Here is a 57,671-nt window from a genome sequence, read left to right as displayed (position 1 = left end):
CGAAGTTGTTGCCGTTGATATGCGGCTGCGGGCCTTTATAGACCGTGATCGAATGCATGCCGTTGACCGGCAGCAAATCCAGCAAGGGGTGGTTCCAGGTCGCCATATACATCGGGATGTCGTCGATGTAGGTCTTGATCTCGCTACCGGGACGGCCGGCGCCTTGGCCGCGGATTGCCACCGCGCCGCCTTGATCGCCGCCGAACGCGCCGACCGGGTTGTAGCGCGAAATCTGCACGCCCGGCGTGCGCTTTAGCGCAGAAGCCAGGTCGACGGCGTTCTGGTCGCGAATCTGGTCTTCGGTAGTGACCGCCGACACGTTGGAAAACTCGTCGACATGATTCTCTTCGATGATGGGGTCGGCGATGACCTCGGTGCCGGTTAATTCCTCTGGCTTCTGATCGGCGATTGTCGCCGTGCTGATTAGCGATTGGCTAAGTGCTAAAAACAGGGTTTTGCGAAGAATGGCGGGAGTAGGCATGGCGTGTTCCAAACAAAAAACAAGCTCCCAATATATTCGGCAAATTAAAATCTATTTTATGCAAAACGGATTTTTTTATATTAAAAACGAACTCTTTAATTAAGCTGGGATATGGCGCGATTTAAATAATAAATTGAGTTATATAACATAGATATTAATATGTTCCTCGCTGCATTGGGTGAATTTCTCGGCGAGCTCGGGTCGTGGACGCAATGGCGTATAAATTGCTTTTGCTCGGAATTAGCCCACTGTGCAATTGCCTTATGAACCGCAACGCCCACTCTTCCGCTTGCTGGCGTATCGATAGCCAGGATTTGCCGGCCGATTTTTCGGCGGAGGACAACTGCGCGCTCAGCCGATTGCCGGACAATCTCGGGCTAGGGGTTTCCAGCGTTTATTCCTTGGCGCCCGCGTTGAATTACATCGAAACCCGCTACCGGCCCAGTCGCGATCTTGCGGTTTGGGCGCGTACCGACGCGGCGGAGCCGCGCATGGTGGTGACTTTGGCGCTGGAAGGGCAGTCGCGCTATACCCCCACGCAGGGCGAAAGTATTGTCTTTCGCGAAGGTTATACGTCGGTGACGATTTTTAACGCCTCCGAAGGCGTCAGGGAATACGCGGCGGATCAAGTGGTCACCCAATTGCGTTTCGCGGTTAACATGACTTGGTTGGCTCAGGCCTTCGGCGCGGACAAGCTGCCGACCTTGTTCGAGCCGGCCGCTCGTACCCGGCAAGTCAGCTTCAGGCCGATTTCGAGCGCCGGCCTGACCGCGGCGCATGCCCTGTTGCGTTGCCCGGTGTCTTCGCCCGCCAAATCCATGTTTCGGCACGGTCAGGCTTTGGCGATACTCGCGGCTGAATTGGATCACTTGTTCGGCGAAGTCCCCGATGTTGCCGGAGGCGGTCTACGCGACCGGGAAATCGCCCATCAGGCGCGTGATATTTTGTACGCCGAATTTGTCGATCCGCCGACCGTCGAGGAGCTGGCGCGTCGGCTAGCCACCAATCCCTGCAAGCTCAAGCAATTGTTCCATCGCTATTTCGAAACGACGCCCTACGGCATGTTACTGGAGATTCGGATGCGCGAAGCGCACCGTTTGCTGGAGGCGGGCCGTCAGCCCATCGGCTTGATTGCGGAGTTGGTCGGCTATCACCACGCCAGTAATTTCAGCACCGCTTTCACTCGCTATTTCGGTTATCCGCCCAAACGCATCGCCAAACGCGATTAAGGCTTCACCACAGCAAGTCGTCGGGGATTTGATACGCGGCGTAAGGATCGTCCTCCGCCGGCAAGTCCTGAGTGGCTTGGTTCAAAACCACGATAGGGCCGGCGTCTCTGGACTGTATTTTTCGGGCGACCTCGGCCGGCACGATCTCGTAGCGATTGTCCACGCGGACAATGCCGGCCCGGCCGTTCACCAGAGCCGTCCGCACTTTGTCGGAGACATACACCGACTTCACCTTGCCGTCGTCGGTAAAGTTGTACGCCACGCCGTCCGCTTGTTGAGCGATACGGTTCATTTCGACGATTTGTCTGATCTGGGCGGCCAGCGCTTTTTGTTCTTCGGCCATTTTACGTTGGCGGTTCAGTTCCCGATCGCGCTCGATTTGCTGTTGCCGTTGCTGTTCGGCGCTCAGCTTGATCTCGTCGACGATTTCCACGCCGTTGTTGCGTTTCAGTTTGTCTTGCTTGCGTTTCTCGGCCTTCACCTCGCGAGCCTTGGCGTCGTTGGCCAGGCCGGATTTCAGCAGTTGGGCTTGCAGCGGATTGAGTTGCGGTTTTTTCATGGTGTCAGGCGTCTTCGTTAATTAAATCCGGCGGCATCAGGTATCGCTCGCCGTCGCTCGACTCGCCGCGGAAGTTGTCCGGCTAAGTCGGATCGCTTCGATAGGTGTCGCGTTTGTCTATTTTCCGATATACAGCCGATAACAGCCTCCCGGAGATAGGCGTACATCCTAAGTCGCCGGCTTGGTCGAGGGGCAAGCATACCAGACTGTCACCGTCCCAGCAGCTTGCCGCTGGCATAACGCTGCCACCAGGAAATCGGCTTGGTCAACGGAGTCGGGCAGCGATCGTAGCCTTGATATTCGATGCCGCGAAACACGTCGTCGCGCAACCATAGGTAGGCGGCCGGCGCGCTTTGTTGCAAGCGTTCCGGAATCAGTATGTATTGGGCGACCAGTTCCGCCAGTTTTTCCTGGACGTTGCCGTCGTAACGGCCGTCGTTGACCTCGGCCAGAAATTCGAAGGCTTCGAACCATTTCGACGGCCACAGCGCCAATTTGGCGTCGGCGATGATTTTTAGGGTTTGTGCGTCGTTGGAAATCTTGCGGTATTTGTAAAAAAAATACAGGTCGTCCTCGCCGTTCCAAAAATGGAAGTTATCGATGGTATGGGCGATTTCGTGGACCACGATAGGCAATCGAAAATCCACCAGATATTCGACGCCGATGTCGCGGTAGACCGAGCCTTCCTTGCCGTTGTCGAAGGCCTTGACCGTGAATACGATCAGATTCTGGCCGCTGAACACTTGCGCCACCGTTTGCGAACGAAAGCCGATGCCCGGCACCAAAGTCAACGGATGGGTGTGGTCGGCCTGCCAGATGCTGGTGTCGTAATCTTCCTGGTAGGCGTCGCGGATCAAGGCTTGCATCGCCGCCGGCTGATCGGCGATTTCCTGTTCGAGTTTTTCGACCGGTTTGGCCTTGCTGATCGTTTGCCGCAAAAACGCCGGAATCTTACGGACGGCTTTCTCGAAAATCCGCAGATGATCAGCGCTAAATGGTTTGATCAAATAATTGGGATCTTCGGCGTGCTTGACGACGGTCTTGGTGTCGTAAAACAGCGCCAGCGCCCGCCAAGCCGCTTCATGGTCGCCCCAGTACTTCTCCAACACGCATAAGTCGCCGCCGGGCTGGCCGGTGCAAGCCGCGCGGTAGTCGCTTAAATCGTCCAGACGCTCCGGGTTTTTGTGATCGGTCAACACCGCCACAGCTTGGCCGCGCAAATCGGGATGTCCGGCTTCGTAAAACTGGATAACCTCGGCCAGCCGGTCGATCGGCAGGAATTGTTGCTCGCTGGTCGCGCATAGCAACTCGTTACCCTGCGACAGCGTGAAGAAACGGTTTTGAAACAGCGGCTGAGCGGCCAATGCGGCCGTGTGACAGCAACTTAGCCAGAGCAGAATGGGGAGGGTGGTTTTCGGTACGCGGGCCAATCGCTTACTTGTCCAGACCCAGCGAGTCCCAGACTTGCTCCATCGTGCTCAACTCCTTGTAGTTGGCGACCGGCGCGCCGTTGGGATAGTTCATTTGGTACACGCGTTCGGCGTCGGCGGCCAAATCGTCCATGCCGAGTTTCCGGTAGCCGTCCTGCATGATCTGCAGCGCGAACGGTACCGCCGGCGTGCGTTGGAATTCCTTGACGACGTGGTTGGCGCGATTGACCGCGGCGACGTAAGCCTTGCGGCGCATGTAAAAGTCGGCGACGTGAATTTCGTACATCGCCATGTTGTTGCGCAAGGCCACCATCCGCAGTTTGGCGTCATCGACATATTGACTGCTGGGAAAGCGGCGGATCAATTCCTGAAAATTATCGTAGGCATCCTTGGCGTTGCCGGGATCGCGCTGCGACGAATCGGTCGGCAAAAAGCGGTCGATGAAGCCAATCCCCCGGTTATAGTTGATCAGGCCTTTCAGATAATAGGCGTAATCGACATGCGGATTGCGCGGGTGTATCTTGATGAAGCGGTCCGCCGCCGCGATCGCCGCTTCCGGATCGTCGTTCTTGTAATAGGCGTAAGCGACGTTGAGCTGGGCTTGCGCCGCGTAATCGCCGAACGGATAACGGGCTTCCAGTGCCTCGTACAAGGTCACGGCCTTTTGATAATTCTTGTTGTCCAGCGCTTCCTTGGCTTTTTCGTGGAAGGTTTTGTCGTCCCAGCCGGCGTATTCTTCTTCCTGCGATTTATCCTTGTTACTCGAGAAGGCTTCCAGCGTCTCGCAGCCCGGCAGCGAACCGACCAGGGCGGCGACAAAAACGGTTTTTACTAAAAGAAGTCGCATGCGTTTATCAACACGTTGTAATATTGCAGGTTTTTTGCAGCTTTTGGCGGCCTAATGCCGCGAGTATAACTTAAAAACGACTATGACGATATTGACGGCTAGAGTTCCCGAAGAACTGGCGGGTATGCGCTTGGACCAGTGTCTGGCGGAGATTTTTCCGGATTACTCGCGCAGCAAATTGCAAACCTGGATCAAGGCCGGCCGGGTGCTGGTGGACGGCGAGGTGCTGAAGGGGCGGGAAAAGCTGGACGGCGGCGAGGAAGTCGAGCTGGATGCCGAAGCCGAGATCGTCATCGAAGACAACGCCGAAGACATTCCGTTGGACATCGTTCACGAAGACGACTCGTTGCTGATCGTCAACAAACCGGCGGGACTGGTCGTGCATCCGGCGGTCGGCAACTGGAGCGGCACGCTGGTCAATGCCTTGCTGCACCACGAACCGAATCTGGCCGTACTGCCGCGTGCCGGCATCGTGCATCGCATCGACAAGGACACCAGCGGCTTGCTGATGATCGCCAAAACCTTACAAGCCCATAACAGTCTGGTCGAGCAATTGCAGGAACGCAGCATAGAACGCGAATATCTAGCGTTGGTGAAGGGCTGGATGACCGCCGGCGGCACCGTCGACGAACCGATCGGGCGTCATCCTGTCGAGCGCAAGCGCAACGCGGTGCGGCGCGACGGCAAGGAAGCGATCACGCATTACCGTCTCGAGCAACGCTTCAAGCGCCACACGTTGATTCGGGTCAAACTGGAAACCGGCCGCACCCATCAGATTCGGGTACACATGGCGCACATCAATTATCCGTTGGTCGGCGATCAAGTTTACGGCGGCCGCTTCCAAATGCCGGCCGAATGCAATCCGGACTTGGCCGAAGCGCTGCGCCGCTTCAAGCGCCAAGCCTTGCACGCCGCCAAGCTGGGTCTGGAACATCCGGAAACCGGCGATTATTGCGAATGGTCCGTGGCGATGCCGGACGATATGCAAAATCTGCTGAAGCTGTTGGCCGAGAATGAGCTGGATCAAGCCTGATTGGCCGCTGCCCGTCGGCGTACGCGCCGCCGTTACGCTGCGGAGCGGCGGAGTCAGCGTCGGCGGTTTTGCCAGCTTGAATCCTGCCGGTCATGTCGGCGACGATCAGGGCTCGGTCGCCGCGAATCGCGCGATCATCCGCGATATGTTGGCCTTGCCGGCCGAGCCGGTCTGGTTGCAACAGGTTCACGGCGTGACCGTGGTCAAGGCCGATCAAGTCGATGGCGTGCCGGAAGCCGACGCCAGCTTCACCAACCGTGGCGCCACCGTCTGCGCGGTGTTGACCGCCGACTGCCTGCCGGTGTTATTTTGCGGCGACGGCGGACGGGTCATTGCCGCCGCCCATGCCGGCTGGCGCGGTCTGCGGGCCGGCGTCGTCAAACAAACGCTGGCGGCGATGGACTGCTCGGACGTCACGGTTTGGCTGGGTCCGGCGATCGGGCCGGCGCATTTCGAGGTCGGCGACGATGTCCGCGACGCTTTTTTAGCTGAAGACAACGGCAGCGCCGTGGCCTTTACCGAATGTGGCACCGGCAAATGGTTGGCGGATATTTACCAACTGGCTCGCCGGCAACTGGCGGCGCTGGGTGTCGGCCGAGTCTACGGCGGCGATTATTGTACCTACGCCGATGCAGGCAGATTTTATTCCTACCGCCGCGACGGCGCCGCGACCGGCCGGATGGCCAGTCTGATTTGGAGAGAAGTTTGAACACGCTGCTGTTGATCGTGATTTTTACCGCCATCGGCGGCGTGCTCAGCGTGTTGGCCGCCAGCGTGTTCTTGCTGTTGCCGGAACGCGCGCGTCAGCAAGTGCTGCCGCACGGCATCAGTTTCGCGATCGGCGCTTTACTGACCGGCGCGTTTTGCGGATTGATTCCGCACGCCTTCGAGGACGTGGCGCGGCAAGACATTGCCGGATTGTCCGCCACCATTCTGGCCGGCATCCTCGGCTTTTTTACGTTGGAAAAGCTGTTGGTGTGGCGCCACTGTCATTCCCATGCCTGCGAAGCGCACGGCGAAGATTCGCACGACCACCACGAACACGGTCATCCGGCCGGCGAAGACCACGGGCGCCGGGTGGCCGGGATGTTCATCATCCTGGGCGACGGCATCCACAATTTCGTCGATGGCGTACTGATAGGCGCGGCGTTTCTGACCGATCCCCAACTGGGCATCGTCACCAGCCTGGCCGTGGCCGCTCATGAAATTCCGCAGGAAGTCGGCGACTTCGCCATCCTGCTGCACAGCGGCTACACCCGCCGCAAAGCCTTGTTCTACAATATGCTCGCCAGCCTGACCACTGTGATCGGCGGGATACTGGCCTATTTCAGCCTGGGCGATCTGCATCACATCCTGCCGTATTTCCTAACCCTGGCGGCCTCCAGTTTTATCTACATTGCTGTGGCCGATCTGATTCCGTCGCTGCATCGCAAGACCGACAGCAAGGCATCGCTGCAGCAAATCGGCTTCATCCTGGCCGGCGTGGTGTTGATTTTGACGATGCAAAACATCGCTCACCGCTACGAAGCGAAAATAGTCGCCCATCCGCTTGCAACGAGTTCGGAACGCGCGGATTAGAGCCTGATTCAGCGGCTTTATTCCGCCGCGGCCAACGTATATGCGGTGCGGTCCGTTACCCGGCGCAGCACGAAGCTGGAATGCACGCCGCTGACGCCTGGAATGCCGGTGATGCGTTTCAGCAGCAACTCCTGGTAGGCGTCCAAGTCCTTGACCGCGACCTTGAGCTGGTAATCGGCGGCCTGGCCGGTAATCAGCAGGCATTCCATGACTTCCGGGATCTCGGCGACCGCCGCCTCGAAGGTGGCGAATCGCTCCGGGGTATGTCGGTCCATCGAAATCTGGACCAAGACGGTCAGACTCAAGCCCAAGGCCTTCGCGTCCAAAATCGCCCGGTAGCCTAGGATTAGGCCGCCTTCTTCCAGCACCCGCACCCGGCGCAGACACGGCGACGGCGATAGGCCGATGCGGTCGGCCAATTCCTGATTGCTGATCCGGCCATCGCTTTGCAGGATGGTCAATATTTGTCGGCCGTAACGATCCAATTCCATGAAATTTCGCTAATATTTAAAATGACGCAATTAATTTAAATATATAAAAATATTTTGGCAATATTCATTTAAATTTTCGTCAAAGTAAGATTAACAACGCAATCGCCTGCGCGTCGGTTTGGCCTATCGTATCGCCAACCGAAACACAGGAGACCAGCGATGCTAAGCAACCCTTCTTTAAAGTACCGACCCTTCCCGCCGGTAGTCTTGCCGGACCGGCAATGGCCCGACCGCGTCATTACCCGGCCGCCGATTTGGATGAGCACCGATCTGCGCGACGGCAACCAAGCCCTGTTCGAGCCAATGAACGCGGAACGTAAGCTGCGATTGTTCGAGACTTTGTGCGGTATCGGTTTCAAGCAAATCGAAGTGGCGTTCCCGTCGGCGTCGCAGACCGATTTCGACTTCGTCCGCCAACTGATTACCGAAAACCGAATCCCGGACGACGTGACGATAGAAGTGCTCAGTCACGCCCGCGCGCCGCTGTTGCGCCGCACCATCGAAAGCTTGCACGGCGCTCGTAGCGCCATCGTGCATATCGTTAACGCCACCTCACAACCGTTCCGCGAGCTGGTATTGGGCATGAGCAAAGCCCAAGTGCTGACGATGGCGGTAGACGCAGTGCTCTTGGTCAAGGAGTTGACCACCGCACAACCCGGTACCGACTGGCGCTTGCAATACAGCCTGGAAACGTTCACCGCCACCGAGCTGGATTACGCGCTGGCGGTGGCCGACGCCGTTGTCGAAGCCTGGGGCGCGACACCGGATAACAAGATCATTTTGAACCTGCCGTCCTCGGTGGAAGTGGCGACGCCGAACGTCTACGCCGACCAGATCGAATGGATGCACCGCCGCATCGTCCGCCGCGACAGCGTGGTGCTGAGCGTGCATCCGCACAACGACCGAGGTACCGCGGTGGCCGCCGCCGAACTGGCCATGATGGCCGGCGCCGAACGGGTCGAAGGCTGCTTGTTCGGCAACGGCGAGCGTACCGGCAACGTCGACTTGGTGACCTTGGCCTTGAATTTGTACACCCAGGGCATCGCGCCGGGCCTGGATTTTTCCGACATCGACGCCGTCGCGCGTAGTTTCGAAGCTTGTACCGGTTTGACGGTGCCGCCGCGCCAGCCTTACGCCGGCGACTTGGTGTTCACGGCGTTTTCCGGTTCGCATCAGGACGCGATCAACAAGGGCTTTGCCGCGCGAACGGCGGATGCTTACTGGAACGTGCCGTATCTGCCGTTCGATCCGGCCGACGTCGGCCGTGGCTACGACGCGGTGATCCGGGTCAATAGTCAGTCCGGCAAGGGCGGCGTTGCCCATTTACTGGAAAGCCACTACGGCCTGGTGTTGCCGCGCCGGTTGCAGGTGGAATTCGCGCAAGTGGTTCAACGCCAAGCGGATGCGGAAGGCGGCGAAATAGGCCACGCGCAAATCTGGCGTTTGTTCAACGCGACTTATTTGACGGATGGCGGGCCGCTCCGTTACCTCGGCCACCGTTTAGCCGAAATCGATGGTGGCCAGCGAATTGAATTGGAAATGCAATGGCACGGCGCAACCCGCTGCGTGGCCGGCGAAGGCAACGGCCCGTTGGATGCGGGGGTCGCCGCGTTGGCGGCGCTGGATTACGCTGTCACCATCCGCAGTTACGAAGAACGCTCGCTCGGCCCCAGCCGCCACGGCGGCGATGCTCAGGCCTGCGCCTTCGTCGAACTGGCCGGGCCGGACTCGCGCACTGGCTATGGGGTCGGTATCGACAACAACTTGGTCACGGCCTCGCTCAAGGCGCTCGTCAGCTGCATCAATCGTGTGGCCGAATAGCTTGCCAGGCCGGGTGGCGTTCGATTGCCGCCAACGCCCGGGCCAGCAAACTGATGCCCGGCTCGGTCCGGTGCCAGGTCGAGGCGCCGGACGGGTGCGGCAGCGGGATCAGGTCGGCGCCGTGGCCGTAGGCGTCGACCTGAAATTGCTTGCCGATCACCTGGTTGAGCTTATCGGCCTGCAGCCATTGCCGGATCGCTAATTTGCCGACCGGAATAATCAATTGTGGCTGCAATAATTCGATTTCGGCGCGTAGCCACGTCGAGCAATGGTCGATTTCGGCAGGGTTCGGCACCCGGTCGCCGCCGCCGGCCTGTTTGCCGGGGAAGCAGCGGCACACCGCCGCCATGTACACCCGTTGCCGAACCTGCTCTTCGTTTAGGCCCAAGCGGCCGAACCAGCCGAATAAGGTTTTGCCGGCGGTCCAGGCGAACGGTTTGCCGAACTGGCCTTCCTTACCGCCCGGCGCTTGGCCGATCAGCATCACCTTCGACACCACCGGCTGACAACAAACCACCGGGCCGACCATGTCCGGACAGCGCCGGCACGCCAATAAGGCTGCCCTATGCTCGTGCAGCGCGCTCAAGCCAGTTGAAGGTCGATGCCGACCGGACAGTGGTCGGAGCCGGTAATCTCCGGCAGGATGAAAGCACTTTGGATGCCGGGCAGCAACGGCTCGCTGGCCAACAGGTAATCGATCCGCCAACCGATGTTCTTTTCGCGGGCGTTGGCGCGGTAACTCCACCAACTGTAAGCCACTTGGTCAGGATGGAAATGGCGGAAGCTGTCGACCAGACCGCGCGCCAGAATGCCGCCGAAGCCGTCGATCTCGGCCTGGGTGTAGCCGGCCGACTTGTTGTAGTTGGCTTTGGGCCGGGCAATGTCGATGGCTTGGTGGGCGACGTTGAAGTCGCCGCCGACGATGACCGGCTTGCGGCTTTGCAAGTCGGCCAGATAATCGCCGAAGGCACGATCCCAGGTCTGCCGGTATTCCAGCCGGGACAGCCCGTCGCCGGAATTGGGTACGTAGACGTTGACCAAATAAAAGCCTTCGTACTCTGCGGCGATGACCCGGCCTTCCAGGTCGTGCTCGGCTTGGCCGATGTCGCGCAGAATCTGCAATGGCTCCCGTCGGCATAGCAGCGCGACGCCGGAATAGCCCTTGCGTTCGGCCGAGTTGGCGTGAACGTGGTAACCGGCTATGCCGGCCAAGGCTTGGGCGACCTGGTCTTCCTGGGCCTTGGTTTCTTGGAGCAATATGCAATCGGCGTCGATTCGAGCCAGGGTTTCGGCAAAACCTTTGCCTTGCACGGCACGGATGCCGTTGACGTTCCAGGAGACGATTTTCATCGGTAAATAGCCAGGGCGGTTGAAGATCGGCCTATTTTAAGGGCTGTAGCGGGCGGAAGCCAGGCGGAAGTGGCATGGCCTAGCCTAGCCTAGCCTAGCTTCGGCTTGTCGGCGGTCCATCGGTCTCGTCGATTCGGGTTGTGCAACGCGCTTCGTCTGACAATCACGAGGTAGCCAGACTTTTTGTTTCTTCAAGGTGGCGGCATGCGGCATATTGGTCTAATATTAGAAAATATTAATATACAAATATAGCGACACGTTCCTGCCGTTGCATTATTGCAACCAGCGGCTAGTCGTCGGCGACGCGACGCTAGGCAAGCTGTCGGCCTATGTATAGCGTTAGTGTGTCTTATTGTCGCAGGAGGAGGTTTTTGAATGAAATTACGTTAAAAACGTGTGGAAATTCGCCAGTAATCGGCTAACGTTAGTTTAAGGCAGCTTTAGCTGTCCGATTGTCTTCACCCCGCCCGGCGGCAAGTGGAGACCGCTTTATTCCAATCGTTTGGGAACCACGCGGACGCGTCATCCAAAACTCATCATTAGACGTGGATTCCGTCGCGATTTGACGCGAGACAGCCGCTGTTTCCAGGCCCCGAGACAAGGACCAGATCATGAACATTCCAGCTTATCCATCTCCCGTTCATTGTGATTCGCAACGTAAAACCTCACGGAGATTATTCCCGTCCGCACTGGGTATCGCACTCGGCTGGTTACCGCTAGTCGCGACGACTGCGGAAACCGTCGCCGAACCGGTAATGCCCGGCGAGACCGTGCTCGAACAAGTTATCGTCACCGACAAATTCCCCAGCGTCAAAGCCTTGAGCGCGTCGGAAATGGAAGCCGACATCGTCACCAGCAAGCGCGCCGCGATCAGCGATACCGCCAAACTGTTGGAAGACACGCCCGGCGTCAGTCTGTACGGTGCCGGAGGCGTGTCCAGCCTGCCGGCGATTCACGGCTTGAACGACGACCGGGTCAAGATAGACATCAACGGCATGACCTTGACCGCCGCCTGCGCCAACCACATGAATCCGCCGCTGTCCTACATCGACCGCAGCAATATCGGCAAAATCACGATTCTGACCGGTATCTCGCCGGTCAGTCTCGGCGGCGACAGTTTGGGCGGGACTATCTCGGTTAAAACCCCGGACCCGGTGTTCGCCGAACCGGGTAAGGATATACTGCTGGAAGGGAGTGCCTCGGCGTTTTACCGCAGCAACGGCGACGCGTTCGGCGGCAGCATCGCCGCCGCGGTGGCCAACCAATACGCTCGACTGGAATACACCGGTTCGCACACCGAGAGCATGAATTACAACGACGGTAACGGCAACATCGTCAGTTCCACCGCCTACGAAAACCAAAACCACTCGGCGGCGCTGTCGTTCAAATTCGACAAGCATTTGCTGGTGATACGCGGCGGCCAACAGCATATTCCGTTTCAGGGTTTTCCCAATCAACGGATGGACTTGACCAATAACGACAGCATCTTCGGCAATATCAGCCACAAGGGCGAATTCGACTGGGGCACGCTGGAAAGCCGGTTTTACTACGAAAGCACCCAGCACAGCATGGACATCGGCGAGGACAAGCACAATCACTTCCTGGACGGCTCGGTCTCGGGCGGTACTTTCGCGCCACCCAACGACTACATGCCGATGGAAACCCGTGGCCGCAATCTGGGTTATAAAATCATGGCCGAGATTCCGTTCAACAAGCGCGATACCTTCCGGGTCGGCAACGAATTTCACGGCAATAAAATCAACGATTATTGGCCGGCGGTGCATGGCGATACCGCCATCGCGGCCAACAACAACGATGCCCGTAGCGCTTACTGGATGATGGCGCCGGAAGCGATGTTGAACATTCACAACGGCGTGCGCGACCGAGTCGGTTTTTTCGGCGAATGGGAAGCGCGTTGGGACGATCATTGGAAGAGCTTGCTGGGCTTGCGTTACGACCACACCAACATGAATGCCGAAAACGTCCACCCTTATAATCCCGACCTGTTGAATACCGGGCCGACGTTCTCGATAGACCGGGCCGGCGCGATCACCGCGCTGAACGCCGCGAATGCCTTCAATGCCCGCGACAAGGAGCGCAATTTCGACACCTACGACATCACGGCCCTATTGCAATACACCCACAACGATATGAGCCAGTTCGAATTCGGTTACGCCCGCAAAAACCGGATGCCGAACATGTACGAGCTTTACACTTGGGGGCCGCGCAAAATGGACATGGCAATGATAGGCTGGTTCGGCGACGGCAACGGCTACACCGGCAATCTGAATCTGACCGAGGAAACCGCCCATACCGTCAGCCTGACCGCCGCCTTTCACGAACCGGCCAATAACTTGTGGGAAATCAGCGCCACGCCGTACATCAGCTACGTCAATAACTTTATAGACGCCGACCGCTGCTCCGGCACGCCGGGTACCGCGGCCGGTTGCGGTACGGCCCCGCAAACCGCGACCAATAGCTTCGTCTACCTGAAGTTCGCCAACCACGATGCTCGCTTGTGGGGCGTGGATGTCTCAGGCCGGACCCGCTTGTATAAAGACAATAACGTGGGCGAATTCGCTACTCACACCACGATGAGTTATGTGCGCGGCGAACGCATGGACGGCGGCAATCTCTATCACATCATGCCGTTCAACATGAAGTTGAGCCTGGATCACCGTTTGCAAAGCTGGCAAAGCGCGATCGAAATGCAGTTTGTCGACGGCAAGGACGATGTGCAAGCCATCCGCAACGAAACCACCACGCCGTCCTACATCCTGTTGAACGCCCGCACCGGTTACGAATGGGGCAAGGTCCGCTTCGACATCGGTCTGGATAACGTGCTGGATAAGCAATACTACCAACCGCTGGCCGGCAGCTATTTGGGCGACCGTTACGGCATGAACCCGACCGCCGCATCCAACGTTACCGTGCCGTGGGGCCGCAACGTGGCCGGACTGGGCCGCTCGGCCTACGTCGGAGTTACCATCCGATACTAAGGCCGAAGACACCCCTGTTGTCGTTGCCGTAACAGTTCGAATAGCCCTTCCGGGAGCGATGTCGTGCAGTTAATCCGTTCGCTAAGCGAAGTAGAAGTGAACGGCTGGCTTCGACTCCGCTCAGCCAGCGGCTTATGGTTGAGCCAGCGGCTTATGGTTGAGCCAGCGGCTTGCGGTTCAGCCTGCCGCTGGCGTTGGCTGGAACCGCGCTTAATTTAACGGCATTGCCTCCGGATCAAGGACCTATCGCTCCTCGACACCTTTCCGGAGCGTTCTTGCGTAACCTGCACGGGTGGGGCGAGGGTAGCGAAAACCCGGTCTTGCCCTACGGCCTGCATTGATGCCGGCTCCCGCGACTTTCACCAGAGGGCTTAAATCCTGCCGAGCCAACCGGTATACTGGCGGCCACTCCGGCAATCTGGGATGACCCGCAAATGACACCCGTAAAAGCATTGATTTTGTCCAGCCTGACCGCCTGCCTGTTGGCAGCCTGTTCGTTCTCCGACAGTTCGAAAAGCTCGTCGGACAGCTCCGGCAGCGTATCCGATATGGCGTCCAGCCCGATCAGCTCCAGTTCCGACTCGTCTCGCACCGACCAGGAAAAGTTCGAAGACTCGGTCGCCGACTACACCGCCGAATTCGTGGTCGGCTCGTCCGGCTCGCTGGATACCTTCCGCGCCCACGTCGGCGAACTGGCCGACAAATACGGCATCAGCAACTGGGAAGCCGACCGTCATAGTTATCTGGGCATAGGCCGCGGCTTGAAAAAAGCCGATCTCGGCAAGCCGCAAATCTCCGCCTTCACCGAAAGCCTGAGCGGCAAGGACCCGATGAAGAAACAGGCGATCGAAGACGGGCTGAAAAAATAAATCGCCGCGACGTTGGCTTAAGACGCCGCCGAAGCTGGGCGGCGGCATTGATCTGCCTGGCAATCACCGCGCCGGCGCCGGCCCGCGAGTTCGAGTTTCTGTACATCGAAGCCAACGAAGGCAGCGCCAGCGGCGGTCACGCCGCGATTCGCCTGGACGACGCGGTCTATCACTTTCAGCATGTCGAACCGGGCTGGCTGCGCCTGTACCGCGACGATTTCGCCGCCTTCCGTTTTGCCTACGGCTTTCAGGAAAACCGCGCGATTTACCGCCACCACATCCCCGTATCCGAGGTGTTTTTCCAGGGCTTGCAACAAGCCTTCAACCGCACGCAATTGATACAGACTCAGCATTTCGACCGCTTGCGCGCGCTGGCGGCCGACCGCGATTTGCTGCAAGGATTGCTCGAACCGGAGGAGGTCCGGCCGAGTTTGGCGTTGAAGGCCTTGGGCTATTTTCTGGAACGCTACCGCCCAGCCCAAGCGATGCCGGCGGATCGGCCCAGTCCGCGTCTGGCCGAGTTGCGGCAACTCGCGGCGGACCGTTACGGCGCGGACTTTTTAACGGCTCAGCGGCGGCGGATTCGCGAACAACTGCATGCACTGACGCCGGCCCGTCCCGCGCAAAATCCGCCGATCTCCGCCGAGCACTTCGAAGTCGGCGAACTGAGTTTCGGGCAACGTTACGAACACCAACTGCTGAATCTGGCCGCGCTCGACGTGTTGCAAGCCGGCCTGTCGCCGCGCCCGGAGACGCTGTTGCAAGCGCGTTTGCCCGAGCTGGCCTTAAACCCGGCGCAAATTCGGACCTTGGCGAGCTTTCGGGAAAACTTGATCGCCGATCTGTTGACCTTGCTCGACAGCCGGCGGCCGGATTGGGGCTATCCGCTGCTGGTCGGCATGGCCAGACTGCACGCGCTGGATGCCAGCATCGCGTCCGGCGAACTGACCGTGTTGGATCGCAGCCTTCAACGGGAATCCGCGCCGGCCTTGGCCGAAGCGGATTTACCGGCCGCGTTGCAATACGGCCGGGCCTTGCTCGCCGCCGCCAGCCGCCGTTTGACGGACGGCGAGGCGCTGGACGAACGCGGTTACGCCGAAATCGAACGCGGCGCCACCGCGCTGCTGCAAGTCGCGGAGCCGCTGCGGCAAACACCGCCCAAACCGTTGGCGGTACTGACAGCCACGCCGGCCAAGCCCGCCGCCGCCGAATTGCTGAGCTTGCCGCTGGCAACGGAGCAGCTGGCGGCCGAGCTGGCGCTGGCTGAACGGCGCCTGAACCAATACCGCGCGCAATTGACCGAGTTGTACCGTTACGACCTGCTCGGCCGTAATTGCGTGACCGAGCTGTTTCGGGTGCTCAACGCCACGGTCGGCCGAACCGGCGGCGCGAGATCGGCCGAGGCGCTGGCCGATGCCTCGCGGGCGCTGCTCGGCGGCTATCTGGACGACAGCGGCGCCAACCGGATTCCGTTCGCGGCTTACGACAGCGTTGGCGCCCATTATCGGGTGCTTGCCAGCGAGCGCCTGCCGCCGTATCGCGAACGCCAACTGAACCGCCAATACCAAACCGAGCTGGCCTGGCGGGTGGCGTTACGCGAATCCAATGCGCTGACTTCAACGACCTACGCTTGGCACCGCGACGATGCGGCCTTCGTGTTTTTCACCCAGGATGCGGTCTGGCCCCGGCCGTTGCAGGCCGGCTTCAATCTGGCCGCCGCCGGCGGACAGGTGGCGGTTGGCTTGTTGAGCTGGCCCTGGGACAGCGGCCGAAATCTGCGCAACGGCCTCAAAGGCGCCGCCGTCAGTCTGCCCGAACTGGTGTTTTTCAACATCCGCAAAGGCTCGTTTCCCGGTTTGTTACCGGACGCCGATGCGCTCGCCGACGCGGCGGCGGAGTGAGTGGATCAGCCTAGAAAACTCAGTTGAGCATTCCAAACCCCGTTCCGAGCCCAGTCGATGGGTGGGCGGGAGTTGGAATGCTCGCCAAATGGGTGAGGATTTAAATCCGTTCGTGCTTCGACGAGCTCGGCACGAACGGATTGACGCGTTCGAACGGTTTTTTTAGGACCAGCCGTTCGCCTAGCCTAGGTTTACGTCGAACGGCTGCTTAGGCTCGTTATTGACAACTGCCGTCATAGGCGCACGAGATATAACACTCGGCCGGCGTGCCCAGGCTGGTGTAGTCCGACACCCCGTCGATCGTGCACTCCACGCCGTATATCCAGCCGTTAGCCCCATCGATATACACCTCGCCGCCGTCGTTTTGGCAACGGGTCGCGACATACTTGGCGGCGCGAGCCAGATTGTAATCGGCGGAATCGCGGCAACCGGGTAACCAAGAAGCGCCACCGTCCCCCCAGCCGCCAAAACCGCCGCCACCTCCGCCGCCCCAGCCACCGAAATCACCACCGCCGCTGCTCCAGCCGCCAAAGTCTCCGCCGCCGTCGCAGCTAGCGAATTCCGGCGCACACCAACCATTGCTTTCCATGGCCATGCCCACCGGACTAATCAAGAGTAAGGACAATATTCCGCCTATTAATCTGTTCATCGTGATACCTCGTCAAAAGCAAAGTTTGGGTTTTCAGGGCGTGATGAGCGTTGCATCGCGTCGGTAAGATTCGAGCAACGGAAACTAAACTCGCCAACGCGACGGCCTAGCCTCGCAACTTAGGGTATAAGCCCAAGTCCCGCGTTGTCTGTGAAGTATTCACTCGATCGGCCGTTGCGGTGGGCGATGTCTGGATTTTGGCCGAGCGAGCGCTGCCGTAAACCTCTCCGTAGTCTGTTAAAAAAGCGCGGAGGAGGTTGAGCATAGGCAGGGCTGTAAACCGATCGGGCTGGCTAGACTTGAGCTAGAATGCGGCCCATTCGAATCCAGGAAATTTCAGCGTCATGGCCACCGACACCCCTCCCAAACGTTTTCGCATCGCCTTTTCGTTTGCCGGCGAAAAGCGACCTTTCGTTGAACAGACCGCGCGGATCTTGGCGGAGAGGTTTGGCGAAGAGAAAATCCTGTATGACGAATATCATGAGGAAGAATTTAGTCGGGCAAGACTCGGGCGCTATCTACCTAGGTTTTATCACGATGAGTCTGATTTGGTCGTTGTTGTTCTTTGCCAAGATTATTTACAGAAAGAATGGCCGGGATTGGAATGGGACGCCATATTCGATCTGATAAAGAATCGCCGTGACGACGACGTTATGTTGACTCGGTTTGACCGCGCGGAAATTGCCGAACTGTACGATGCGGGTTACACAGAGCTTGATGATAAGTCACCCGAGCAATTCGCCACTAAGATTTTAAGACGTTTGGCGCTCAACGAAGGCAAGCCCAAAGATCATTACACCAAAGACCTAAATTTCCAGGCAGCATCAGAAGTCGCTCCAACGCCGTCTCCAACCGTCTGCGCTCATGACGCGACAACCCTTAAAAAGTTGGAAACTAAAGAAGCAGAATCTTTCGTCCAGAGTATTCAGAAATTCCTTCCCCAATATTTTTCGAGCGTTCCAACCCTTCGAAAACCGGCGGATTTAATTCGGTTCTTTTGTGCAAGTCGTAGCGGGGAGGACGAAATCGGCGAGCTCTTCTTTGTGGTTCGGGAGGCGTTACGGGAACAACCGCCAACTCTGAACAGAACAGCGGCGGAAGAGGCGGCTGCTTTGCTTTACTGTATCGCGGCGCGTCAAGCGGTGGATGCGGTAGTCGCCAAGGCAAATATGGAACGTCTGGGTGCCGAGGTCATTGAGGTTCCGTATGATCAGAACATCGTGTGCGCGGTCATCGTCAATGCGCTGTTCGGCGGGACGCTAATTCTGAAGGCGCCGGACCCTGCCGATATTCCAAGCTTACCAAGACCGGAATGGGTGCTCGACACCGACGCCTTACCCAATGGCGAGAACCTGACTGGATCGCTGGAATGCGCGGTATTTAACGCACTATTCAAAAACTCCAAACTCAGCCCTCAACTGTGTTTGGATTCTGATGGCCTGACTGATCAACAAAAGGCTTTGTTAAAAAACCGAATAAAAGACATCAAAAAACGGAACTTGAGCCTTGCCCTGGTGGTGCGCGGCTCGCCGCCATCCGGCGTCGCTGTTGAGGTTTCTAAGAATTACAGTTTGCCTTTATTCTTACCGTCCAAAGAAATCTGCAATGAAATACTGGCAATGGATGCCAACACGCTGATCGCGCATATATTCGAATTATGGGAACTGATGGAAAACATCTAGCCCGACCTACAAGCGATAGGAAATTGTAAATGACGAACCCTTTCTTAAATTTGGTGGAAAAATCCGCTGTTGAATTAGCGTCCAGCGACCGCTTCCCCGCCGCCGGCCACTACTGGAGTCAGCCGGAAATCGATGCGTTGATATTCGCGTTCGCGGCGCGGCGGCCGTTGTTGGTGCGCGGCGAGGCGGGTAGCGGCAAGAGCCAGATCGCGCGGGCGGCGGCCCGGCATTTGAACGGAGGAGAACCCTGGGTCGAAGTGATACATCCGCGCTTCGAGGCCCTGGATTTGCTGTACCGGGTCGATGTGGTCGAGCGCCTGGCCGACGCGCAAATCCAACAGTTGGACAAGACCAATAAAAAATACGTCAAACCCGGCCGATTGTGGCAGGCGGTGCAATGCCTGCAAGACCACGCCGATGCGATTCCGGTACTGCTAATCGACGAAATCGACAAGGCCGACGCCGACCTGCCCAACGCCTTGCTGGACGTGCTCGGCAACCGCAGCTTCGAGGTGCCGCCGCTGGCCGATCTGACGGTGCGCGCGCCCGACCGGCGCTGGCCGCTGATCGTCATCACCACCAACGAAGAACGCGAACTGCCGCCGGCCTTCATCCGCCGTTGCGCGGTGCTGAACCTGAATCCGCCCAAAGCCGATGGGGCCTTCAAGGATTGGCTGATCGAGCGCGGCCGGGTGCATCGCCATCTGGCGATAAGCGACGCAGCCCGCTTGCTGGCCGCCGAGCAAGTGCTGGCCGACCGTCACGTGGCCGAATCGGCCGGCTATCCGAAAGTCGGTCTGGCCGAGTACATCGATTTGCTGACCGCGTTGCACGAACTGACTGAAGCCATCGCGGACCCGCAACAACGCCAGCAAAGCCAAATCGACTGGCTGCAACGCCTGGGCGCCTACGCGCTGGTCAAGCATGCCGAACAGGACCAAGGCCGCGCGCCGCAAATCGCCAGCCAGCCGGCGGCGGACGCCGAGTGAAACCTGCCGGCTTTGCGCCTGCCCAAGGCGCGGTGGCCCGCGCCGATCTGCTGCGCTTATTGGCCAGCGCGCCGCGCCCGCTGTTGGTGTTGGACGACGCCGGCGAACACGGCTTGGCCTACCGCGAGCAACCGCGTGCCGAGCCGGCGCTCGCGGCCCAAACCGTGGTGGTACCGGACCGCAACCCGCCGGCCGCGATCTCGGCCAGCCCCTATAAACTCCCGCTGCAAATGCCGTTCGCGCACGTGGTAGCCGAACGGTACACCCGCGAGCCGCCGGCCGCCGAGCCGGACCCAACGCCGCGACTCGCGGTCGAGCCGATTAGCGAGGACGACGCCAAACCCTTGGCCGAACGCCGACTGGTCGATTATGAAGACCTGGTGCCCAAGGCTCGCCTGCTGCCGGCCTTGAAACGCCATCTGGCCCACGATCGGCTGGGCGGGCTGGACGTTTCGACGCTGGTCCGGCAAATCGCCGGGCAGCAACTGCCGCGCCATTTGCCGCGCCGGCGTCTGCAAACCTGGCACCCGCAATGGGTGGTGGTGCTGGATTTTTGCCAGCGGCTGTGGCCTTACCGGCAGGACATGCATCGTTTGGCCGATCGCCTGCTGCGCCAATGCGGCGAGAGCGGCATCTCGCTGCGCATCGTCAACCACGGGCCGCTGAATCCCTGGAGCGACTGGTTGGAAGAACAGCGCAGCCACGGCCCGCTGCCGGCCAAACGGCCTTGGCGGATGCCGGCCGCCGGCACGCCGGTGTTGCTGGTCAGCGACCTGGGCTTGCTGGAAGGCGCGCAGTCGGCCACCCATCACGCCTGGCTGCGCTTCATCGGCCAATTGAGCCAAGCGCAAACTCGGCCCTGGGCCTTGCTGCCGCTGGGCGCGGACCAGCTCGACCGCGATTTGCCCAAGGCGCTGTCGCTGTTACGCTGGAGTCCGGACGCCCGGATGCACCCGGAACGCGCCTTCGGCGGCTATGCCGGCCGCCGGCACGCCGGTGTTGCTGGTCAGCGACCTGGGCTTGCTGGAAGGCGCGCAGTCGGCCACCCATCACGCCTGGCTGCGCTTCATCGGCCAATTGAGCCAAGCGCAAACTCGGCCCTGGGCCTTGCTGCCGCTGGGCGCGGACCAGCTCGACCGCGATTTGCCCAAGGCGCTGTCGCTGTTACGCTGGAGTCCGGACGCCCGGATGCACCCGGAACGCGCCTTCGGCGGCGGCCCGGCCGAGCCGGCCGGCTTGGCCGAGCTGCTGGCGATGGCCGCCGTCACTCGCCGCGTCGATCCGCCCTTGCTGCGGGCGATGCGCCGGCTCAACCCGCGTGCGCCGCTGAACGCCGGCTTGGAAGGCGCGTTCTGGTGCCATGCCGACGTCGAGGCCGGTGCGGCCGCCCATATCCGCAGCGAAGCCCAGGCCCGCCACCTGGCGCACTTTTCCGAAAGTCTTGAAAAAGTCCATTTGGACCTGGAAGCCTTGCGTTTTAAGCATCACGCCCATTTGCGCGCGGTGCTGAATCACGAAGAAACCTTGTTGTGGCGGGCGCATGCAGCGTGCGACGACGCGGCATTGCCGGAGCAAACCCGCCTTAGAACCCAAGCCGCCGAAACCTTCATGCGGCAACTGGCGAAAACCCTGGCCCAGGCGGACGCCGCCGAAAAAGCCGGGGTCTGGTGGCAGATTGCGCAAGACATCGTCAAGCGCGCCGACCGGCGCATGGCCGAAACCTACCCGCAACTGCTGACGCCGTTGGTTTCGGCGATCGCCGAGGCGACTGGTGATTTGTCGCAAGCGCCGGATTGGCTCGATCCGGCCGTGCTGGCCGGTTTGCGCGGCGTGGGGTCGGTGCCCTGCCGATTGGTCCGCGACGCCCGGCAACAGGCGATCACGCTTAAGCCCGTGCTGGCGAATCCGCCCAGGCAAACCGCATTCGGCGATCCGCTCAGCGTGGATGGCGGCGGCGTGCGGATCGATTGCGCCGGGCGTAGCGCCTGGTTACCGTTGCCTGCGGTGTCCGCGCGGATTTGCAGCCTGAACGACGCCAACGAAATCACGTTGACTACCAGCAGCGAGACCTTGAAACTGCTGCGGGTCGGCAGGCCGCGAGGGGCGGCGGCTTGGTTGGTGGAATCCAGTTGTCTGACCGTCGTCGCGCCGGACTTTTGCGGCAAGGAATGGCGATGGCGGGATTATGAATTGAAGGTGGCAAAAAATAGCAGCGGCCAAAACGTGCTGATCGAAAAACAACTCCGCAAATCGCTGGCCCCGCATGTTAAGGACCAAGGGCGTATCTTTCAGGATGGCCTATACGCCTCCGGCGTGACCTACTATCTGGACGAATACGGCGTATTGGCCGAGTTGCTGGTGGTCACCCCGCACGGCACCGCCGCGCAATCGTTCCGCTGGATAGAGCCGGGGACTTTTTTGATGGGCTCGCCGGACGACGAGCCGGAGCGGTCTAGCGGCGAGGGCCCGCAACACCCGGTGACGATCAGCCAGGGCTATTGGCTGGCCGACACTGCCTGCAGCCAAGCCTTGTGGTTAGCGGTGATGGGTAATAACCCCAGTCATTTCAAAAACGACCCGAACAATCCGGTGGAACAGGTCAGTTGGCTGGATGTGCAACAGTTTCTGGAAAAGCTGCAAGCCTTGCTGCCCGATTGCCAAGTCGATCTACCCTGCGAAGCCGAATGGGAATACGCCTGCCGGGCCGGCACGGTTACGCCGTTCAGTTTCGGCGCCAACATCACGCCGGCGCAAGTCAACTACGACGGCAATTACCCGTATGCCGGTGGAGAGCAGGGCGAGTACCGGGAGCGGACCGTACCGGTCAAGAGCCTGCCGGCCAACCCGTGGGGTTTGTACGAAATGCATGGAAACGTGTACGAATGGTGTAAGGATGGATGGCGGGAATACGGCGCGCAGGCGCAAGTCGATCCGCTCGGGCCGACAGGCCAAGATCAGCCCCGTGTGATTCGCGGCGGCTCCTGGCTCTTCTACGCCTGGTGGACGCGCTCGGCCTACCGCCTCGCGAACCGGCCCGACTACGCCAACTTCTTCCTGGGCTTTCGGCTTTGTCTGAGGTCCATCCGGCCCGGTCAGGCAGCGGGTGGCCCGGCGGGATCGCCGGGCGGGGCGAGCCCACGCGCGCCTCGGGTGGGTGAGACTGGCCGGGGCTGGCTTGCCGACAAACTGGCCGCGATTTTCAAACCGGACCCCAAACCGAAACGCCGATCATGACCCTGCACTTTTTCGCGATATTGGCCCTGCAACCGCAACACGAGTTTAACCCCCGCGCAACCGCGACCGAAGCGCTCCCGGTTTTTGCCTACCCCCTGCCGGCCGGCAAAACTCAATGGCCGCCGCCGACTTTAGCAGGCGCCTCTTCCGCGTTGCATGGGTCGCCGGCCCCTGTAGGAGGCGCTTTAGCGGCGCCTGAAGCATTATCCAGTTTGCGTCGGTCACCGACCAATTTTCCAGCCCGGTAATTCACGATGATAGACCCCGCCCGCTTCCCCGACCCGTTTCCGCCGCCGTTTGCCAGTGCCTGGGGGGATGATCGCTATGGGCTTTGGGCGGCTATCGAGGTTGATGGCGGAGATGTGGGTGTGGTGACGCAACTGTTCCGTTGGATAGAGTCCGGCACGTTTTTGATGGGCTCGCCGGACGACGAGCCGGAACGGTATGACAACGAAGGCCCGCAGCACCCGGTGACGATCAGCCAGGGTTTCTGGCTGGCCGACACCGCTTGCAGCCAAGCTTTATGGTTTGCGGTGATGGGCAATAACCCAAGCCTGTTCAAAAACGACCTAAACAATCCGGTGGAACAGGTCAGTTGGCTGGACGTGCAAGCGTTTTTGGGAAAACTGCAAGTGTTACTGCCCGGTTGCCAGGCCGATCTACCCAGCGAAGCGGAATGGGAATACGCCTGCCGGGCCGGCACCACGACGCCGTTCAGCTTCGGCGCCAACATCACTACGGCGCAAGTCAACTACGACGGCAATTATCCTTATGCCAGCGACGAACAGGGCAGGTACTGGCAACGGACCGGGACTGTACCGGTGAGGAGCTTGCCGGCAAACCCGTGGGGCTTGCGCGAGATGCATGGCAATGTATGGGAGTGGTGCAAGGATGGGCGGCGCGACTACAGTGCAAAAGTGCAGGTCGATCCGCTAGGGCCGACGAGCCAAGATTTGCCCGGTGCGATTCGCGGCGGCTCCTGGAACAATGGAGCCAGGAGGACGCGCTCGGCCTTTCGCGGCGGCGCGCGGCCTGATCATTCTATCAAAAATCTGGGCTTTCGGCTTTGCCTGAGGTCCATCCGGCCGGGTCCGGCAGCGGGTGGCCCGGCGGGATCGCCGGGTCGGGCGAGCGGAGCGAGCCCCGAGGTTTAGACGCGCTGACCGGTCTGGCACACTGGAGTACAAACCTAGGTTTGTACTCCGGCGGCGCGATGGGAATGGCCGTCGTGCGCTGTGGGATGGCGACCGGCCCACGCAAACCGGGCGTTAAAAAAGGCGGCCTCCGTGGTGTTCACCCCGCCTATGTTAGGAGCAACCAAGGCTTTCGGCTATGCCTGATGTCCATCCGGCCCGTTGAGGCAGCGAGTGGCCCGGCGGGACCGCCGGGCCGGGCCAGCGGAGCGAGCCCCGAGCCGAGGTTTAGACGCGCCGACCGGTTTGGCGCACTGGAGTACAAACCTAGGTTTGTACTCCGACCACGCGTGGCGAATGGCTGTCGTGCGATGGGGGGCCAGGCGAAGCAGGCGCAAAAAAAAGGCGGCCGCCGGTGGGTGGTCGCCTTAAGGCTGTCGTCCTTGGATGAATCGGTGGATGTTGCCTCGGGCCGGTGACGCTCCGACGTGGGCCGGAGCGATGTGCCGTTCTTAAGTTAGGAGTGTAGCCGGACCCGTTTCAATCGTTAGGTCTACTCGCTTGAATTCGTTAAATTTTGCCGGTTTATGTGCTGGTTTTCACATTCTTCTGGCCAGTCGGTTGGTCGGCCGTGGCGGCCGGAGCGTTCATCGTCGCCAGAAACACGCCGATCACGATCATGATGGCGGTAATCCCGTAGCGTTTGAATGCAAGAGCGGCGGTCTTGGCTATTTTGTCGAGCGGCATGGTTGTTCTCCGAAAATGGTTTGGTGGCAGCGAGCGCCGGATAGGGCGCGTTACAGGTGGCGTAGCGGCGCGCCCTTGGTTTTGGGACGCGGCGCGGTGAAGATGTCCATGGCTTCGCTGAGAATTTGGTCGCACAGCGCGCACAGATCGCCTTCCAGGTAGATTTGTTCGCAGCGGGATAAACGGGTGCCGCAGCGGCGGCAGCATTTGGTTTTGGCTTGGGTTTTCATGGCGGTTTCTCTCTCGATGTCGGTTTGTCGATAGTCTGGAAGACTGGTTAAGTCTGTCGGTACTGTTATCGCAAGACGAGTGCCAAATTTGACCGAAATGCTGGGTATTTTTTAACTGTTTGATATTTTTGTATTTTGTGTGTTTGTGTGGGTGGCCGGGTTAGATGAAAATGCTTGTCGACGGAGAAATGGGTTACCGGATTTCGTAACGCATACGAAATATCGTGTCCCGCCGATGCCGATTGCGCCGAGTTTTCGCCGGAGGGCGACCTGCTTCGGTCCGGGCGATGAAGTCGTCGGGTTCGACTGGGTTGGGCCGAGGGTCGTTGAAACCGCTCGATCGCGAATGCGTGGGCTTCGACTCCGCTCAGCCAACGCGGTTCGGCCTCGGCCAACGCAGCTCCGCTGAACCAACGCGATTCGGCTCAGTCAACGCGGCTCCGCTCAGCCAATGCGATTCGGCCTAGGCCAACGCAGCTGCCAACGCGACTCCGCTCAGCCAACGCGATTCGGCTCAGTCAACGCAGCTCCGCTCAGCCAATGCGATTCGGCGAAATCCATCGCCCACTTTACGCTGAAAGTCGGTGGACTTGGTACCGATACTTCGATTTCGCAACGCCGGCTATCGCGGCTAAAGCCATTCCCTTCACCTTGAGGTTGAGTTTTGGGACGAAAAGAGAGCGTGCTCGTTAGGATATTGGCTCGGCGAGCTACGAAATATCGTCGAGTTGTTAGCGAATTGTGCTAAATTCTATTGACTTTAAAATCAGGTGCCGTACAGAACGCCAGCAATGGAATGCCGGATTACCCGCCTAATAACAAAAACGCATGCGAAACCGATCGTTCATCACTCGAATCCGCCTAGCCTGGTGTTACACCGGACTGCTGTTGTTGGCCGGCCCGAGCGGGTTTCCTCAGACAGCCCGTGCCGCCGGGCACAGTCATGCCGAACAATTGGCGATTCCGGATTCCAGCGATTTCCGGGGCGAGATGCTGTTATTCCCGGCCGTGACGGTGATCGACCGCTACGACCAAGGCCCGAAAAAGAAACCGGCCAACAGCGAAGTGATCCCGGAGATGAACTTCTTTTACACCGCCGATTACCAGCAATTCCGCTTTCTCGGCGAGTGGCTGGTGTCGACCAAGACCCACAACCTGGAGCGGATTCAGTTCGGTTTGCATCTGGGCGAGTCCAGTTTGTGGCTGGGCCGCTTTCACAACCCGATCGGCTATTGGAACATGCAGTACCATCACGGCGCTTTTCTGCAGAACACCGCCAGCCGGCCCGGCATCATGGCCTTCGAAACTCAGGGCGGCGTGATCCCCAATCATTTGACCGGTTTGTTCTGGGAAGGCGTGCATCAATTCGACGAAGCCGGCCTGTATTACTCGGTTGGCGCCGGCGCCGGGCCGTATCTGAAGCGCGGTTTGTCGGCCTTCAACGTGATCGAGCCGGGCGGTTCGCATCGGCCGGGCGCCACTTTCCGCTTGGGGTATCAGCCGGTCAGTTTCGGCGTCAACGAGTTCGGCATTTCCGGTGCCTATACCGAGATTCCGTCGGACCTCAACGACGTGCGCGAAGTGAAGCAATTCGTGGCCGGCGCTTATGCCAACTGGCAACAGGACAGCGTGCATCTGTTGAGCGAAGTGGTCTACGCCAACAGCCGCCTGGAGCACGACGCCGGCTTGCGTAACGGCGGCAGTTTCTTTAACGCCTACGCGCAAGCCGAATGGGCGTTCGCCGACGATTGGACCTTGATCGGCCGGATCGAAGGCACGCGCGGCGGTCAAAACGATCCTTATTTGGCGCTGTTTCCCCGCTACGTGCGGGACAGGCTGCTGGGCGGCTTGCGCTACCGGGTCAACAGCAATATGGCGCTGAAGGTGGAAGCTTCGCAGGATCATATCCGCGACGACCGTTACGGCCAGGTGATGTTTCAGTGGAGCGCGGTATTCCCATGAGACTCCGGCGCGCTTTATTTTGGTCGAGTTTGGCGGCGGCGCTGCTGTTCGGCGCGGCGCGGTCCGGCGCGATCAGCCGGCAGTCCCTGGTATTGGCGACCAGCATCGATTCGGCGATGCCGTCTCTGACGGTTCAGGAAGCGCGTAAATTATTTCTAGGGGTGCCGTTGGAGAAAGACGGCGAGCATCCGGTGCCATTGGTGAACGCCAGCGATCCTTTGATTTATCAAGTCTTTCTGCAAAAAGTCGCGTTCATGTCGGCGACCGCCTACGAAAACCAAACCATCTCGGTGGTGTTCCGCCTGGGTGGCAAACGGCCGGAGCGCTACGACGATTACCAGCATCTGGTCGAGGCTTTGCAACAACACCCCGGCACCGTGACTTATTTGTGGGAAGATCAGGTGAAGGCAAACCAACGCATCAAATCCGTTAACGTACTATGGCAAGGATCTCTCGAGTAGGCCGCTTTTTTAATAGTTTTAACGGTCGAATGATCGTCGCGGTGGTCGGCATTCATTTATTGCTGGTGCCGATTTTGTTGTTCGGTATTTATCGGGTCATCAAGCCCAGCATGGAAGCCCAATTCGTCAACCAGGTGCGCTCCGACGCATTGATGTTCGGCAATCTGGTTTCGCCGCGATTGTCGCGCGGCGACATCGGCGAATTGCAGGGCTTGCTGGGCGAATTTTTGCTGAACGGCCGGCTGGCCTATGCCGAAATCGCCACCGAACAGGGGCAGGTCCATGCCGACGTGGCTTTGAACGCGCGGCAGGCGTTTCAGGAGGATTTTTTCTTCGGCGAACACGGCGACGGAATTTACTTCGTCGCGGTGCCGGTCAGCGCCGACAGCGGCCAATCGGCGACCTTGCGGCTGGGTTTCGACGAAAGTCAGATTCGTCGCGAGATTTACACGATTTACCAGCGCAGCGGGTATTTTGTCGCGGCTTACATGGGCTTGACCTTGCTGGTGGTCGGCCTGTTCGGCCGCAAGCTGGTGCTGCCGCTGGAGCGGTTGCGCGACGAAGCCGAGCAAATCGCCGAAGGCAATCATACCGGCAGTTTCAGCACCGGCACCCGGATCACCGAAGTCGCGGCCTTGGCCGAACATCTGGAAAAAATGCGCCAGGCGCTGTTGTCGGCCCGCGACGCGGCCTTGCAAGCCGCCGGCGCCAAGACCGAGTTTCTGGCTAATATGAGCCACGAAATCCGCACGCCGATGAACGGCATCATCGGCATGATCGGCCTGGCGTTGCGGACCGACTTGACGCCCCGCCAGCGCGAGTTTTTGGCGATGGCCAACAGTTCCGCCGATGCCTTGCTGCGCATCGTCAACGACATTCTGGACTTTTCCAAAATCGACGCCCGCAAACTGGAGCTGGACCACGCGCCGTTCCGCTTGCGGGAAAGTCTGGGCGATACCTTGAAGTTGCTGGCCGGCCACGCCCACGAAAAAGGCCTGGAGTTGATGCTGCGCATCGATCCGGAAGTGCCCGACGATTTGATCGGCGACACCGGCCGCTTGAACCAGGTCATCATTAATTTGGTCGGCAACGCGATCAAATTTACCCAGCACGGCCAAATCGTGGTTCAGGTCAAGCCCGAACACCACGACGCCGAGCGGGTTTGTCTGCACTTCGCGGTGCAGGATACCGGCATTGGCATTCCGGCCGACAAGCAGCGCCTGATTTTCGAGGCCTTCGCCCAAATCGACGCGTCGTCCACCCGCAAATTCGGCGGCACCGGCTTGGGCTTGTCGATTTCATCGCGGCTGGTGGAATTGATGGGCGGCCATCTGGCTCTGGAAAGCGAGCTGGATCGCGGCAGTACCTTCTTTTTCACGGCGGTATTCGAGCGCCACGTTCGGGCGGCTGACGATGTCCAAGTGCCGGAAATCGACGTCAAGGGCTTGCCGGTGCTGATCGTCGACGACAATCTGATCAATTTGCGGGTGTTCTCGGAAACCCTGAGCCATTGGGGCATGCTGCCGACTACCGTCGATAACGGCCAGGCGGCGATCGACGCGCTCCGTTGTTCGCGGGCCACCGATAGCGGACAGCGCTATGCGATGGTCCTGCTGGATGCGATGATGCCGATGATGGACGGTTTTACCGTGGCCCAACGCATCCGCGAGGATCATCGCTTCGACCCGGTCACGATCATGATGCTGTCGTCGGCGGACCGGCCTGACGACTTTGAGCGCTGCCGCGACTTGGGCGTCAATTTATACGTGCGCAAGCCGGTCAAGCATTCCGAGCTGTGGAACGCGATCCAGTCCGCGCTGAGTCAAACCGATGCCCGTTTCGCCGATAGCGCGCCGCCGGCGCTGGCCCAACCGCCCCGGCCGCTGCGCATCCTGCTGGCCGAGGACAATCCGGTCAACCAATACATGGCGGTGGTGCTGCTGGAAGAGCGCGGTCATAAGTTGGAAGTCGCCAACAACGGCCGTGAAGTGCTGGACATCCTGGCGACCGGCAAGCCCTTCGATTTGGTGTTGATGGACGTACAAATGCCGGTGATGGACGGTTTTCAGGCTACTGCGGCGATTCGTGAAGGCGAACGCGACAGCGGCCGGCACCTGCGCATCGTGGCGATGACAGCCCACGCGTTGAAGGGCGACCGCGAGCGCTGTCTGGCCGCCGGCATGGACGACTATATTTCCAAGCCGGTGCAGGAGCAGGAATTGCTGGCGACGGTCGAGCGTTGGGATTTGGCGCAAACCGATCAAGAGGGCGAGGTCGCCGTGGCCGAGCCGATGGCCGAACCGGCCCTGGAATGGCGGGAAGCGCTGCAACGCGTCAGCGGTCGCCAGAACTTGCTGGGCAAAATGATGACGATGTTCCAGGAACAATCGGTGCAATTGTTGGCCGACGTCGAAAGCGCGATTCACAGCCAGGATGCCGCCAAGTTGCGGATGTCGGCGCATACCTTGAAAAGCTCGGCCAACAGCATCGGCGCGTTCGGTTTCGGTAAGATCGCTCAGCAACTGGAACTCCAGGGTCAGGCGGCGGAGTTTGCCGACGCGGCCGCCCATTTCGCGTTGTTGCAACAGGCCGGTGCGCGTTTGGAGCCCGCCATTCGGGAATACTTGAGCGAAAATCCGCAATGAGGCTTACGTTTGAAGATACGTTCATCGAAACGCGCCGAGCGATTCCTCGGCGAGCCGCCGGCCCGGCGGGTAAACGGTGGGCGCAGGGGGGATTGACATGAACAACGATCTAGCGGCCGCCACTTGCGTGCTGTTGGTGGACGACAATCCGATCAATCTGGTGGAATTGGCTGCATTGCTGGAGGACGCCGGCTACCAAGTGTTGAGCGCCGAAACCGGCGACGCGGCGGTCGATCAGGCGGTGGCCAAGCGCCCCGATTTGATTCTGTTGGATGTGTTGATGCCAGGCATCGACGGCTTCACTACCTGCGAAAACTTGAAGGCGATTCCGGCGACCCGAGACATTCCGGTGCTGTTCATGACCGCGCTGGCCGATACCGCCGACAAGGTCAAGGGCTTTCACGTCGGCGCGGTCGATTACATCACCAAACCGTTTCAGCACGAAGAAGTGCTGGCGAGGGTGCGGACCCATCTGACGCTGCAAAAGCTGAAATTGGAGTTGCAGGAAAAGGAAGAGCGGTTGTCGCGCATCTTCGAAAATGCGATGGATGCGATTCTGACGCTGGACCAAGCGGGCCGAATCACGCTGTTCAATGCGGCCGCCGAACAAATGTTTCGCTGTCAGGCCGCCGATACGATAGGCCGTTCGGTCGACCGGTTTTTAGCGCCGGAACTGAACAAAACCCTCACCAATTTTCGTAACGGCGTACCCGATAAACAGGCCATCTGGCTTTCCGAAGGAATGGCGGCGGTCAGGGCGGATGGCGGCAATTTCCCGATCGAAGCGACGATATCGCGGGTGGAAGCCGCCGGCCAGCAGTTGTATATCCTGATTCTGCGCGACATTAACGAGCGCAAGGCCCGCGAGGAGGCCGAAGCCGAATGCAACACCTTGCGCGGCATTAATCTGTACCTGCAGGAAGAAGTGCTGGCCAGCCGTGACGGCGAGGAGTTGATCGGCAATTCGGTCGGTTTGCGCCAAGCGATGGCGCTGGTCAAGCAGGTGGCCGCCACCGACGCGACGGTGTTGATTACCGGCGAAACCGGCACCGGTAAGGAGTTGATCGCCCGGGCCATTCATAATCTGAGCGGTCGCAAATCCAAGACGCTGGTCAAACTGAATTGCGCGACCATTCCTGAAAATTTGGCCGAAAGCGAATTGTTCGGCCATGAGAAAGGCGCGTTTACCGGCGCGATCAACCGCAAATTGGGGCGTTTCGAACTGGCCAACGGCGGTACCTTGTTTTTGGACGAGATCGGCGAATTGCCGCTGGAAATTCAGGCCAAACTGCTGCGCGTGTTGCAGGAGGGCGAATTCGAGCGGGTCGGCGGCACTCAAACCTTGAAGTGCGACGTGCGGGTGATTGCCGCGACCCACCGCGATCTGGCCCAGTTTTCCCAGGAAGGGAAATTTCGCGCCGACTTGTATTACCGGATGAACGTGTTTCCGGTGCATTTGCCGCCGCTGCGCGAACGCAAGGAAGACATACCGCCGTTGGTCAAGCATTTCATCAACAAATACGCGGCCAAGTTCGGCAAGAAAATCACCGCGATTCCGGAGCGCTTGATGTCGGATATGCAAAGCTACATTTGGCCCGGCAATATCCGCGAATTGCAACACATCATCGAGCGTGCGGTCATCCTGACCAACGGTTCGCAACTGGCCAACGTCGAATGCGTGCACGCTAGCGGCGGTGCGGTGCAGGCCAACGCGCCGATCGCGACGCTGGACGACGCCGAGCGCGCCCATATTCTGCGCGCGCTGGACGCTACCTCGTGGCGGATCGCCGGCAATCAGGGCGCCGCCAAAATTCTCGGCGTGCCGTCCACGACACTGCGCTCGCGAATGGAAAGGCTCGGTATCGTTAAACCGCTGCCGCGTTAACAGCGTTCGGCTAGGCTTAGCCCGGTTCGGCGGACTAAGCCCTTAGTGCGTCGGCAAGTCGCTTTAGCGACTCGGCTTTCTCGGACTACACTTGTTCGCTGATATTCTCGACGCATTTTAATTGGGCTCTGCACTATGACTGGGAACGGCCATTCCGGGACCGAAGCTTTTTCGTTGCGCAAATTGCTGGTGGCGATGACCGCCGGCGTCGCGTTGATTCTAATCGTTGGGAATGCCGTGGTCTGGATCACCCACGAGGGACTGCAAAGCGCCGAAACCGACAACCAGCGCTTGATGCGTGCGTCGTTGGCGTTCAAGGATGTGCGTTACCACGTCGTGCAAATACAACAATTCCTGACCGATGCGTCGGTGGTCGGTGAAGACGATTACGGCGTAGCGCGGGAAGAAAAATCCGCCGCGCATGCCGAACTTGCCGAGTTATCGACGATGCTGCCGGAGTTGCGCGCGGCGATCGCCGATGCCGATCGCTCGGTCGAAAATCTGTATGCCACCGGCGAACGCATGGCCAATGCCTATTTTCGCGATGGCCGCGAAGCCGGCAATCTGATCATGAAAGCGCCGAACGACGGCTTCGATGCCGCTTCGGCCAGTTTGGCCACGAGTCTGGACCAGTTGGCTGAGCGCTTGCAACAAAGCGTCAATGCCGCATCGGTACGGCAACGGGACATGCAAAGCCGCATGTTCGCCGTCAGCGCGACGGTGGCCGGACTGGCCTTGTTGCTGATCGTACTGGCCAATTATTGGCTGATGCGCAGACTGTTCGCGGTGCTGGGCGGCGAACCCAGCTACGCGACGGACATTGCCCGGACGATTGCCGGCGGCCATTTGGATATCGAGGTGCGAACCGCGCGACACGATAGCGCGAGTTTGTTGGCGGTCATGAAGATGATGGGCGCCTCCCTGGCCAGTCACATGCGGGAAATCAGCATGGCCAGTAAGCAGATAGGCCAATCGTCCTATCAGATTTCCAACATCTCCGGCGATATTTCCAACGCCAATCGTTCCGAGCAGGCCCGTTCCACCGAAGTACGGCAGGCGACCGATGCGTTGCGCGCTTCCACCGAGGAAGTGGAGCGCTTTACGCTTACTATTCGCCAGCGCACCTTGGAAACCCAAGACACCGCGCAACAAGGGCTATTGGCGGTCAGTGAAAATCTCGACGAGATGCGGCGGGTCGTCAGCGAAGTGGAAAGCGCCGAGGCCAAAACCAATGCGTTGCGTCAGGCTAATCGGCAAATTCAGGACATTACCACGACCATCCGCAACATCACCGAGCAAACCAATCTGTTGGCGCTCAACGCCGCGATCGAAGCGGCCAGGGCCGGAGAGTACGGCCGCGGTTTCGCCGTCGTCGCCGACGAGGTGCGGAAGCTGGCCCAAAACGCGTCCGGCGCGACCGCCGAAATCGCCGGCATCATCGCCGAACTGACCCAGATCATCGAAGAAAACACGCTGGCGATGACGTCGATCATTCAGGCGACTCAGCAAGGCATGGAAAAAGCCGAGTCGACCAGCGTGGTGATACACCGGATTGTCGGCCAGATCGAGGAAAACGCGTCGACCGCGCAACAAATATCCGACGTCACCCGCAATCAACTGGACAACGTGTCCCGGTTGCAGACCCGTGTCGAGGCTTTGTTCGAAGCCTTGGGTCAAAACGAATCCAAAGTACATATCACCCGGACCGTCAGCGACGACCTGTATGTGGTCACCGAAAAATTGCGGGCCATGCTGGAGCATTTCAGTTTCGATGCCAACAGGAAAACGACGCCCATCCCCAATGAACACCGCCGGTTTCCTCGCACCAGCCATTATCTACTGGCGCATATCGATGCGAAGAATAGAAGTCTGGACGGGGTAACCGCCGATTTCAGCATGAGTGGTGCTTGTCTGCGTTTACCGCTGCCGCTGCCGTGCGGGGAGAATGAAACCATCGCCGTTCAGTTGCGTATTCCGTACGACAACATCGATCAGTACGCGCACCAGGCGCCGCTGGAATTGGATTGCCGGATCGTCTGGTATAAAGTCGTCGACGACGAACATCATTACGGCGTCAAGTTCCCGGAATCGCTATCGCCGGCGGCGGTTAACGGCTTGAAAACCTGCTTCGACTTCTTTAATCACGCGTCCACCTATCGCGGCTAAGCCCTTGTCATGGACGGCGTCGGACATGGCGCGGATGTCCCGCGCCGGAACGCCGATAATCCCGGCCAAACTCCTTCCCTGCCCGGTTTTTCATCGTGGCCGATTCTTGATGGAACCGGATGTTCGCGGGGCGCTGGCGGAATGCCCGGAATGACTCTACACTGGTCTGGCCTGCTAGAGCGATCGGCGGGCGCCGAACACAGCGGTGGGCATACCGATTCGAACAAGGACATCAACAGGAGTGGAACATGCTTAAGAAATTATCAATTGTCGCCGGATTTTGCTGGCTGCACGCGCCGCTGCAAGCGGCCACGCTCGGCGACCTCCAGTCGCTGCCGTCGGCTATCCAGGACTGCCTGGATGAGGCCGATTGCAGCGTCGTCGACCAAAGCGATTTCGATTTGGCCGGGATCGCCGCGTTTCGCTATCAGGCCGGTACCTTCGACGGTTACTTGCTGCGCTATTCGCTGATCGCGCCGTCCGCCGCGGTCGATATTTCGGATTATCCGGTGTTGAATCTTCAAGAAGCCGCGGCCCAGGCGCAAATCAACGAAAGCACGCCATTGGCCGGGACGGTTTGGCTGAAGCTGGCTTCGCGCTACGGCACGGGCGGCGGGAGCGCGGCGTTGTACTTTGAGCACGTGACACCCGTGGACAAGTCCGTGTTGATGCATCTTGGCGACACGACCTATCCGGATGTGCTGAATTTTCAGTTGAACGATCAGGCATTGGCGGCCGGCGGGGCTTATCGCAGCGTGGCGCTGAATTCGGAAGGTAGTGTCGAAGCTGGCGATCTGGTGGCCGACGAGCCGCTTCTGGTTTGCATATCCGAGGGATGCGGAACTTACCAAGCCTTGCATCTGGTTGGTGTTAATTATGCGTGGGACGGCGCGAACTGGGTGCTGCAATTTGCCGCCGACGATATGCAGCGCGAGCTTTACATGGAAAACCTAACCTATAACGGCGCGCTGGGTTACGAGTACCACAACCGCGATTACTACGTCGGTTCGGTGCCGTTGCCGGCGGCCGGCGGGCTGTGCTTGGTCGGTCTAGCCTGGTTGGGCGGATTGGCTCGGCGTGGGGCTGCGGCCGCTTGATCGCACTCAGGCCGCTGGGCCGCCCTCGGCCCGATTGCGGCCGGCGGCCTTGGCTTGGTAGAGCCTGCGGTCGGCTTCGTCCAACAGTTCGGACGGGGCTTGCTCGGTGTGCGGTATTAATGCGGCGCTGCCGGCGCTGATCGTAATCCACGGCGAGGTTTCCGATTGCGCGTGAGGGATGTGCAGGGCTTCGATACGCTGACGAAAATGCTCGGCCAGGGCACGAGCACCGTCGGCGTCGGTTTCCGGCAGTAGCGCGACGAATTCCTCGCCGCCGTAGCGAGCGACCAGATCGGCGGAGCGGCCGGTGGCGTCGGCCAGTTCGCCGGCGACCCGCTTCAGACACAAATCGCCGGCGCCGTGGCCGTGATGATCGTTATAAGCCTTGAAAAAGTCCACATCCACCAACACGGCGGCCAATGGGGTCTGGTTGCGTTGGGCGCGTTTCCATTCGCTTTCCAAGGCTTGATCGAAGCGGCGCCGATTGGGTATGCCGGTCAGGCCGTCGATCCAGGCCATCGTTTCCAGCAGGTCGGTGGCTTGTTTCAACCGGATGTGGTTGCGGATTCTAGCCTTGACGACCGGCAGATAAAACGGTTTGGTGATGTAATCCAGCGCCCCCAGGTTCAGGCCGCGTTCCTCGTCGTTCGCGCCGTTCAAGGCCGTGACGAAGATCACCGGAATTCGGCTGGTGTGCGGATTGGCTTTCAGATGGCGGCAGACTTCGTAGCCGTCCATGTCCGGCATCATGACATCCAGCAAAATCAAGTCCGGCGGTCCCTGGCTGGCGACGGCTTCCAACGCCGCCGCGCCGCTGGCCGCCACCTTGATCCGATAATCGCCGATCAGGTTTTCGGCCAGCACCTGGATGTTGGTGGGGGTGTCGTCGACGATCAGAATTAGCGGTTTGGGCGTATCGGCGTTCATCGATGTTCTCCGGTCAAATGGCGCTGGACCAGGGTTTCTAGGTCGGTCAGCGCGGCGAGCGCTTGCCGGTAGTCTATCAGTTCGATTTGTTTCTCGATTTGCTTCAATAGCCTGCGGCCGTCGGCGCTCGGCACCGTGTAGCGCAGGTGTTCGATCAAATCGCGCGGCACGTAATCGCTGCCCTCCAACAAAGCCCGCAAGCGGGCGGCCAAGGTGGCGGCGGTAGGGTAATCGCCGTTCGCGTTGGATACATCGCTTTCGTCGGTGAGATAGTCGGCAATGGTTTGTAAGGTGGCGGCCAAGGTTTGCTCGAACTCCGCTTTGGCGGCGGCGCTCTTGACTTCCTGTTGTAAATCGGATTCCAGCCGACCGGCGGCGCGGCTCAATTCGATCGCGCCGACCGCGCCGGCCGCGCCCTTCAAATGGTGTAACCAATTCGCGGCGGCGGTCGCGTCATCCCGCCAGAGCGGATCGAACTGGCCGGCCGCACCGGCGAATGCCGATGCGAAGTGCTCCAGCAAGCGGCGCAGTTTGGCGTCGCTACCGATGGCCAAGTGTAGGTATTCCGGGTCGAAACCAGGCAACTCGGCGGCCAGGTTGTCGTCCGGCCAGTTGTCCGGCGACTTTGCGTCGGGCTGCGTCGATGCCGCCGATGGCTTGATATTGCGCAATAGCGCGGCGATCAGCGTCTGCGGCAGCACCGGCTTGCCGACGTGATCGTTCATGCCGGCCGCGTAGCACTCGTTGCGCTCGCGCTCCTGGACCGCGGCCGTCATCGCGATGATCGGTAGGTCGGCGTAAGCCGGGTTTTGGCGAATCAGCCGGGTGGCTTCGATGCCGCTCATCTCCGGCATCTGCAAATCCATTAGTACCGCGTCGTAGCGCTTGTTGCTCAGCGCGGCGACGCCTTCGCGGCCGTTGTTGGCGACGTCGACTTCCAGGCCGGCATTTTGCAAATATTCGCAGGTCACGATCTGGTTGATTTCGTTGTCTTCGACCAACAGGAGCTTGGAGCCGCGGATCGGCGCGGCCAGCGTCGCCAATTGCGGCCGGGCTTGCTCGGCGGTCGGAAAGACTTTGCCGCCTTGCAGGCGGGTGACGGCATCCAACAACATTGAAGGCATGACCGGTTTGACCAGAATGTCGTCGGGTATCGCGTCGCCGGCCGCGTTCAACAGGCTTTCGCGGCTGAAGGCGGTAACCATGATGACCACCGGCGCGTGGCGGATTTCGGAACGCTTCACCATGTCCTTGATCGCGCGGGTGACTTGAACGCCGTCCAGTCCCGGCATTTTCCAGTCCAGCAACACCAGTTCGAAGTCGCGGCCGCTGTCGTTGGCTTTGCGCAGGCACAACAAGGCCTCGTCGCCGCTGGCGGCTTCGGCGGCCTCGAAACCCCAGGCTTGCAGAATCTCTCTGAGCATCTGCCGGGAAATGTCTAGGTCGTCGACGATCAACACCCGCATGCTGTGCAGGTTGCCGGACAACACCGCGGCGCCGGGTTCCCGCGGATAGTCGAAGCACAGCGAGAATTCGAATTGGCTGCCGCGGCCGATTTCGCTGTGTACCGACAGATCGCCGCCCATCATTTCGACCAGGCGTTTGCTGATGGTCAGGCCCAGGCCGGTACCGCCGAAACGGCGGGTAATCGAGCCGTCGGCCTGGGTGAAGGCTTGAAATAGGTTGGCGGCCTGATCTTCGGTCATGCCGATGCCGGTATCGCGTACCGCGAAATTCAACATGACCCGGCCGGGTTCGGCGCTGACCAGTGTGACCTTGATGTGTATTTCGCCGCGTTGAGTGAACTTGACCGCGTTGCCGACCAGATTGTTTAACACTTGGCCGAGCCGCAACGCGTCGCCGTTCAGGTAAGGCGGCGTGGCGGGGTCGAGTTCCAGTACCACTTCCAGTTCTTTTTCCTCGGCGCGGACGATGAACAGATTCAGGACGTTTTCCAGTACTTCCTCGATATTAAAGGGTTCGACGACCAGTTCCATCCGGCCGGCCTCGATTTTCGAATAATCGAGGATGTCGTTGGTGATCGAGAGTAGGGCCAGCGACGAGGTATGGATTTTGTGCAGGTAGTCGCGCAGTTTGGTCGATGGATTGCTGTTCAAGGCCAGATCGGAGAGGCCGATGATCGCGTTCATCGGCGTGCGGATCTCGTGGCTCATATTGGCGAGGAATAGTCCCTTGGAGCGCGAAGCGGCTTCCGCCTGATCCTTGGCCAGCAGTAATTCGGCGGTGCGTTGGGCGACTTCTTCTTCCAGGCGGTCGCGATGGTCGGTCAGCGTTTTGTCGCGTAGCTGGATTTCTTCCAGCATGCTGTTGAAAGCCAATACCAACTCGCCGATGTCGTCGCGACCGTGTCGCGGCACGCGCAAGCTGTAGTTTTTTTCGTGGGCGATCAATCGAGCCGTGGTCGCCAGCTCTTCGATCGGCCGGGAAATCACCCGTTGCAGGCGAAGCGCCAACAGCGACACCACGGTCAAGGCCAGGGCGGCGCCGGCCAAGCCCTTGCCCAAATCGGTCAGTTGTTCGTTCCATTGCTGGGTGAAATCGGCTTGCAGCAGCAGGTAGCCGATCTGTTCGTTTTTGCGCACGACGGGAATATACAGGTCGGCGCGTCTCTCCCAGAAGTTGGTACGCATTTCCTGTGTCGGGACGCCGTAGTCGGCGGGTGGCGCGGTGATTACGCCGCGCGGATTCCAGTTGGCCAGCACCGTGCCGTCGGCGGCGATCATCCAGGCCGACAGTATTTCGGTGTGATCCTTGAGAGAGGCCAACAGGCGCTTGGCTTCGGTCCGGTCCGAAAAAACCAGCGCGGCCTGGCCGTTTTCCGCCAGCACGTCGGCCAGGCCGGAGACTTGTTGCAACGCGCTTCGGTATCGGCTGACCGCCGAGCTGACTGCCATCACCGACAGGCTGACCAGCAGGCAGGCCGCGCAGCTCAACATGATGATGGTGACCAGTTTGCGTCGCAGCGACCAGTTCGCGAAGTCGGGTAACACACGCATCGGTTTATCTCCCGTAAACGTAAGTGGCGATGTTCAACAACTGGCCCGGCAGGCGCAGACCGGCGTTTCGGATCGATTCCAAATTCACTTCGAATACCACTTTGTTGTCGCGGAACAATAGGGCGATGCCGCCGCCTTTTTCGGCGAAATCGGCGATGTCGGATAGGGTTAATACCGGGGCGCGGCCGACGGCTTTCAGCGTCACCAAAAAGCGCGGTTGTTCGGTGGCGCCGACGAACAGCAGGTGGCAGCCGGTCGGATTGAAATCGGCGAAGCCGCGGACCTCGATGCGCAGATCGTGCTCGCCGGCTTTACGTCCGTCCAGGGCCTGCAAGGCCCCTTCCAACACGTTGTTGCCGACCACGCACAGCGTTAACGTCGCGTCGGCCGCCACGGTGTCGGCGGGCCATTCGATGAACTTGGCGAAATTGTAGAGATACGCGGCCTTGATTTGGGCTTCGGATAGGCCTTCGGCCTTCGGTGTCGGCACGACCGGAAATGTCAGCAATGTCAGCGCGATTAGGCCGGTCCTCAGGCCGGTCCAGCAACGCCGGCCGCAGCCGGCGAGGCGTGCGGAAGGTCCGGTGGCGAAAATGCGGCACGGCCGTGGCCGGCCGGCGCGGTAAGTCGCGGTTCTAAGTCCTTGATCCTTCATTGGGGAGTGGTTTGGGCCGCGGGTTCCGTAAGGTTTAACGCGGCGTAAGCCGCAGTCCGCCAGCTCGCGCCGGACCCGGTGTCGGCCGGGCGCCGTCGCGGCCAAGCGGCGGTGATAACGATTAGTAATGTGGAATGTCGGCGTGTAGTCTAGGCACCAAATCCATTCTTGTCGAATTTCCTAGGGTAATTTGGCGGCCAGGCATTTGCAATAGCCGTTCAGTTCTACGTAGGCTTGGCCGGCTACCGCGCCGCCGACGCCGCACGCGCCTTCCCAATAGACCGGGCCTATCCACAGATCGTGGTTGGCGCGCAGTTCCTGGTCTTTGACCAAGGGTTCGACCGTGAATTTTTCGCCCTTAACCACGATTTCCCAGCCGGACGGGTAAGTGCAGCCGGTATTGGGGCTGGTCCACTCGCCGGTGACGGTGACTTCGAATTCGTGGGCGGCCAACGTCGTGGTCAGGCCGTTGGCGTCTGTGATCGAACCGGATTTTTCGATCGAGGAGTCGTTACCCTTGAAATCGAATAACATGATCTGCCGGTTGTCTTCCAATTCGATCGCAAACCACTGCCAACCTTGGCGAATCGCTTGAAACAGTTCGCCGTATTGGCGGTCGAACCAACTGTTACCGGTGACCTGGAAGGTTTGCCCGTCTATCGTCAAGGTGCCGGTGGTCGCCATTTTCGGTCGCGAGTAGTAGTAGGTGTAACCGCCGAACCGGTAGGGATGGGCATCGCCGCCGTAATGCAGAGCGGGCTGCTGGGTCGAATCCAGTTTCAAGTCCAAGGTGTAATTGCCGATTTGCGCGTGCAGGCGGTCATGGCCGTCGCCGCCGACCGCGGTGACTTGGTTGCCGGCGCCGGAGCTGAGATCGAAGCCGTCCTTGACCCGTTTGGGCAGATGCAGGCGCAGAAACTCCTCGAATTCGAAACGCTGGCCGTTGACATCGGTAATGGCTGCCTGCACCAGTTGGTCGCGCATGATGACGAAGGCGTCGAAGCTGAAAAATACCACTTCGAAACCGAAGCGGCGGCCGTCGTCGGTGAACAAATGACCGGTCCAATACCACCACTGGACTTGCTGGCTGGGCAAAAATGCGTCGTCGGCCGGCAGGGTTACCGGGCCGATCAAGCCTCGGCGCGGCAAAAACCAGTAGGCGGCCGAGACCAGAATCAACAATATCCAAGGCAGCAACGGCGGATTCAGCAGGCCTATCAGCACCAGGATCCCGGCAATGATCCAGGGCAGTTTTTTCCAGTGTTTACTCATCTTAGATACTCCAATGGGGTTGAAAAATTTGAAAAATCAAAAACGCCAGTCGATCTTGCCGTAAAGCGAGCGGGGAATTTCCATCGCGGAGCCGGGTAGCGAGATCGCCGATGAGTCGTGGTATTCGGGGTGGCGCGGCGAAAACAGGTTTTGCGCGACAAAGGACAGTTCGATGTCCGGCACGGGCTGATAGGCCAAGCGGGCGTCGAAGGTGGTGTAGGCCGGTATGGCCTGGCTGACCGAGTTTAGCCGGCTGACATGACGTAGCGTCAAATCGAGTTTGAGGTTTTCCGGTAGATCCATCTGCCAGCGCAGCGACCCGTGATGGCGGGGGGACAGGCCGGCCGTGTCCGGATTGTTGGCGTCGAACGGCATTTCGATTTTGATGTGGCTGTAATTGCCGGTAAAGCGCATCCAGTCCAGCGCTTGCCATTCCGCCGAAAACTCGATGCCGCGGGTGGTAACTTCCCGGCTATTGTTGTACCAGATCATCGGCAGGATCAGCGGCGGTGGGGTCAGCGGGTTGACGCTGCCTCTGCGAAACATGATCAAGTCGGTGTAGTGGTTGCTGAACGCGGCGACGTCGGTGGAGAAATGCGCCGTCCATTGGGCGCGGTAACCGATTTCGGCCGCGACGACTTTTTCGGCGCGTAGGTTGGGATTGTACTGGCCGCGAACCTGGAGGCGGTCGTAGGGGGCGGGCAAGCCGGTCGGCGTTGTGCCCAGCGCGATATTGGCCTGAGCCTCCCCTCTGGACGGGGTGCGCGCCGCCCGCGACACCGACGCCCAAACCGAATGATGCGCGCTAGGCGTCCACAGCAGGCGGGCATTCGGTTGGACTTGAGTGTTGCCGAAGTGGCTTTCCTCCAGTTTGGTGCCTAGGGTCAAGCGCAGCGTGTCGTCGATCAGCGTGATGTCGTCTTGGGCGAATACGCCGCCGTTATGATAGCCAAGGTCGCTATCGATGTACGAAATCGCGCCGGTATTGGTGACGGCGCTATGAATGAAGCGATAGTTGAGGCCCCACATCAAATCGTGGTCGGCCGCAGGGTGTAGGCGGTGCTGAAAGTCGATGTCGAACATGTCCTGGGAATCGGAAAGCTCAGCCGCATTGAATTCGACCCTATCGTAATAGGTTTGCAATTTGAATTCGGAACCGTCGGCCAGATTGCCTTCCCAGCGCGCCAGCAGATTGGCGCCGTCGGCGTGGTCGTCGTTGGAAAACCGCGTGTCGTAGGGTGGCGCGATGGTAATCGGTTCGACGGTGTTGCCAACGTTCTTTCGATAGACGTCGCCTTGCAGCGTGTAGCGGTTGTCGTTGGAGATTCGGCCGTCGATCCGAAAGCCGCCTTGTACCGAACGCCAGTCGTCGTGAATGCGCTCGCCGGCCGAGTTGACGAAGCTTTCCCGTTCGAAGGTTTTGGCGTAGACCCGGTAATTGCCGTCGTCGCCGAACTGGCCGCCGTGGCGATAACCGGCGAAACCGCGTTCCTGATTGCCGCCGCCCGCGGCGAATAGATTGCCTTGGGTGTCCTTGGTTTTCTTGGTGATGATGTTGATGACGCCGTTGACGGCGTTGGCGCCCCACATCACCGCGCCGGGGCCGCGGATCACTTCAATGCGATCGATATCTTCGATCAAGGTGTCCTGCAGGTTCCAAAACACGCCGGAAAACAGTGGTGTATAAATACTGCGCCCGTCGATCAAGACCAATAGCTTGTTGGCGTATCGTCCGTTGAAGCCGCGCGCGGTAATAGCCCAAGCACTGGAGTCGATTCTAGCCACGTCGATGCCGGGCGCCATCCGCAGCGCTTCGGGAATGCTGGTCGCGCCGGAGCGGCGTATGTCTTCCTGGCTGATAATGAAGGCCGCGGCGGCGGTATCGGACAGCGTTTCCGATTTGCGGGATGCCGACGAAACTTCCATTTGCATCAAGTCGTTGATCGAAAAGTCTTCCAGATTAGGCGGCGGCTCGGCTGCGTGGGGCGATTGCAACGGCGCGAGCGCCGCCAGGGCGAACAAGTTGCCAACAACGTGGCGGGCGGTTAGAGGAAACCGGCGATTGGACGGCATGGTCATTTCCGTTGTTGTTATTTTTTGGCCTGACCAGCGCTGCTGGTCGCTTCGGCGATTGCGGTTGGCGAATGTGTTGATTAAAGATTCGCGTAACGCAACAAGTATGACGAGAATTTCCAAAAATCAATCTTTTAGCCGGAAATCATCGGAAATGTCGCCAATTCGACGAGTAAGGCAAGGAGAAAATGAACCATTGTCGGGGGCTGGGTTACGGTTTTAAAATTACGCCGACCCTGATGCGTGTTAGTTGATATTTCTTGAAAAACTAACGAAAAAACAAGAAAAAGTTTTGAATTTTTCGAACTAGGAAGGTCAGATTAGAGGTTAGAATATGTCTGGAGTTGGCCGTGCCGGTCGTCCGGCATTTCTGTTTCGTCGATTCGAAGGAGGCCTTATGCAAGAGTCGGTGTTCGTGAAACTTGATATAGAACGGGATGAAACGCCGCTTGGCGAGCAAGCGGCGCGCGCGAAGTCGTTTTCGGAAGCCGCCAGTTTAGCCATTGCGTCCGCTTATCCCCGCGACCTGTATTGTTCGCCGGCCTGGCCGGGCTGTCTGGGCAGTTCCGGGTCGCCGGTACCGGATTATCTTCCCTCGGATAAGTCTTATCCGGTCAGCATTGATACAATAAGCCATACCTATACTATCAATCGCTACCACATCCAGGGAGTATTTCATGATTCGCTTTCCAGCCGAATGGGAGCCGCAATCGGCCGTTATCATCGCCTGGCCGCACGCTAGCGGCGACTTTCGCAATTTGTCTTCGGTCGAGGACAGCTACCACTTCATCGCTTCGACGATCAGCGCCTATCAAGCGCTGGTGATTATTTGCAAGGACGGCGAGCATCAGCAGCACATTCAGGCGCAGTTTACGGCGCCCAATCCTAATTTGCATTTTGTCCAAGCGGCTTACAACGACATTTGGGTGCGGGATACCGTGTTCATCTCGTTGGAATGGCAACACCCCAAGGCCGCATTGCAATTGGCGAATTTCCGCTTTAACGGTTGGGGCAACAAATACCCGCATGCTGACGACGACGGGTTGAATCTGGCGCTGTTTGCTCACCCGATCTTCAAGGGCGTTCCGACCGCGACAGTCGATCTGGTGCTGGAGGGGGGGAGCGTCGAGTCGGACGGGCAGGGTACCGTGATGACCACCAAGAATTGTTTGTTCAATCCGAACCGCAATCCCGATCTAGGCGAAACGGCGATTGCCGGGCAGGTGCAAAATTATCTGGGCGCCAAACGAATTCTATGGGTCGAACAAACTAATCTGGCGGGCGACGATACCGATGCTCACATCGACACCCTGGCCCGTTTTTGCGATGCCGGAACCATTGCGTACACCAGTTGCGACGACAGCGAAGATCCGCACTTCGCCAGCCTGAAAAATATGGAAACGCAATTGCAAGCTTTCCGTACAGAAGCCGGCCAGCCCTACAAATTGGTGGCGTTGCCGTTGCCGAAACCGATTTACGACGAGGACGGCCAACGCTTGCCGGCTAACTATGCCAATTTCCTGTTGATCAACGGCGCGGTGTTGGTGCCGGTCTATGACGATGCGATGGACGCGTTGGCGTTGGAGCGTTTGGCGGCCTGTTTCCCGGATCGAAAAGCGGTCGCGGTGCCCTGCCGACCCTTGGTGCACCAATACGGCAGTCTGCACTGCGCCAGCATGCAGGTGCCGGCTTTCGTCAAGCTGAATTTTTAAACTCGGCGACCCGCGCGGCAAGTCCGTTGTCGCGATTCCTCTGTCCACAGTCCTTAAATTCCTAGCCAGCCATGAAAAAATCGATAATCGCCTGCGCCGTTCAGCAGCCCTGCAACCGTGGCCGGGATACCAATCTGGCCTATTCGTTGAGTCAAATCCAGGCCGCCGCCCAACAGGGCGCCGAGTTGGTGGTGTTGCCGGAGCTGCATCTGGACCATTATTTCTGCCAAAGTGAGGACACCGAGTGTTTCGACCTGGCTCAGGCTATCCCCGGTCCGAGTTGCGAGCCTTTGGCGGAGGCCGCGCGAGCCAATCAGGTCGTCGTGGTCTCGACGATATTCGAAAAGCGCGCGCCCGGCCTTTACCACAATACCGCCGTAGTGTTCGACAAGGACGGCAGCATTGCCGGTACGTTTCGGAAAATGCATATTCCGGACGATCCGGGTTTTTACGAGAAGTTTTATTTCACGCCCGGCGATCTAGGCTTCAAGCCTGTCCAGACTTCGCTGGGAAAATTGGGCGTGTTGATCTGCTGGGACCAGTGGTATCCGGAAGCGGCGCGACTGATGGCGCTGGCCGGCGCCGATCTGCTGATCTATCCGACCGCGATAGGCTGGAACCCGGAAGATGAGGCGGCGGAAAAGCAGCGTCAACTGCAGGCGTGGATCACTGTGCAGCGTGGTCACGCCGTCGCCAACGGCTTGCCGGTGATTTCCTGCAACCGGATCGGCTTCGAAGCCGCGCCGGACCAAGCGCCGGGCATTCAGTTCTGGGGCAACAGCTTCATCGCCGGACCGCAGGGGGAAGTGCTGGCGAGCGCCGACGACGTTGAGGATTGCTTGCTGTTCGCCGAACTCGATCCCAAACGGAGCGAGGATGTGCGGCGGATTTGGCCGTTTCTGCGGGATAGGCGCATCGATGCTTACGGCGATATTTTGAGGCGTTACATCGATTGACCGAGGCTCGATCCGTTTTTAAGACGGATCGGTCTGCTAGCCTGTTGAAAACGGAGGCCCGGTAAGCGACGGGCCTCCGTTTTTTTATTCCTCGGCCGAGCTTTGCGGGCGAGGTTGCGGCTCGGCACTTTCTTGAGAGCGGTTGCTGCTGCGCTCGGCAAACTCGCTGGCATATGAATTCGCCGGGGCGATCGAGTCGTTGCTGACGTAGCGGTTGCTGGGCGCCTCGGCGGACGACTGATCTGATTCGCCGTTGTAATTCTGTTCGGTTTTGCGCTCGGCCGAGTTACGTGGGTTACGGCGACGGTTACGGTTGCGGCGGCTGCGCTCCTGTCCGTTACGGCGCGGCGCGCCTTCGCCTTCCTGTTCGCCTGACGCCGCCGGCAATGGTTGTTCCGCGGCCGGGCTGGCGGTTTGGGTGATGGCGTTGTCCGTCGTCGCTTGCGGATTAGGGCTGCCGCGGCGATTGTTGTTGTTGTTGCGGCGACCGTTTCGGCCGGCACCGGGGCGGTCCTTGCGGACGTTGCGGTTGGGCCGGTTTCTTTCTTCGCCGGGTTTGCCTTCGCCGCTGGCTTCCGGAGTTTCGGCGATTTTGTCCTTGCCGATCAAGCGTTGCCAGAAGCGCTGGATCAGACTGGCGGAATTTTTCTTGCTCTGTACCGGTGCCGGCGAGTCGGGCAGGAATTCCTTGATCGCCGCCTTTTCCGATTTCGGGCCGGCTTGTTTGGCGAATTCCGGTACCGCGATTTCCTCTTCCTTCAATTGCAGGTGGCTGGCCTTGTCGTCGCCTTCCACCGTTTTAATCCGCTCGATATCGTAGGCCGGCGTTTCCAGGTGTTTGCTCGGCAATACAATGATGCCGACATGCAGGCGGGCTTCGATTTCTTGAATCGCCGCGCGTTTTTCGTTGAGCAGGAAGGTGGCGCAGTCGATAGGCAGGTGAGCGATGACGCGCTCGGTGCCTTTTTTCATCGCTTCTTCCTCGATCAGGCGCAACACCGACAAGGTCACCGATTCCACGTTGCGGATCGTGCCTTGGCCCTTGCAGCGGGGGCAGGTCAGTTGGGTGGAATCGCCCAGCGACGGCCGCAAGCGTTGCCGCGACATTTCCATTAGACCGAAGCGCGAAATACGGCCGGTCTGGATGCGGGCGCGGTCGATTTTCAACGCATCGCGCAGGCGGTTTTCGACCTCGCGTTGGTTTTTGTTCGACATCATATCGATGAAGTCGATCACGAACAGGCCGCCCAAATCGCGCAGCCGCAGTTGGCGGGCAATCTCGTCGGCGGCTTCCAGGTTGGTATTCAGCGCGGTTTCTTCGATGTCGCTACCTTTGGTGGCGCGCGCCGAGTTGATGTCGATAGACGTCAGCGCCTCGGTATGGTCGATGACGATAGAGCCGCCGGACGGCAACGAGACTTCGCGCTTGTAGGCCATCTCGATCTGGGTTTCGATTTGGTAACGGCTGAACAGCGGTACGGTGTCCTGATATTGCTTGGCCTTATGCAGGTTGTGCGGCATCACTTGCTTCAGGAAGTTTTGCACCAGTTTAAAGGCGCCTTCCTGATCGATCAGGATTTCGTCGATGTCTCCGCGCAAGTGGTCGCGCAACGCGCGGATGATGACGTTGCTTTCCTGGAAGATCAGGAAGGGGGCGGCTTGTTCCTGGCTGGAGCGATCGATCGCTTCCCAAAGTTGCATCAGGTAATTCAAGTCCCATTGCAGCTCTTCGACGTTTTTATCGGAACCGGCGGTACGAATGATCAGGCCCATGCTGTCCGGAATTTCCAGCGCCGCCATGGTTTCGCGCAATTCGCTGCGATTATCGCCTTCGATGCGTCGGGAGATGCCGCCAGCTTTGGGATTGTTCGGCATCAGCACCAGATAGGTGCCGGCCAGACTGATGTAAGTGGTCAGCGCGGCGCCCTTGTTGCCGCGCTCCTCTTTCTCGATCTGGACGACGATTTCCTGACCTTCCCGAATATTCGACTTCGAAGACTTGCCTTCGCCGTCGTCGCCGGTGCGGTATTCCGGGGCGATTTCCTTAAACGGCAGAAAGCCGTGCTTTTCGGCGCCGTAATTGACGAAAGCGGCTTCGAGACTGGGTTCTACCCGGGTGATGATGCCTTTATAGATATTGGATTTTTTCTGTTCTTTGGAAGGGACTTCGATGTCAAAATCATAGAGTTTTTGACCATCTACCAAGGCCACTCGCAACTCTTCGGGTTGCGTGGCGTTGATAAGCATTCTTTTCATTAAATTATCCTTATTGTTGTGTATCCCACCTAGAGTTTAAACAGGCTGGTTTGTCGCGGATAAAGGCGGCGGGTTCCCGATGCGTTACCAAGTGAGCGGCCGGACTGACTGAAAACTGCAATGAATAGTAGTAGTTATAGCAGCGAATATCGGATGGACCGAGGGTGGCGCTTGTCGTGCGGGGAATCTGTTATACCGAACTCTATGCTTTAGGATGCAAGTCGCTCATCATGGGTCGAGCGATAAAACCCGAAAATTCTTGTTATTAATTTTAGCGAGGAAAACGGCCGCGTGGCCCGATAATCAATTTCCATCGCTCAGTCTATCGATAGATAAACTAGCCTAATATAGCAATCTTTACCAGAGGCAGCAATTTTAAACATGGCCGGCTTGGATGTTGCTATTATTTCCGCCATGAATCAAGTAAGCGAAACGCCGCGCCCGAGTGTGCAATGGCTGGAAGTCACCGACGCGAACAGCGAACAACGGTTGGACAATTTCCTGATCGGTTTTCTCAAGGGTGTGCCCAAGACCCGCATCTACCGGATGGTTAGGAAGGGCGAAGTCAGGGTCAATAAGGGGCGTGTCGACGTCAGCTACAAACTGGTCATTGGCGACATCGTCAGGATTCCGCCGGTCAGGGTGGCCGAAGCCGCCGACGAGGTCATCGTGCAGCCGGCCTTGAAGTTCAGCCTGGAAAACCAAATTCTGTACGAGGACGACGGCTTCATCGTCCTCAACAAACCGTCCGGCTTCGCCGTGCACGGCGGTAGCGGCGTCAGCGGCGGCATCATCGAAGCGTTGCGGCAAATCCGTCCGCAACAGAAGTTTCTGGAACTGGTGCACCGGCTGGACAAGGAAACCTCGGGCTGTTTATTGATCGCCAAGAAGCGCTCGGCGCTACGGGTTTTGCACGAAATGTTTCGCGGTGACGGCATCCAAAAGACTTATTTGGCGCTGCTGTCCGGTCAATTCAAACGAAAAAGTCAGCGTGTCGATGTGCCGCTGCTGAAGAACGTCGCACAAGGTGGCGAACGCATGGTGGTCGTCAGTCAGGCCGGCAAACCGGCCGAGACTTTGTTTACCCGCTTGAAGGCGTTTCGGGAAGCGACACTGGTGCATGCGGCGCCCAAGACCGGCCGGACCCATCAAATTCGGGTGCATGCCGCCTGGCTCGGGCATCCCATCGTCGGCGACGACCGCTACGGCGAGGACAACGTCAACAAGGCTTTCAAGCAACGCGGCTATAAGCGCTTATTCTTGCACGCGGAGCAACTGCGTTTCGCCCACCCGCTGACCGGCGCCCCGCTGCATTTCAATGCGCCGCTGCCGGCCGATTTACAAACCTTGCTCGAGCATGAAGAAACGCTTTGATTTGATTATTTTCGACTGGGACGGCACCTTGGCCGACTCGGTGGACTGGATCGTGCACTGCATCCGCCAAGCCGCCGCCAGACAGGGCTGTCCGGTACCGGAACCTCAAGCCGTCAAGGACATCATAGGGCTCAGTATTGAAAACGCCGTGGCCCGGTTGTTTCCAGGACTCGACGAAGAAAAGGGCCGGCGCTTGGCCGGCGATTACGCCCAAACGTTTTTTTCCAGGGAAATGAGCAGGGACGACTTGTTTCCCGGCGTGCCGGAAATGTTGGCATGCTTTCGAGAGGCCGGTTACCGTTTGGCGGTGGCCACCGGCAAGAAAAGCGCCGGCTTGCGGGAAGTGATCGCCGGTACCGGTTTGACCGCCAGCTTTTGCACGACCCGTAGCGCCGATCAGACCGCGTCCAAGCCGAATCCGCTGATGATCGACGAAATCGTCGCCGAGTTGGGCGTTGCCAAGGACAGAACCTTGATGGTCGGCGATTCGGTTCACGATTTGCAAATGGCGTTGAACGCCGGCGTCGCGTCGGTGGCGGTGACTTGCGGCGCGCATCCGGCAGAGACGCTAAAACGCTATTCGCCGTTGTATTGTTTGAATTTTCCGACCGAGTTGCTCGGTCTACTTTAAGGAGGCAGGTCCTTGGACACGCAAAATCAAAATCAGGAACCGGAAGGCCAGGAAGGCGGTTGGGAACGGCAGACGCTGGAGAAACTGGCGTTCGCCGCGATTAACGAGCAGAAGATCGCGCGGCGTTGGGGCATCTTTTTCAAGGCCTTGACCTTTGTGTATTTGTCGGCGGTATTGCTGGTCGCGACCTATCCCAGCTTCGAGGAAAAAATGAGCTCCGATCGCCAGCACGCGGCGGTCGTCGATATCGTCGGCGTGATTGCCGACGGCGAGGCCAGTTCGGCGAGCGTAGTCATCGAAGGCTTGCAGGATGCGGCCGAAGACAAAAACACCAAGGGCATTATTTTGAACGTCAATTCGCCCGGTGGGACCCCGGTGCAAGCCGGTTACATTTACGACGAGATTCGCCGGATCAAGGCCGAACATCCCGATCTGCCGATTTACGCGGTGGTCGGCGATGTTTGCGCGTCGGGCGGCTATTACATTGCCGCCGCGGCCGACAAGATTTTTGTCAATCAAGCCAGTATCATCGGCTCGATCGGCGTCATCATGAATAACTTCGGCTTCACCAATGTGCTCGATCGACTGGGGATAGAACGGCGGACCTTGACCGCGGGCGAGCACAAAGCCTTGCTCGATCCGTTTTCCCCGGCCAACAGCCAGGAAACCAAGCACATGCAATCGATGTTGGATCAGGTTCACCAGCAATTTATCGACGCGGTCCGCAAAGGGCGGGGCGACAGACTGAAAGAAACGGCGGACATGTTTTCAGGGCTGGTTTGGACCGGCGCCGAGGGCGTCAGACTGGGTTTGGCGGACGACTTCGGCAACGTCGATTCGGTTGCCCGCGATCAACTGGATACCGAGCACACGCTGAACTTCACGCCGCAAGAGCGTTTCCTCGACCGCTTGGCCGGCCGGATGGGCGCTTATTTCGGTCATTCGATAGCGACCAGTCTGGGGTTGGGGCAACTGCGTTGATCGCCACGCGTCGGACGGGCGATGGCGATCGACTCTCACCGATCTCAGCGCGGCGTTTGCTTCGGGCGTGTCGGCGCGCCACTGGGCATGGCGCTGATTTGCCGGCGCTTCCAGCTTATCGCGTCGCTTCATAACCTGAAGCTCCAGTCCTGAGGTCGGCCTTGACGCTACTCCGGCTAAGCTTATAGTCATACGTTCGCGACAAGCGCGCGGCACCTAGCGTCATGCAGGGATTTAATTCGGGTCCGGCGGAGGTTGGTCGAAACTTTCCAACCGTGTCAACGCCGCATCGTAATCGAAGTTTTCAATCGCGCGCAGTAGCGGTAAGACCCGGTCGCCGAGCGCGGTTCTTAACTCCGCGCGGTGCTCCAGAGCCAGTTCGTTGGCTTGGATGTCGCCGGACGCTAACAGCGACCGCAAGCGGGGCAACAAGTCGGCGGCCGAGATACTGCTTGGCGTCGGCTCGATGGCCGGCGGCGGTAACCGAGTGTCGGCTTCGGCAACGAAGCGCTGCAGGGCCGCGTTCAAACTTTCGATGCGCGCAAGTAGGGTTTCGGCCGGTTCGCGTGCTCTGGCCGCTCGCAGCAAGTCGGCCGCCGGGTCGGCGATTCCGATCAGCGCCAGAGAGCCGGCGCTGCCTTTCAACAGATGGGCAAGATCGGCGATCTTGGCGACTTCGCCGGCCTCCAGCCAAGCCAGTAAAGCCGCTGGATCGGCGCGGTGGTTGTCCGCGAACAATCGCAGCAGTCGCCGATATTTTTCCAGGTTTCCGTGCAACAGAGCCAGGCCGCGTTGCCAGTCAAGGTCGGTAAGCGCCGCTAAGTCGGCTGCCGCTTCCGCGTTGGTCGCGTCGGGTAGCGGCAGCGGCGCGCGCAGCCAGCGCGACAGCGTGGCATACAGCGTGTCGGGCTCGACCGGCTTGGCGATGAAATCGTTCATACCGGCGGCGAGACAGGTGTGACGATCTTCATTGAACGCGTTGGCGGTCATGGCGACGATGGGCACCGTGCGGCCCTTGTCGCTGGCGCGGATGATGCGGGTGGCTTCCAGGCCGTTCATTTTCGGCATTTGCATGTCCATCAGGATCAAATCGTAGTCGGCGGCGGCGAATTTCGCGACAACCGCTTCGCCATCTTCCGCGCTGTCGACGCTTAGTCCGGCGCCGCGCAACAAGTCCTCGGCGACTTCGCGATTGATGGCGTTGTCCTCGGCCAGTAATACGCGGGCGTTGACTTGGCTGAGCTTCTGGCGGGTTTGAACGCCATTGAGTTGGTCGGGCTCCTGCTGAATAACGCCGCGCCCCAGGTTCAGCCAAGCCGTAAACCAAAATCGGCTGCCCAGGCCCGGCCGGCTATCGACCCCGACCTCGCCACCCATCAGTTCGGCCAAGCGGCGGGTAATGGTCAGTCCCAGACCCGTACCGCCGAAGCGGCGCGTGGTCGAGGCGTCCGCCTGCTCGAATGCATCGAATAGCTTGCCGGGGTTGGCGCTATCGATGCCGATTCCGGTGTCTTCCACTTCGAAACGCAATAAAACCCGGTCGGCGTCGGTTTTCAACAGCCGGCAACGCAAGGTAATTTGGCCGGTCTCGGTAAATTTGACGGCATTGCCGGCGTAGTTCAGCAAGGCCTGGCGCAACCGGGTCGGGTCGCCGGACAGCGATGCCGGCACGGGATCGCATTCGATGTAAACGGCCAAGCCCTTGGTTTTGGCCTTGTCGTAAATCAACGAATAGACATGGTCGAGTAGCGCGTGGGCTGAAAACTCGGTTTGTTCCAGCGTCATCCGGCCGGATTCGACCTTGGACAGATCGAGAATGTCGTTAACGATATTCAGCAGATGGTCGGCGGCGGCGTTGATCTTAGTCAACCGTTCCGATTGGCTCGGTGTCGGTTCGGCGGCTTGCAACAAGTGGGTCAAGCCGATGATGGCGTTCATCGGCGTGCGGATTTCATGGCTCATGTTGGCCAGGAACGCAGTTTTGGCGCGGTTGGCGGCCTCGGCGGCCAGGCGTGCTCGCTCGCGTTCGCGTTCCAGGTTTTTTTGGGACGAGATGTCCCGGGAAAATCCGACTGTACCCAGGACCCGGCCGTCGGCATCGATGACCGGAGCTCGACTGGTTTCGTGGATCCGGCCGGGTTGCCAAGGTAAATATTCTTCTATCGTTTGCCGGGCGCGAGTTTCGATGGCCCGCTGTTCCATGTGGCGATTGCGTTCGGCAATCTCGGGAGGGTACAGTTCGGCATCGGTTTTTCCGAGTATGTCGACGATGGACATGCCGCTGAAGTCGGCCAACGCGCGATTAGCGGCCAGGAGATGACCGTCTATGTCTTTCAGCCAAGCCAGTTGCGGAATGTTGTCGATCAGCGCTTGCAGGTAATTGCCGGTCAGCCGCAGTTCGGCGGTGCGTTCCGCGACCAGTTCTTCCAGGTTGCGGCGGTGGCGCGACAATTCCTCCGACAGGCGTTTTTTGTCGCTGATATCTTCCTTGATAGCCAGATAATGACTGATCCGACCATTGGCGTCGCGAATCGGGCTAATGCTGGCGAGCTCGACGTATTCGCTGCCGTCCTTGCGGGTATTGATGAATTCGCCCTGCCAACTCAGCCCCTGTTGCAGCGCCTGCCACAGGTCGCCAAATACCGCCGGCGAGGTCTTGCCGGATTGCAGAATCCTGGGGTTTTTGCCGAGGACTTCTGCGCGCTCGAAGCCGGTGGCCTGTACGAAAGCTTGATTGACGTATTCGATGTTGGCGTTGAGGTCGGTGATGACGATGCTTTCCGGACTTTGTTCGACGGCTTGCGATAGTTTGAGCAGCTGTAGTTCGGCGTGTTTGCGTTCGGTGATGTCCTGCAGGGTGCCGTCGATTTGCGTGCCGTCGCGGAGCGCTTGGCCGGTAACTCTGAACCATTGGGTGTTTCCGTGGGTGCCGGTGGCGGCCAACTCCAAATCGAACGCGGTATCGTGCCGAGCCGCGTCGCGCAGCGCTTGATCGAGGATGTGCCGTTCGGCCGGTGCCAGACGGCTCGACAGGGTATCCAGCTCGGGCTTTGCGTCGGCCGCCAAGGCCAGGATGTCGGCGACTTCGTCGGTCCAGGTCAATGCGCCGGAAGCCGGCGTATAGCGCCAGCCGCCAATTTTAGCCATCGCGCCGAGCCTGCGCAGCAAGGTTTCTTTTTCGTCGAGGGTCGATTGAGTTTGCAAGCGCTCGGTTAAGTCTTCGCCGGAACTGAGCAGGCCGGTCACCCGGCCGTCCGCGTCGGTCAATAGTTTGTGATGCCAACGTATCATCCGGGTTTCGCCGGTTTTGGTCAGAATGGGGTATTCGTCGTCCAAGCGCGCGTCTTGCACGCCGGTCAATACGTTCCGAAAGCGCGGGTAAAGATCGCGCTGGCCTTGCGGTTGCGGAACGCAGTCCAGAAACCAATCGCGGCCGGCCATGTCGGTGTCGGCGCGGCCGAGCAGCGCACAGCCGGCCCGGTTAATCATCTTGACGCGGCCTTCCATATCCAGCGCGAGCATTAAGGTTTGCACCGTATCCAGATAACGTTGGTTGCGGTCGTGTACTTGGCGCAGTTCGTCCTGGCTGCGCTTCAGTTCGGTGATGTCCCTGGCGATGCCGAACAGGCCGACGATTCGGCCGTCGTCGGCCAGCAAAGGCCCCTTGGTTGTCATGAAAATTGCTTCGCCGTCATTGGTGGGTAGGTGTTCGGTAACCGTGACCCGCTGTCCGGCGTCGAGAATTAAACGGTCGTTGGATTTAAGTTCGGCGACAAGGTCGGCGGGAAAAATCGACGCGTCGTCGCGGCCGATCACTTCCGCCGCGCTTTTGCCGGTAATGATTTCCGCCGCGCGGTTGAAGAGCAGGTAACGGCCGTCCGAGTCTTTGGCAAAGATGGCGTCGCTCGAGCCGTTGGCGATCGCGTCCAGCAATTGCAGAGAACGTAATTTGGCTTCGCGCTCGCGTTCGGCCGCGCGTTGAATGCTTTGGTCGGAAAACGTCAACACCGCGCCCAGTCGTTCTCCGTTCGTGCCGAGAATCGGTGCGCAACACAGGCGAACCGGCCGATCCGCGCCGTTTGGACGGAATAGCAGCCAGTCGCCGCTGTCGGAGACGAAACCACTGCCGGTCAACACCGGCGTCAAATTCAGCGGGCTCCGGCCGGATTCAGTGACGATGGTCATGATCGCAGCCAGCGGCTTGCCGACGGCATTGGCCGCGCGCCAGCCGGTTAGGGCTTCGGCGGCGGGGTTCAGCAATTCGACTCGGCCGGCCGGGTCGACCGCGACGACCGCGTCGCCGATGCTTTGCAAGGTCGTCAGATAGCCGGATTCGCTGGCGTTTAACAATTGGCGGTTGGTGGCGATCAGCTGGTGTAGACGATGGTGGAAGTAACTGAATAAAACACCCATGGTCAGAAACAAGGTCATCGATACGAATTGGGCCGGCTCGGCCAATTCGAACGAGAATGGCGGCGGAATGAAGATGTACCAGACCAGGCCGATCGCGAGCAGCGTCGCCAATAAGCCGCTGAGCCAGCCGCCCAGCCAGCCGGAAAAGAAAACGGCCGGAAACATCAGAAACCAGACATAGGGCGAAACGATGCTCCATAGGCTCCATTGGACGCCGGCCGCCAGGGCCGGTAACAAACCGGCCAGTACTAAGCGAAGCGCTCCAGGGCGAACCTCGGCTGGCGCGGGGGCTAAAGCGTCGGCGTGGCGGCCGTAACGGGTCAATAGCAGGTAGAGTAGCAAGGTGGTCAAGGCCACGAAAATCCAGCCTTTTACCGTGCTGACGAAGGCGAATCGCGCTGGCTCCGGAAATAGCGCGACGATGGCTTCGTCCGAGAACAGTATCCATAAGAACCCAGTCAGCGCGTATAAACCGACGATTTTGCCGATCTGGCCCCGGCTCAACACTGCGGGTTGGGTTTGCGAGAAGGGTCTGGCGGCGTTGGGAGGCATGCTGCTGTCCGGTTGGATTGGGCCGCCGGTTGGCGCTAAAGCGGGTCCCGGAATTCGGTTGCGATCATTTTGAAGTGCTCCAGACAGTGCGCGAAGCCGTCGGCAATATCGGGATCGAAATGCCGACCCCGGCCGGCCATGATGATGTCGGCGGCTTCGCCGAAATCGATCGGCGGTTTGTAGCTGCGTTGGGATATCAGCGCGTCGAAGACGTCGGCCAACGCCATGATGCGGGCCGACACCGGTATCGCCTCGCCTTGCAGGCCTTCGGGGTAGCCGCCGCCGTCCCATTTTTCATGATGCCAGTGGGCGATTTCCTTGGCCAGCGCCAAAAACGCCGCAGAGGCGCGAACGTCGCGTTCGGCGCGTTCGATGGCGTCGCTGCCGAGCTTGGCGTGGGTTTTCATGATTTCCCACTCGGCGGTGGTCAGCTTGCCGGGTTTGGTAAGAATATAGTCGGGAATGCCGACTTTGCCGATGTCGTGCAGCGGGGCGGAACGCGTTAACAATTTAATATAATTCGGGGTCAGCGTCTGGCTGAAGCGGGGATGATCCCGCAAGCATTCGGCCAAGGTTCGAACATAGCCTTGGGTGCGCAATAGATGTTGGCCGGTTTCCGGGTCGCGGGTTTCAGCCAGATGCGCCAAGGCCAGAATACTGACGTTTTGGGTCAGTTCGTTTTCCGCCATGCGCTTGCCGATTTCATTTTCCAGAAAGGCATTTTGATCGGCTAGCCAGTCGCGCGCTCGTTTGGCTTCGAGCTGGGCCGCGACCCTGGTCAGCACCACGGCGGGCTGGATGGGCTTGGCGATGTAGTCGGCGGCCCCGAGTTGCAGACCGTACTGTTCGTCGCGGGCGTCGTCGAGCGCGGTCAGGAAGATCACCGGAATGTCGGCGCTGCTGGGTGCGGCCTTCAAACGGGTCAATACTTGGTAGCCGTCGAGTTCCGGCATCATGACGTCCAGTAGGATCAAGTCCGGGCTCGGGGTTTGGTTGGCATAGCGTAGCGCGGCGGCGCCGGAATTCGCGGCCTTGACCCGATAGCCGGCGCCCTGCAACAAGGTGCCGAGGATGTGCAGATTCTCGGGCATGTCGTCGACGATCAGTATCGTGGCGGGTTCTGTGCTGGCGGGAGTTATCACGTGAGGCCTCGGTCGGAACGCGGTAACGCGAAGTTTAGGTGGCCAACACTACCGCGTCCGTCCCCGAATTGCAAATGACGGTCGCCGGGTTCGGCTTGCCGGAAAATATCGTTCGGGGTGTTGCGTTGGCCGGAGGTTTTAAGGATAATGCGCAGCTCTTCAGCCCACGGCTGATGTTTTATGGTTACTGTGTCGGTCCTCTCGCAACGATACGCTGTAAACCCCGCCAGGTCCGGAAGGAA

The 57,671-nt window shown here is 59.4% G+C and carries 43 protein-coding genes and 1 other RNA gene (2 of these 44 only partly in view); 26 read left to right on the top strand and 18 right to left on the bottom strand.

What is annotated here, in order from left to right; genetic code table 11:
- Positions 1–481, bottom strand: the 5' portion of a protein-coding gene (locus tag BJL95_RS14855) for a TonB-dependent receptor (RefSeq protein WP_083386056.1). It extends 1,499 nt beyond the left edge of the window; the window shows 481 of its 1,980 coding nt (coding positions 1–481); its start codon is at positions 479–481; its stop codon lies off the left edge, out of view.
- Between the two features lie 263 nt (positions 482–744).
- Here BJL95_RS14855 and BJL95_RS14850 point away from each other — a divergent pair, with 263 nt between their 5' ends.
- The gene (locus BJL95_RS14850) at positions 745–1,710 is read left to right on the top strand and encodes an AraC family transcriptional regulator (protein WP_071159016.1); all 966 of its coding nucleotides are present in this window, start codon (positions 745–747) and stop codon (positions 1,708–1,710) included.
- A 4-nt stretch (positions 1,711–1,714) separates the two neighbouring features.
- Here BJL95_RS14850 and BJL95_RS14845 read toward each other — a convergent pair whose 3' ends face one another.
- The 3 genes from BJL95_RS14845 to BJL95_RS14835 all read right to left on the bottom strand — a co-directional run bounded on the left by BJL95_RS14845 (position 1,715) and on the right by BJL95_RS14835 (position 4,546).
- Entirely contained in the window at positions 1,715–2,269 is a 555-nt protein-coding gene (locus BJL95_RS14845; protein ID WP_071159014.1) for a DUF2058 domain-containing protein, read from the bottom strand.
- Between the two features lie 209 nt (positions 2,270–2,478).
- Positions 2,479–3,699 carry a hypothetical protein gene (locus BJL95_RS14840; RefSeq protein WP_254786810.1) on the bottom strand — a complete coding sequence of 407 codons (1,221 nt, stop codon included), beginning with the start codon at positions 3,697–3,699 and terminating at the stop codon, positions 2,479–2,481.
- A 4-nt stretch (positions 3,700–3,703) separates the two neighbouring features.
- Positions 3,704–4,546, bottom strand: coding sequence for an outer membrane protein assembly factor BamD (locus BJL95_RS14835; protein ID WP_071159012.1), 843 nt, complete (start codon positions 4,544–4,546; stop codon positions 3,704–3,706).
- Between the two features lie 82 nt (positions 4,547–4,628).
- On the opposite strand from BJL95_RS14835, the gene rluD reads away from it, so the two are divergent.
- Genes rluD through BJL95_RS14820 form a run of 3 tightly spaced genes read left to right on the top strand, consistent with a single transcriptional unit; the run spans position 4,629 to position 7,157 of the window.
- Complete coding sequence (gene rluD / locus BJL95_RS14830; RefSeq protein ID WP_071159010.1) at positions 4,629–5,579, top strand: 23S rRNA pseudouridine(1911/1915/1917) synthase RluD; 951 nt, start codon at positions 4,629–4,631, stop codon at positions 5,577–5,579.
- Positions 5,560–6,288 carry a peptidoglycan editing factor PgeF gene (gene pgeF, locus BJL95_RS14825; protein WP_071159008.1) on the top strand — a complete coding sequence of 243 codons (729 nt, stop codon included), beginning with the start codon at positions 5,560–5,562 and terminating at the stop codon, positions 6,286–6,288. Before rluD ends, pgeF begins: the two co-directional genes overlap by 20 nt.
- Positions 6,285–7,157 carry a ZIP family metal transporter gene (locus BJL95_RS14820; protein ID WP_064030968.1) on the top strand — a complete coding sequence of 291 codons (873 nt, stop codon included), beginning with the start codon at positions 6,285–6,287 and terminating at the stop codon, positions 7,155–7,157. The genes pgeF and BJL95_RS14820 overlap by 4 nt, the downstream gene beginning before the upstream one ends.
- Before the next feature lie 17 nt (positions 7,158–7,174).
- Here BJL95_RS14820 and BJL95_RS14815 read toward each other — a convergent pair whose 3' ends face one another.
- Entirely contained in the window at positions 7,175–7,648 is a 474-nt protein-coding gene (locus BJL95_RS14815; protein WP_071159006.1) for an Lrp/AsnC family transcriptional regulator, read from the bottom strand.
- 159 nt (positions 7,649–7,807) lie between these two features.
- Here BJL95_RS14815 and leuA point away from each other — a divergent pair, with 159 nt between their 5' ends.
- Entirely contained in the window at positions 7,808–9,469 is a 1,662-nt protein-coding gene (gene leuA / locus BJL95_RS14810; protein WP_071159004.1) for a 2-isopropylmalate synthase, read from the top strand.
- Here leuA and BJL95_RS14805 read toward each other — a convergent pair.
- Positions 9,450–9,998 carry a uracil-DNA glycosylase family protein gene (locus BJL95_RS14805; protein ID WP_071159002.1) on the bottom strand — a complete coding sequence of 183 codons (549 nt, stop codon included), beginning with the start codon at positions 9,996–9,998 and terminating at the stop codon, positions 9,450–9,452. The two genes, leuA and BJL95_RS14805, sit on opposite strands and share 20 nt — an antisense overlap.
- 53 nt (positions 9,999–10,051) lie before the next feature.
- Entirely contained in the window at positions 10,052–10,819 is a 768-nt protein-coding gene (locus BJL95_RS14800; protein WP_071159000.1) for an exodeoxyribonuclease III, read from the bottom strand.
- 611 nt (positions 10,820–11,430) lie between these two features.
- Here BJL95_RS14800 and BJL95_RS14795 point away from each other — a divergent pair.
- From BJL95_RS14795 to BJL95_RS14785, 3 genes are all read left to right on the top strand, one after another.
- Entirely contained in the window at positions 11,431–13,818 is a 2,388-nt protein-coding gene (locus BJL95_RS14795) for a TonB-dependent siderophore receptor (RefSeq protein WP_071158998.1), read from the top strand.
- Positions 13,819–14,252: 434 nt separating this feature from the next.
- A complete protein-coding gene (locus tag BJL95_RS14790) occupies positions 14,253–14,687 on the top strand; it encodes a putative lipoprotein (RefSeq protein ID WP_071158997.1) in 435 nt (144 codons plus the stop codon).
- A 47-nt stretch (positions 14,688–14,734) separates the two neighbouring features.
- Positions 14,735–16,588, top strand: coding sequence for a hypothetical protein (locus BJL95_RS14785; protein ID WP_071158995.1), 1,854 nt, complete (start codon positions 14,735–14,737; stop codon positions 16,586–16,588).
- A gap of 217 nt (positions 16,589–16,805) precedes the next feature.
- Here the strand turns inward: BJL95_RS14785 and BJL95_RS25215 are convergent, their stop codons facing one another.
- Complete coding sequence (locus tag BJL95_RS25215; RefSeq protein WP_175463723.1) at positions 16,806–17,237, bottom strand: hypothetical protein; 432 nt, start codon at positions 17,235–17,237, stop codon at positions 16,806–16,808.
- A 344-nt stretch (positions 17,238–17,581) separates the two neighbouring features.
- Between BJL95_RS25215 and BJL95_RS14775 the strand changes: the two genes are divergently transcribed.
- The 5 genes from BJL95_RS14775 to BJL95_RS14750 all read left to right on the top strand — a co-directional run bounded on the left by BJL95_RS14775 (position 17,582) and on the right by BJL95_RS14750 (position 24,296).
- Positions 17,582–18,919 carry a TIR domain-containing protein gene (locus BJL95_RS14775; protein ID WP_071158991.1) on the top strand — a complete coding sequence of 446 codons (1,338 nt, stop codon included), beginning with the start codon at positions 17,582–17,584 and terminating at the stop codon, positions 18,917–18,919.
- Between the two features lie 29 nt (positions 18,920–18,948).
- On the top strand, positions 18,949–19,908 hold the full coding sequence (locus BJL95_RS14770) for a MoxR family ATPase (RefSeq protein ID WP_071158988.1): 960 nt from the start codon (positions 18,949–18,951) through the stop codon (positions 19,906–19,908).
- Positions 19,905–21,353, top strand: a complete 1,449-nt coding sequence (locus tag BJL95_RS25770; RefSeq protein ID WP_175463722.1) for a hypothetical protein — start codon at positions 19,905–19,907, stop codon at positions 21,351–21,353. The genes BJL95_RS14770 and BJL95_RS25770 overlap by 4 nt, the downstream gene beginning before the upstream one ends.
- 163 nt (positions 21,354–21,516) lie before the next feature.
- Complete coding sequence (locus BJL95_RS25945; RefSeq protein ID WP_368086607.1) at positions 21,517–23,142, top strand: formylglycine-generating enzyme family protein; 1,626 nt, start codon at positions 21,517–21,519, stop codon at positions 23,140–23,142.
- Between the two features lie 254 nt (positions 23,143–23,396).
- Entirely contained in the window at positions 23,397–24,296 is a 900-nt protein-coding gene (locus tag BJL95_RS14750; protein ID WP_071158980.1) for a formylglycine-generating enzyme family protein, read from the top strand.
- 564 nt (positions 24,297–24,860) lie between these two features.
- Here BJL95_RS14750 and BJL95_RS25205 read toward each other — a convergent pair.
- Positions 24,861–25,022, bottom strand: a complete 162-nt coding sequence (locus BJL95_RS25205) for a hypothetical protein (protein WP_157197825.1) — start codon at positions 25,020–25,022, stop codon at positions 24,861–24,863.
- A 50-nt stretch (positions 25,023–25,072) separates the two neighbouring features.
- Positions 25,073–25,252 (bottom strand): hypothetical protein, encoded by a 180-nt coding sequence (locus BJL95_RS14740; protein ID WP_071158976.1) that lies wholly within the window; start codon positions 25,250–25,252, stop codon positions 25,073–25,075.
- An 828-nt stretch (positions 25,253–26,080) separates the two neighbouring features.
- On the opposite strand from BJL95_RS14740, the gene BJL95_RS14735 reads away from it, so the two are divergent.
- The 6 genes from BJL95_RS14735 to BJL95_RS14710 all read left to right on the top strand — a co-directional run bounded on the left by BJL95_RS14735 (position 26,081) and on the right by BJL95_RS14710 (position 35,468).
- A complete protein-coding gene (locus BJL95_RS14735) occupies positions 26,081–27,214 on the top strand; it encodes a hypothetical protein (protein WP_064024933.1) in 1,134 nt (377 codons plus the stop codon).
- Entirely contained in the window at positions 27,211–27,675 is a 465-nt protein-coding gene (locus tag BJL95_RS14730; RefSeq protein WP_071158974.1) for a hypothetical protein, read from the top strand. Before BJL95_RS14735 ends, BJL95_RS14730 begins: the two co-directional genes overlap by 4 nt.
- Complete coding sequence (locus BJL95_RS14725) at positions 27,654–30,320, top strand: hybrid sensor histidine kinase/response regulator (protein WP_083386053.1); 2,667 nt, start codon at positions 27,654–27,656, stop codon at positions 30,318–30,320. The genes BJL95_RS14730 and BJL95_RS14725 overlap by 22 nt, the downstream gene beginning before the upstream one ends.
- A gap of 97 nt (positions 30,321–30,417) precedes the next feature.
- Positions 30,418–32,205 (top strand): sigma-54-dependent Fis family transcriptional regulator, encoded by a 1,788-nt coding sequence (locus BJL95_RS14720; RefSeq protein WP_071158970.1) that lies wholly within the window; start codon positions 30,418–30,420, stop codon positions 32,203–32,205.
- A 135-nt stretch (positions 32,206–32,340) separates the two neighbouring features.
- Complete coding sequence (locus BJL95_RS14715) at positions 32,341–34,371, top strand: methyl-accepting chemotaxis protein (RefSeq protein ID WP_071158968.1); 2,031 nt, start codon at positions 32,341–32,343, stop codon at positions 34,369–34,371.
- A 248-nt stretch (positions 34,372–34,619) separates the two neighbouring features.
- Complete coding sequence (locus BJL95_RS14710; RefSeq protein WP_071158966.1) at positions 34,620–35,468, top strand: hypothetical protein; 849 nt, start codon at positions 34,620–34,622, stop codon at positions 35,466–35,468.
- A 6-nt stretch (positions 35,469–35,474) separates the two neighbouring features.
- Here the strand turns inward: BJL95_RS14710 and BJL95_RS14705 are convergent, their stop codons facing one another.
- The 5 genes from BJL95_RS14705 to BJL95_RS14685 all read right to left on the bottom strand — a co-directional run bounded on the left by BJL95_RS14705 (position 35,475) and on the right by BJL95_RS14685 (position 43,412).
- Positions 35,475–36,395, bottom strand: a complete 921-nt coding sequence (locus tag BJL95_RS14705; RefSeq protein ID WP_071158964.1) for a diguanylate cyclase — start codon at positions 36,393–36,395, stop codon at positions 35,475–35,477.
- Positions 36,392–39,412: a response regulator gene (locus tag BJL95_RS14700; RefSeq protein WP_071158962.1), complete on the bottom strand. Its 3,021-nt coding sequence runs from the start codon at positions 39,410–39,412 to the stop codon at positions 36,392–36,394. Before BJL95_RS14700 ends, BJL95_RS14705 begins: the two co-directional genes overlap by 4 nt.
- A 4-nt stretch (positions 39,413–39,416) precedes the next feature.
- The gene (locus BJL95_RS14695) at positions 39,417–39,920 is read right to left on the bottom strand and encodes a YfiR family protein (RefSeq protein ID WP_254786809.1); all 504 of its coding nucleotides are present in this window, start codon (positions 39,918–39,920) and stop codon (positions 39,417–39,419) included.
- A 327-nt stretch (positions 39,921–40,247) separates the two neighbouring features.
- Complete coding sequence (locus tag BJL95_RS14690) at positions 40,248–41,339, bottom strand: lipocalin family protein (protein ID WP_071158960.1); 1,092 nt, start codon at positions 41,337–41,339, stop codon at positions 40,248–40,250.
- A gap of 36 nt (positions 41,340–41,375) precedes the next feature.
- Positions 41,376–43,412: a TonB-dependent siderophore receptor gene (locus BJL95_RS14685; protein WP_071159270.1), complete on the bottom strand. Its 2,037-nt coding sequence runs from the start codon at positions 43,410–43,412 to the stop codon at positions 41,376–41,378.
- A 397-nt stretch (positions 43,413–43,809) separates the two neighbouring features.
- Here BJL95_RS14685 and BJL95_RS25200 point away from each other — a divergent pair, with 397 nt between their 5' ends.
- The 3 genes from BJL95_RS25200 (at position 43,810) to BJL95_RS14675 (ending at position 46,080) form a co-directional block, all read left to right on the top strand.
- On the top strand, positions 43,810–44,154 hold the full coding sequence (locus BJL95_RS25200; protein ID WP_175463721.1) for a hypothetical protein: 345 nt from the start codon (positions 43,810–43,812) through the stop codon (positions 44,152–44,154).
- On the top strand, positions 44,090–45,124 hold the full coding sequence (locus tag BJL95_RS14680) for an agmatine/peptidylarginine deiminase (RefSeq protein ID WP_071158958.1): 1,035 nt from the start codon (positions 44,090–44,092) through the stop codon (positions 45,122–45,124). Before BJL95_RS25200 ends, BJL95_RS14680 begins: the two co-directional genes overlap by 65 nt.
- A 71-nt stretch (positions 45,125–45,195) precedes the next feature.
- A complete protein-coding gene (locus BJL95_RS14675) occupies positions 45,196–46,080 on the top strand; it encodes a carbon-nitrogen hydrolase (RefSeq protein WP_071158956.1) in 885 nt (294 codons plus the stop codon).
- Positions 46,081–46,164: 84 nt separating this feature from the next.
- On the opposite strand, the gene BJL95_RS14670 is transcribed toward BJL95_RS14675, so the two are convergent.
- Complete coding sequence (locus BJL95_RS14670) at positions 46,165–48,336, bottom strand: Rne/Rng family ribonuclease (protein ID WP_071158954.1); 2,172 nt, start codon at positions 48,334–48,336, stop codon at positions 46,165–46,167.
- Between the two features lie 414 nt (positions 48,337–48,750).
- Here BJL95_RS14670 and rluC point away from each other — a divergent pair, with 414 nt between their 5' ends.
- Genes rluC through sppA form a run of 3 tightly spaced genes read left to right on the top strand, consistent with a single transcriptional unit; the run spans position 48,751 to position 51,322 of the window.
- Positions 48,751–49,710, top strand: coding sequence for a 23S rRNA pseudouridine(955/2504/2580) synthase RluC (rluC, locus tag BJL95_RS14665; RefSeq protein ID WP_071159268.1), 960 nt, complete (start codon positions 48,751–48,753; stop codon positions 49,708–49,710).
- Positions 49,694–50,341, top strand: coding sequence for an HAD family hydrolase (locus tag BJL95_RS14660; protein ID WP_071158952.1), 648 nt, complete (start codon positions 49,694–49,696; stop codon positions 50,339–50,341). The genes rluC and BJL95_RS14660 overlap by 17 nt, the downstream gene beginning before the upstream one ends.
- Before the next feature lie 12 nt (positions 50,342–50,353).
- Positions 50,354–51,322 carry a signal peptide peptidase SppA gene (sppA, locus tag BJL95_RS14655; RefSeq protein ID WP_071158950.1) on the top strand — a complete coding sequence of 323 codons (969 nt, stop codon included), beginning with the start codon at positions 50,354–50,356 and terminating at the stop codon, positions 51,320–51,322.
- Between the two features lie 234 nt (positions 51,323–51,556).
- Here the strand turns inward: sppA and BJL95_RS14650 are convergent, their stop codons facing one another.
- Together BJL95_RS14650 and BJL95_RS14645 are read right to left on the bottom strand one after the other, a co-directional pair.
- Positions 51,557–56,287 (bottom strand): PAS domain S-box protein, encoded by a 4,731-nt coding sequence (locus tag BJL95_RS14650; protein ID WP_071158948.1) that lies wholly within the window; start codon positions 56,285–56,287, stop codon positions 51,557–51,559.
- A 35-nt stretch (positions 56,288–56,322) separates the two neighbouring features.
- Entirely contained in the window at positions 56,323–57,429 is a 1,107-nt protein-coding gene (locus tag BJL95_RS14645; RefSeq protein ID WP_083386051.1) for an HD domain-containing phosphohydrolase, read from the bottom strand.
- A 190-nt stretch (positions 57,430–57,619) separates the two neighbouring features.
- Between BJL95_RS14645 and ffs the strand changes: the two genes are divergently transcribed.
- An RNA gene (ffs, locus tag BJL95_RS14640) (signal recognition particle sRNA small type) lies at positions 57,620–57,671 on the top strand; it runs 45 nt beyond the window's last position.

It is taken from the genome of Methylomonas sp. LWB (assembly GCF_001856095.1).
Taxonomy (GTDB): Bacteria; Pseudomonadota; Gammaproteobacteria; order Methylococcales; family Methylomonadaceae; genus Methylomonas; species Methylomonas koyamae_A.
The sequence above is the reverse complement of the archived record's forward strand: the minus strand, read 5'-3'. Positions and strand labels throughout refer to the sequence as shown.

What these genes read in the sequence shown, in the direction of transcription:
- BJL95_RS14705 (WP_071158964.1), bottom strand. Translation starts at nt 36,395, where the DNA reads ATGAACGCCGATACGCCCAAACCGCTAATTCTGATCGTCGACGACACC.
- BJL95_RS25200 (WP_175463721.1), top strand. Translation starts at nt 43,810, where the DNA reads ATGCAAGAGTCGGTGTTCGTGAAACTTGATATAGAACGGGATGAAACG.
- BJL95_RS14715 (WP_071158968.1), top strand. Translation starts at nt 32,341, where the DNA reads ATGACTGGGAACGGCCATTCCGGGACCGAAGCTTTTTCGTTGCGCAAA.
- BJL95_RS14735 (WP_064024933.1), top strand. Translation starts at nt 26,081, where the DNA reads ATGCGAAACCGATCGTTCATCACTCGAATCCGCCTAGCCTGGTGTTAC.
- BJL95_RS14835 (WP_071159012.1), bottom strand. Translation starts at nt 4,546, where the DNA reads ATGCGACTTCTTTTAGTAAAAACCGTTTTTGTCGCCGCCCTGGTCGGT.
- BJL95_RS14845 (WP_071159014.1), bottom strand. Translation starts at nt 2,269, where the DNA reads ATGAAAAAACCGCAACTCAATCCGCTGCAAGCCCAACTGCTGAAATCC.
- BJL95_RS14685 (WP_071159270.1), bottom strand. Translation starts at nt 43,412, where the DNA reads ATGCCGTCCAATCGCCGGTTTCCTCTAACCGCCCGCCACGTTGTTGGC.
- BJL95_RS14710 (WP_071158966.1), top strand. Translation starts at nt 34,620, where the DNA reads ATGCTTAAGAAATTATCAATTGTCGCCGGATTTTGCTGGCTGCACGCG.
- BJL95_RS14650 (WP_071158948.1), bottom strand. Translation starts at nt 56,287, where the DNA reads ATGCCTCCCAACGCCGCCAGACCCTTCTCGCAAACCCAACCCGCAGTG.
- BJL95_RS14700 (WP_071158962.1), bottom strand. Translation starts at nt 39,412, where the DNA reads ATGCGTGTGTTACCCGACTTCGCGAACTGGTCGCTGCGACGCAAACTG.
- pgeF (WP_071159008.1), top strand. Translation starts at nt 5,560, where the DNA reads ATGAGCTGGATCAAGCCTGATTGGCCGCTGCCCGTCGGCGTACGCGCC.
- BJL95_RS14690 (WP_071158960.1), bottom strand. Translation starts at nt 41,339, where the DNA reads ATGAGTAAACACTGGAAAAAACTGCCCTGGATCATTGCCGGGATCCTG.
- leuA (WP_071159004.1), top strand. Translation starts at nt 7,808, where the DNA reads ATGCTAAGCAACCCTTCTTTAAAGTACCGACCCTTCCCGCCGGTAGTC.
- BJL95_RS14660 (WP_071158952.1), top strand. Translation starts at nt 49,694, where the DNA reads ATGAAGAAACGCTTTGATTTGATTATTTTCGACTGGGACGGCACCTTG.
- rluC (WP_071159268.1), top strand. Translation starts at nt 48,751, where the DNA reads ATGAATCAAGTAAGCGAAACGCCGCGCCCGAGTGTGCAATGGCTGGAA.
- BJL95_RS14670 (WP_071158954.1), bottom strand. Translation starts at nt 48,336, where the DNA reads ATGAAAAGAATGCTTATCAACGCCACGCAACCCGAAGAGTTGCGAGTG.
- BJL95_RS14775 (WP_071158991.1), top strand. Translation starts at nt 17,582, where the DNA reads ATGGCCACCGACACCCCTCCCAAACGTTTTCGCATCGCCTTTTCGTTT.
- BJL95_RS14675 (WP_071158956.1), top strand. Translation starts at nt 45,196, where the DNA reads ATGAAAAAATCGATAATCGCCTGCGCCGTTCAGCAGCCCTGCAACCGT.
- BJL95_RS14720 (WP_071158970.1), top strand. Translation starts at nt 30,418, where the DNA reads ATGAACAACGATCTAGCGGCCGCCACTTGCGTGCTGTTGGTGGACGAC.
- BJL95_RS14805 (WP_071159002.1), bottom strand. Translation starts at nt 9,998, where the DNA reads ATGGTCGGCCCGGTGGTTTGTTGTCAGCCGGTGGTGTCGAAGGTGATG.
- rluD (WP_071159010.1), top strand. Translation starts at nt 4,629, where the DNA reads ATGACGATATTGACGGCTAGAGTTCCCGAAGAACTGGCGGGTATGCGC.
- BJL95_RS14770 (WP_071158988.1), top strand. Translation starts at nt 18,949, where the DNA reads ATGACGAACCCTTTCTTAAATTTGGTGGAAAAATCCGCTGTTGAATTA.
- BJL95_RS14730 (WP_071158974.1), top strand. Translation starts at nt 27,211, where the DNA reads ATGAGACTCCGGCGCGCTTTATTTTGGTCGAGTTTGGCGGCGGCGCTG.
- BJL95_RS14725 (WP_083386053.1), top strand. Translation starts at nt 27,654, where the DNA reads ATGGCAAGGATCTCTCGAGTAGGCCGCTTTTTTAATAGTTTTAACGGT.
- BJL95_RS25945 (WP_368086607.1), top strand. Translation starts at nt 21,517, where the DNA reads ATGCGGCAACTGGCGAAAACCCTGGCCCAGGCGGACGCCGCCGAAAAA.
- BJL95_RS14790 (WP_071158997.1), top strand. Translation starts at nt 14,253, where the DNA reads ATGACACCCGTAAAAGCATTGATTTTGTCCAGCCTGACCGCCTGCCTG.
- BJL95_RS14850 (WP_071159016.1), top strand. Translation starts at nt 745, where the DNA reads ATGAACCGCAACGCCCACTCTTCCGCTTGCTGGCGTATCGATAGCCAG.
- BJL95_RS14740 (WP_071158976.1), bottom strand. Translation starts at nt 25,252, where the DNA reads ATGAAAACCCAAGCCAAAACCAAATGCTGCCGCCGCTGCGGCACCCGT.
- BJL95_RS14750 (WP_071158980.1), top strand. Translation starts at nt 23,397, where the DNA reads ATGATAGACCCCGCCCGCTTCCCCGACCCGTTTCCGCCGCCGTTTGCC.
- BJL95_RS14815 (WP_071159006.1), bottom strand. Translation starts at nt 7,648, where the DNA reads ATGGAATTGGATCGTTACGGCCGACAAATATTGACCATCCTGCAAAGC.
- BJL95_RS14795 (WP_071158998.1), top strand. Translation starts at nt 11,431, where the DNA reads ATGAACATTCCAGCTTATCCATCTCCCGTTCATTGTGATTCGCAACGT.
- BJL95_RS14680 (WP_071158958.1), top strand. Translation starts at nt 44,090, where the DNA reads ATGATTCGCTTTCCAGCCGAATGGGAGCCGCAATCGGCCGTTATCATC.
- BJL95_RS25215 (WP_175463723.1), bottom strand. Translation starts at nt 17,237, where the DNA reads ATGAACAGATTAATAGGCGGAATATTGTCCTTACTCTTGATTAGTCCG.
- BJL95_RS25205 (WP_157197825.1), bottom strand. Translation starts at nt 25,022, where the DNA reads ATGCCGCTCGACAAAATAGCCAAGACCGCCGCTCTTGCATTCAAACGC.
- BJL95_RS14800 (WP_071159000.1), bottom strand. Translation starts at nt 10,819, where the DNA reads ATGAAAATCGTCTCCTGGAACGTCAACGGCATCCGTGCCGTGCAAGGC.